50 protein-coding genes (1 of these 50 cut by a window edge) are annotated in these 55,324 nt (G+C 72.2%); 26 read left to right on the forward strand and 24 right to left on the reverse strand.

Annotated features, from left to right (window positions below):
• Positions 1-4,602 (reverse strand): beta-ketoacyl synthase N-terminal-like domain-containing protein (locus tag ACWD1Z_RS22090; RefSeq protein ID WP_451121014.1); only part of this gene is annotated, 4,602 nt, incomplete at its 3' end.
• A gap of 354 nt (positions 4,603-4,956) precedes the next feature.
• Between ACWD1Z_RS22090 and ACWD1Z_RS22095 the strand changes: the two genes are divergently transcribed.
• Both ACWD1Z_RS22095 and ACWD1Z_RS22100 read left to right on the forward strand, forming a co-directional pair.
• A complete protein-coding gene (locus ACWD1Z_RS22095) occupies positions 4,957-5,394 on the forward strand; it encodes a nuclear transport factor 2 family protein (RefSeq protein WP_451121016.1) in 438 nt (145 codons plus the stop codon).
• Between the two features lie 28 nt (positions 5,395-5,422).
• Positions 5,423-5,815: a nuclear transport factor 2 family protein gene (locus ACWD1Z_RS22100; RefSeq protein WP_451121018.1), complete on the forward strand. Its 393-nt coding sequence runs from the start codon at positions 5,423-5,425 to the stop codon at positions 5,813-5,815.
• A 184-nt stretch (positions 5,816-5,999) separates the two neighbouring features.
• Here ACWD1Z_RS22100 and ACWD1Z_RS22105 read toward each other — a convergent pair whose 3' ends face one another.
• Positions 6,000-7,397, reverse strand: coding sequence for an FAD-dependent oxidoreductase (locus tag ACWD1Z_RS22105; protein WP_451121020.1), 1,398 nt, complete (start codon positions 7,395-7,397; stop codon positions 6,000-6,002).
• A 588-nt stretch (positions 7,398-7,985) separates the two neighbouring features.
• On the opposite strand from ACWD1Z_RS22105, the gene ACWD1Z_RS22110 reads away from it, so the two are divergent.
• Positions 7,986-10,940, forward strand: a complete 2,955-nt coding sequence (locus tag ACWD1Z_RS22110) for an AAA family ATPase (RefSeq protein ID WP_451121022.1) — start codon at positions 7,986-7,988, stop codon at positions 10,938-10,940.
• A 251-nt stretch (positions 10,941-11,191) separates the two neighbouring features.
• Here the strand turns inward: ACWD1Z_RS22110 and ACWD1Z_RS22115 are convergent, their stop codons facing one another.
• Positions 11,192-11,977: a thioesterase II family protein gene (locus ACWD1Z_RS22115; RefSeq protein WP_451121024.1), complete on the reverse strand. Its 786-nt coding sequence runs from the start codon at positions 11,975-11,977 to the stop codon at positions 11,192-11,194.
• A gap of 281 nt (positions 11,978-12,258) precedes the next feature.
• On the opposite strand from ACWD1Z_RS22115, the gene ACWD1Z_RS22120 reads away from it, so the two are divergent.
• Together ACWD1Z_RS22120 and ACWD1Z_RS22125 are read left to right on the forward strand one after the other, a co-directional pair.
• Complete coding sequence (locus ACWD1Z_RS22120) at positions 12,259-12,549, forward strand: acyl carrier protein (RefSeq protein ID WP_451121026.1); 291 nt, start codon at positions 12,259-12,261, stop codon at positions 12,547-12,549.
• Positions 12,546-13,769: a beta-ketoacyl-[acyl-carrier-protein] synthase family protein gene (locus tag ACWD1Z_RS22125; protein ID WP_451121028.1), complete on the forward strand. Its 1,224-nt coding sequence runs from the start codon at positions 12,546-12,548 to the stop codon at positions 13,767-13,769. Before ACWD1Z_RS22120 ends, ACWD1Z_RS22125 begins: the two co-directional genes overlap by 4 nt.
• Before the next feature lie 114 nt (positions 13,770-13,883).
• Here ACWD1Z_RS22125 and ACWD1Z_RS22130 read toward each other — a convergent pair whose 3' ends face one another.
• Positions 13,884-14,654, reverse strand: a complete 771-nt coding sequence (locus tag ACWD1Z_RS22130) for a GNAT family N-acetyltransferase (protein ID WP_451121029.1) — start codon at positions 14,652-14,654, stop codon at positions 13,884-13,886.
• 136 nt (positions 14,655-14,790) lie between these two features.
• On the opposite strand from ACWD1Z_RS22130, the gene ACWD1Z_RS22135 reads away from it, so the two are divergent.
• The 8 genes from ACWD1Z_RS22135 to ACWD1Z_RS22170 all read left to right on the forward strand — a co-directional run bounded on the left by ACWD1Z_RS22135 (position 14,791) and on the right by ACWD1Z_RS22170 (position 20,883).
• Positions 14,791-15,207, forward strand: coding sequence for a hypothetical protein (locus tag ACWD1Z_RS22135; RefSeq protein ID WP_451121031.1), 417 nt, complete (start codon positions 14,791-14,793; stop codon positions 15,205-15,207).
• Positions 15,208-16,083, forward strand: coding sequence for an MMPL family transporter (locus tag ACWD1Z_RS22140; protein ID WP_451121326.1), 876 nt, complete (start codon positions 15,208-15,210; stop codon positions 16,081-16,083). It begins immediately after the preceding gene.
• A 459-nt stretch (positions 16,084-16,542) separates the two neighbouring features.
• On the forward strand, positions 16,543-17,019 hold the full coding sequence (locus ACWD1Z_RS22145) for an MMPL family transporter (RefSeq protein WP_451121033.1): 477 nt from the start codon (positions 16,543-16,545) through the stop codon (positions 17,017-17,019).
• Between the two features lie 26 nt (positions 17,020-17,045).
• Complete coding sequence (locus ACWD1Z_RS22150; RefSeq protein ID WP_451121035.1) at positions 17,046-17,846, forward strand: SDR family NAD(P)-dependent oxidoreductase; 801 nt, start codon at positions 17,046-17,048, stop codon at positions 17,844-17,846.
• A gap of 106 nt (positions 17,847-17,952) precedes the next feature.
• On the forward strand, positions 17,953-18,891 hold the full coding sequence (locus ACWD1Z_RS22155) for an FkbM family methyltransferase (protein WP_451121036.1): 939 nt from the start codon (positions 17,953-17,955) through the stop codon (positions 18,889-18,891).
• Between the two features lie 10 nt (positions 18,892-18,901).
• The gene (locus ACWD1Z_RS22160) at positions 18,902-19,576 is read left to right on the forward strand and encodes an HAD family hydrolase (RefSeq protein ID WP_451121038.1); all 675 of its coding nucleotides are present in this window, start codon (positions 18,902-18,904) and stop codon (positions 19,574-19,576) included.
• Positions 19,577-19,856: 280 nt separating this feature from the next.
• Complete coding sequence (locus tag ACWD1Z_RS22165) at positions 19,857-20,309, forward strand: hypothetical protein (protein WP_451121040.1); 453 nt, start codon at positions 19,857-19,859, stop codon at positions 20,307-20,309.
• A gap of 142 nt (positions 20,310-20,451) precedes the next feature.
• On the forward strand, positions 20,452-20,883 hold the full coding sequence (locus ACWD1Z_RS22170; protein ID WP_451121042.1) for a cupin domain-containing protein: 432 nt from the start codon (positions 20,452-20,454) through the stop codon (positions 20,881-20,883).
• A gap of 15 nt (positions 20,884-20,898) precedes the next feature.
• Here ACWD1Z_RS22170 and ACWD1Z_RS22175 read toward each other — a convergent pair whose 3' ends face one another.
• Positions 20,899-21,864 (reverse strand): pirin family protein, encoded by a 966-nt coding sequence (locus ACWD1Z_RS22175; protein WP_451121044.1) that lies wholly within the window; start codon positions 21,862-21,864, stop codon positions 20,899-20,901.
• 109 nt (positions 21,865-21,973) lie between these two features.
• Between ACWD1Z_RS22175 and ACWD1Z_RS22180 the strand changes: the two genes are divergently transcribed.
• Together ACWD1Z_RS22180 and ACWD1Z_RS22185 are read left to right on the forward strand one after the other, a co-directional pair.
• Positions 21,974-22,492, forward strand: coding sequence for a MarR family winged helix-turn-helix transcriptional regulator (locus tag ACWD1Z_RS22180; protein ID WP_451121046.1), 519 nt, complete (start codon positions 21,974-21,976; stop codon positions 22,490-22,492).
• A complete protein-coding gene (locus tag ACWD1Z_RS22185) occupies positions 22,489-22,935 on the forward strand; it encodes a MarR family winged helix-turn-helix transcriptional regulator (RefSeq protein ID WP_451121047.1) in 447 nt (148 codons plus the stop codon). Before ACWD1Z_RS22180 ends, ACWD1Z_RS22185 begins: the two co-directional genes overlap by 4 nt.
• On the opposite strand, the gene ACWD1Z_RS22190 is transcribed toward ACWD1Z_RS22185, so the two are convergent.
• Positions 22,925-24,340, reverse strand: a complete 1,416-nt coding sequence (locus ACWD1Z_RS22190) for a PepSY-associated TM helix domain-containing protein (protein WP_451121049.1) — start codon at positions 24,338-24,340, stop codon at positions 22,925-22,927. The two genes, ACWD1Z_RS22185 and ACWD1Z_RS22190, sit on opposite strands and share 11 nt — an antisense overlap.
• 135 nt (positions 24,341-24,475) lie before the next feature.
• Here ACWD1Z_RS22190 and ACWD1Z_RS22195 point away from each other — a divergent pair, with 135 nt between their 5' ends.
• Positions 24,476-25,123, forward strand: coding sequence for a peptide deformylase (locus ACWD1Z_RS22195; protein WP_451121051.1), 648 nt, complete (start codon positions 24,476-24,478; stop codon positions 25,121-25,123).
• A 2-nt stretch (positions 25,124-25,125) separates the two neighbouring features.
• Here ACWD1Z_RS22195 and ACWD1Z_RS22200 read toward each other — a convergent pair whose 3' ends face one another.
• On the reverse strand, positions 25,126-26,559 hold the full coding sequence (locus ACWD1Z_RS22200; protein ID WP_451121053.1) for a dihydrolipoyl dehydrogenase family protein: 1,434 nt from the start codon (positions 26,557-26,559) through the stop codon (positions 25,126-25,128).
• Positions 26,560-26,699: 140 nt separating this feature from the next.
• Here ACWD1Z_RS22200 and trxA point away from each other — a divergent pair, with 140 nt between their 5' ends.
• Positions 26,700-27,101: a thioredoxin gene (trxA, locus tag ACWD1Z_RS22205; protein WP_451121055.1), complete on the forward strand. Its 402-nt coding sequence runs from the start codon at positions 26,700-26,702 to the stop codon at positions 27,099-27,101.
• Positions 27,102-27,110: 9 nt separating this feature from the next.
• Here trxA and ACWD1Z_RS22210 read toward each other — a convergent pair whose 3' ends face one another.
• The 4 genes from ACWD1Z_RS22210 to ACWD1Z_RS22225 are packed head-to-tail and all read right to left on the reverse strand — an operon-like array spanning position 27,111 to position 31,528.
• Positions 27,111-28,547 carry an aldehyde dehydrogenase family protein gene (locus ACWD1Z_RS22210; protein WP_451121056.1) on the reverse strand — a complete coding sequence of 479 codons (1,437 nt, stop codon included), beginning with the start codon at positions 28,545-28,547 and terminating at the stop codon, positions 27,111-27,113.
• 29 nt (positions 28,548-28,576) lie between these two features.
• The gene (locus tag ACWD1Z_RS22215) at positions 28,577-29,755 is read right to left on the reverse strand and encodes a 4-hydroxybenzoate 3-monooxygenase (protein WP_451121058.1); all 1,179 of its coding nucleotides are present in this window, start codon (positions 29,753-29,755) and stop codon (positions 28,577-28,579) included.
• Between the two features lie 17 nt (positions 29,756-29,772).
• The gene (locus ACWD1Z_RS22220) at positions 29,773-30,819 is read right to left on the reverse strand and encodes a LacI family DNA-binding transcriptional regulator (protein WP_451121060.1); all 1,047 of its coding nucleotides are present in this window, start codon (positions 30,817-30,819) and stop codon (positions 29,773-29,775) included.
• A 46-nt stretch (positions 30,820-30,865) separates the two neighbouring features.
• Positions 30,866-31,528, reverse strand: coding sequence for a TetR/AcrR family transcriptional regulator (locus ACWD1Z_RS22225; protein ID WP_451121062.1), 663 nt, complete (start codon positions 31,526-31,528; stop codon positions 30,866-30,868).
• 115 nt (positions 31,529-31,643) lie between these two features.
• On the opposite strand from ACWD1Z_RS22225, the gene ACWD1Z_RS22230 reads away from it, so the two are divergent.
• Positions 31,644-32,207 (forward strand): NAD(P)H-dependent oxidoreductase, encoded by a 564-nt coding sequence (locus ACWD1Z_RS22230; protein ID WP_451121064.1) that lies wholly within the window; start codon positions 31,644-31,646, stop codon positions 32,205-32,207.
• Positions 32,208-32,262: 55 nt separating this feature from the next.
• Here ACWD1Z_RS22230 and ACWD1Z_RS22235 read toward each other — a convergent pair whose 3' ends face one another.
• Positions 32,263-33,168, reverse strand: a complete 906-nt coding sequence (locus ACWD1Z_RS22235) for a LysR family transcriptional regulator (protein ID WP_451121066.1) — start codon at positions 33,166-33,168, stop codon at positions 32,263-32,265.
• Positions 33,169-33,272: 104 nt separating this feature from the next.
• Between ACWD1Z_RS22235 and ACWD1Z_RS22240 the strand changes: the two genes are divergently transcribed.
• Entirely contained in the window at positions 33,273-33,494 is a 222-nt protein-coding gene (locus tag ACWD1Z_RS22240; RefSeq protein ID WP_451121068.1) for a hypothetical protein, read from the forward strand.
• An 89-nt stretch (positions 33,495-33,583) separates the two neighbouring features.
• The gene (locus ACWD1Z_RS22245) at positions 33,584-34,513 is read left to right on the forward strand and encodes an FkbM family methyltransferase (protein ID WP_451121069.1); all 930 of its coding nucleotides are present in this window, start codon (positions 33,584-33,586) and stop codon (positions 34,511-34,513) included.
• A gap of 20 nt (positions 34,514-34,533) precedes the next feature.
• Here ACWD1Z_RS22245 and ACWD1Z_RS22250 read toward each other — a convergent pair whose 3' ends face one another.
• Entirely contained in the window at positions 34,534-35,478 is a 945-nt protein-coding gene (locus tag ACWD1Z_RS22250; protein WP_451121071.1) for a helix-turn-helix domain-containing protein, read from the reverse strand.
• 101 nt (positions 35,479-35,579) lie between these two features.
• Here ACWD1Z_RS22250 and ACWD1Z_RS22255 point away from each other — a divergent pair, with 101 nt between their 5' ends.
• Positions 35,580-36,599: a saccharopine dehydrogenase family protein gene (locus ACWD1Z_RS22255; protein WP_451121073.1), complete on the forward strand. Its 1,020-nt coding sequence runs from the start codon at positions 35,580-35,582 to the stop codon at positions 36,597-36,599.
• 15 nt (positions 36,600-36,614) lie between these two features.
• On the opposite strand, the gene ACWD1Z_RS22260 is transcribed toward ACWD1Z_RS22255, so the two are convergent.
• On the reverse strand, positions 36,615-36,974 hold the full coding sequence (locus ACWD1Z_RS22260; protein WP_451121075.1) for a hypothetical protein: 360 nt from the start codon (positions 36,972-36,974) through the stop codon (positions 36,615-36,617).
• Positions 36,975-37,147: 173 nt separating this feature from the next.
• Here ACWD1Z_RS22260 and ACWD1Z_RS22265 point away from each other — a divergent pair, with 173 nt between their 5' ends.
• Positions 37,148-37,606: a MarR family winged helix-turn-helix transcriptional regulator gene (locus ACWD1Z_RS22265; protein ID WP_389418912.1), complete on the forward strand. Its 459-nt coding sequence runs from the start codon at positions 37,148-37,150 to the stop codon at positions 37,604-37,606.
• Positions 37,607-37,611: 5 nt separating this feature from the next.
• Here ACWD1Z_RS22265 and ACWD1Z_RS22270 read toward each other — a convergent pair whose 3' ends face one another.
• The 6 genes from ACWD1Z_RS22270 to ACWD1Z_RS22295 form a co-directional block, all read right to left on the reverse strand.
• The gene (locus ACWD1Z_RS22270) at positions 37,612-38,481 is read right to left on the reverse strand and encodes a fructosamine kinase family protein (RefSeq protein ID WP_451121077.1); all 870 of its coding nucleotides are present in this window, start codon (positions 38,479-38,481) and stop codon (positions 37,612-37,614) included.
• A 49-nt stretch (positions 38,482-38,530) separates the two neighbouring features.
• Positions 38,531-39,148, reverse strand: a complete 618-nt coding sequence (locus ACWD1Z_RS22275; RefSeq protein WP_451121079.1) for a TOPRIM nucleotidyl transferase/hydrolase domain-containing protein — start codon at positions 39,146-39,148, stop codon at positions 38,531-38,533.
• Between the two features lie 70 nt (positions 39,149-39,218).
• Positions 39,219-40,082: a trypsin-like serine protease gene (locus ACWD1Z_RS22280; protein ID WP_451121081.1), complete on the reverse strand. Its 864-nt coding sequence runs from the start codon at positions 40,080-40,082 to the stop codon at positions 39,219-39,221.
• A 136-nt stretch (positions 40,083-40,218) separates the two neighbouring features.
• Positions 40,219-41,877: a hypothetical protein gene (locus ACWD1Z_RS22285; RefSeq protein ID WP_451121083.1), complete on the reverse strand. Its 1,659-nt coding sequence runs from the start codon at positions 41,875-41,877 to the stop codon at positions 40,219-40,221.
• Positions 41,878-41,941: 64 nt separating this feature from the next.
• Positions 41,942-43,123, reverse strand: a complete 1,182-nt coding sequence (locus ACWD1Z_RS22290; protein WP_451121085.1) for an MFS transporter — start codon at positions 43,121-43,123, stop codon at positions 41,942-41,944.
• Between the two features lie 29 nt (positions 43,124-43,152).
• Entirely contained in the window at positions 43,153-43,731 is a 579-nt protein-coding gene (locus tag ACWD1Z_RS22295; protein ID WP_451121328.1) for a helix-turn-helix domain-containing protein, read from the reverse strand.
• A gap of 7 nt (positions 43,732-43,738) precedes the next feature.
• Between ACWD1Z_RS22295 and ACWD1Z_RS22300 the strand changes: the two genes are divergently transcribed.
• Together ACWD1Z_RS22300 and ACWD1Z_RS22305 are read left to right on the forward strand one after the other, a co-directional pair.
• Positions 43,739-44,260, forward strand: coding sequence for an N-acetyltransferase family protein (locus ACWD1Z_RS22300; RefSeq protein WP_451121087.1), 522 nt, complete (start codon positions 43,739-43,741; stop codon positions 44,258-44,260).
• Positions 44,261-44,354: 94 nt separating this feature from the next.
• The gene (locus ACWD1Z_RS22305; protein ID WP_451121089.1) at positions 44,355-44,888 is read left to right on the forward strand and encodes a DoxX family protein; all 534 of its coding nucleotides are present in this window, start codon (positions 44,355-44,357) and stop codon (positions 44,886-44,888) included.
• A gap of 219 nt (positions 44,889-45,107) precedes the next feature.
• On the opposite strand, the gene ACWD1Z_RS22310 is transcribed toward ACWD1Z_RS22305, so the two are convergent.
• Both ACWD1Z_RS22310 and pgm read right to left on the reverse strand, forming a co-directional pair.
• The gene (locus ACWD1Z_RS22310) at positions 45,108-45,854 is read right to left on the reverse strand and encodes an anti-sigma factor antagonist (protein ID WP_451121090.1); all 747 of its coding nucleotides are present in this window, start codon (positions 45,852-45,854) and stop codon (positions 45,108-45,110) included.
• A 118-nt stretch (positions 45,855-45,972) separates the two neighbouring features.
• The gene (gene pgm, locus ACWD1Z_RS22315) at positions 45,973-47,613 is read right to left on the reverse strand and encodes a phosphoglucomutase (alpha-D-glucose-1,6-bisphosphate-dependent) (RefSeq protein ID WP_451121092.1); all 1,641 of its coding nucleotides are present in this window, start codon (positions 47,611-47,613) and stop codon (positions 45,973-45,975) included.
• A gap of 133 nt (positions 47,614-47,746) precedes the next feature.
• Between pgm and ACWD1Z_RS22320 the strand changes: the two genes are divergently transcribed.
• A complete protein-coding gene (locus tag ACWD1Z_RS22320; RefSeq protein ID WP_451121094.1) occupies positions 47,747-48,388 on the forward strand; it encodes a class I SAM-dependent methyltransferase in 642 nt (213 codons plus the stop codon).
• A 2-nt stretch (positions 48,389-48,390) separates the two neighbouring features.
• On the opposite strand, the gene ACWD1Z_RS22325 is transcribed toward ACWD1Z_RS22320, so the two are convergent.
• Together ACWD1Z_RS22325 and ACWD1Z_RS22330 are read right to left on the reverse strand one after the other, a co-directional pair.
• Positions 48,391-51,765 (reverse strand): pyruvate carboxylase, encoded by a 3,375-nt coding sequence (locus ACWD1Z_RS22325; protein ID WP_451121096.1) that lies wholly within the window; start codon positions 51,763-51,765, stop codon positions 48,391-48,393.
• Between the two features lie 94 nt (positions 51,766-51,859).
• The gene (locus ACWD1Z_RS22330; protein WP_451121098.1) at positions 51,860-53,809 is read right to left on the reverse strand and encodes a sigma-70 family RNA polymerase sigma factor; all 1,950 of its coding nucleotides are present in this window, start codon (positions 53,807-53,809) and stop codon (positions 51,860-51,862) included.
• Positions 53,810-54,043: 234 nt separating this feature from the next.
• Here ACWD1Z_RS22330 and katG point away from each other — a divergent pair, with 234 nt between their 5' ends.
• Positions 54,044-55,324, forward strand: partial view of a catalase/peroxidase HPI gene (gene katG, locus ACWD1Z_RS22335; protein WP_451121100.1) — the 5' portion only. It continues 909 nt past the right edge of the window; 1,281 of the gene's 2,190 nt are visible here — the first part of the coding sequence; the start codon lies at positions 54,044-54,046; its stop codon lies off the right edge, out of view.

A 55,324-nucleotide genomic window follows, 5' to 3' on the forward strand; every position in this document is an offset into this window, starting at 1 on the left:
CCCCTCAGGACCGGAGACCACCACCGGACCCAACTCGGCCTCGACCGGCGCCTCCTCCAGGATCACGTGCGCATTCGTCCCGGAGATGCCGAAGGACGACACCGCGCCCCGGCGCGAGTGGCCGTCCGCCGGCCATTCCCGTTCCTCGGTGAGCAGGGAGACATGGCCCGCCGCCCAGTCCACGTGCGAAGTGGGCTCGTCCACGTGCAGGGTGCGGGGCAGCACACGCGCCCGCATCGCCATCACCATCTTGATGACACCGGCGACACCGGCCGCGGCCTGGCTGTGCCCGATGTTCGACTTCACCGATCCCAGCCACAACGGCCGCTCAGGCTGCCGCCCTTGGCCGTAGGTGGCGAGCAGCGCCTGCGCCTCGATCGGGTCGCCCAGGGTGGTCCCCGTGCCATGGGCCTCCACCACGTCCACCTCGGTGGCCGGGACCCCGGCGTTGGCGAGCCCGGCGCGGATCACCCGCTGCTGCGAGGGGCCGTTGGGGGCGGACAGGCCGTTGGACGCGCCGTCCTGGTTGATCGCCGAACCCCGTACCACCGCCAGCACCTGGTGACCGTTGCGGCGCGCGTCCGACAGGCGCTCCACCACCAGGATGCCGACGCCCTCCGCCCAGCCCGTGCCGTCGGCCGCCGCCGCGAAGGGCTTGCACCGGCCGTCGGCGGCGAGGCCGCGCTGGCGGCTGAACTCCACGAACATGCCGGGGGTGGGCATGACCGTCACACCGCCCGCCAGGGCGAGGTCACACTCGCCGTTCCGCAGCGACTGCACCGCGAGGTGCAGCGCCACCAGCGACGAGGAGCAGGCCGTGTCCACCGTGACGGCCGGGCCCTCCAGGCCGAGGGCGTAGGACAGGCGGCCGGAGACGACGCTCGCGGCGTTGCCCGTCAGGGTGAAGCCCTCGACGGGTTCGGCGGCCTCGTGCAGCCGGTCTCCGTAGTCCTGGGACATGGCTCCGGCGAACACGCCCGTCAGGCTGGAGCGCAGCGAGCCGGGGGCGATACCCGCCCGCTCGATCGCCTCCCAGCTGGTCTCCAGCAGCAGGCGCTGCTGCGGGTCCATGGCCAGCGCCTCGCGCGGCGAGATCCCGAAGAACTCGGCGTCGAACCCGGCGGCGTCGGCCAGGAAGCCTCCCTCACGGGCGTAGCTCGTGCCGTGGTGGGCGGGGTCGGGGTGGTAGAGCGCGTCGAGGTCCCAGCCGCGGTCGGCGGGGAAGGGGGAGACGACGTCGAGTCCGTCGCGGACGACGCGCCACAGGTCTTCGGGGGAGGCGATGCCGCCGGGGTAGCGGCAGGCCATGCCGACGATGGCGATGGGCTCGCCGGTGTGGGCGGTGGTGGTGTGCGCGGTGCGGGGGGTGTCCGTGACGCCGAGGAGTTCGGCTCGGAGGTGGTCCGCGAGGGCGGTGGGGGTGGGGTAGTCGAAGAGGAGGCTGGAGGGCAGGCGCAGGCCGGTGGCGGCGCCGAGCCGGTCGCGGAGTTCGACGGAGGTGAGGGAGTCGAAGCCGAGGTCCTTGAACGTCCAGGTGACGTCGAGGGTGTCGGTGTCGTCGGGGCTGTGTCCGAGGACCATCGCGATGTCATCGCGGACCTGGTCGAGGACGGCACGGGTCTGCTCGGTGGTGCTGGTGAGCCCGGTGAGACGGGCCCGCCAGCCGGTGGCGGGGCCGTCGCTGGCGTCGGTGGTGGCGGGGCCGTAACCCGCCTCGGTGGTCACGGAGCCGTAACCCGCCTCGGTGGTGACGGAGCCGTCGCCCGCCTCGGTGGCGACGGGGCCATCGCCCGCCGGGACGGTTTCGGTGTCCCCCGTGGGAGTCGACGCGGTGTGCCCGTCCCCCGTAGCGGCGTTCTCGCTGCCCGTCAGCCAGTAGCGCTTGCGCTGGAAGGCGTAGGTGGGCAGGGGTACGCGGCGGGCGTCCGGGCCGGCGGCGAGGCCGGGCAATGCCGGGGCGGCTCCGCGGACGTGCAGGCCCGCGACCGCGGCGAGCAGGGTCGGCGGCTCCGGGCGGTCGCGGCGCAGCGCGGTGAGGAAGGCGGTGTCCGCCGGGCGGCCGTCGTCGGGGCGGGCGGCGAGGCATTCGCGGGCCATGGCCGTGAGGGTGCCGTCGGGGCCGAGCTCCAGGAACGTGGTGACGCCGTGGTCCAGCAGCCAGTCGACGCCGTCGGCGAAGCGCACGGCCTGGCGGACGTGTCGTACCCAGTAGTCCGGGTCGCACAGCTCGTCGGCGGAGGCGGGGCGGCCGGTCAGGTTGGAGACGACGGGGAGGGTGGGCGGATGGAAGGTGAGCCCCCGTGCGACGGCGCGGAACTCCTCCAGCATTCCGTCCATGTGGGCGGAGTGGAAGGCATGGCTGACCCGCAGGGCGCGGGTCTTGCGGCCGCGCTCGGCCCAGGTGGCGGCGTACGCGGTGACGGCGTCGGCGTCACCGGAGACGACGCAGGCGCCGGGGCTGTTGACTGCGGCGATGGTGATGTGGCCGCCGAGGGTGGCGAGTTCGGCGCGGACCTCGGCCTCGGTGGCCTCCAGGGCGACCATGGCGCCGCCCTCGGGCTGGGCCTGCATGAGCCGGCCGCGTGCGGTGACGAGGGTGCAGGCGTCGGCGAGGGAGAGGACCCCGGCGACATGGGCGGCGGCCAGTTCGCCGACGGAGTGGCCGAGCAGGTGGTCCACCGTGATGCCGAGGGATTCGGCGAGGCGGTACAGGGCGACTTCGAGGGCGAAGAGGGCGGTCTGGGTGAGGGCGGTGCGGTCCAGGCGGGCGGAGTTGGCGGGGGTGGGTTCGGCGGTGAGGAGCAGTTCGCGGACCTCGGGGTCGAGGTGGTCGCAGAGGGCGTCGAGCGCGCGGGCGAAGGCGGGCTGGGCGGCGTACAACTCGCGTCCCATGCCGAGGCGTTGGCTGCCCTGGCCGGAGAAGAGGACGGCGGTGCCGCCTTCGGTGACGGTGCCGCGGACCACGTCGGGCGAGGGGCGGCCGGCGGTGAGGGCGGCGAGGGCCTTGGCGCCCCGGTCGCGGTCGGGGGCCAGGACGACGGCGCGATGGGCGAAGGGGGTCCGGGTGGTGGCCAGCGAGTGGCCGAGGTCCGCGGCGGTGTGCTCGGGGTGGGTGTCGAGATGCTCCCGGAGGCGGCGGGCCTGGGCGCGCAGGGCGGTGGCGGTGCGGGCGGACAGCGGCCAGGCGACGGGCCCGGCGGGCTCGGAATCGGCGGCCGGTGAGGGTGGTGCGGCCGGGGCCTCGGCCAGTACGACATGGCAGTTGGTGCCGCCCATGCCGAAGGAGCTGACTCCGGCGCGGAGCCGTTCGTCCGGCCGGGGCCAGTCGCCGAGCGCGGTGTGGACGCGCAGTCCCAGCTCGCCCAGGGGAATGTCGGGGTGGGGCTGCTCGAAGTTGAGGCTGGCGGGCAACTGGCGGTGGCGCAGGGCGAGGACGGTCTTGAGGAGCCCGGCGATACCGGCCGCGCCTTCGAGGTGCCCGATGTTGGTCTTGACGGAGCCGACGGCGACGGAGCGGCCGGCGGCCCGGGCGGCCGTGCCGACGGTGGCGCCGAGCGCGGCGGCCTCCACGGGGTCGCCGCGCCGGGTGCCGGTGCCGTGGAGTTCGACGTACTGGATGCCGGTGGGGTCGATGCCGGCCCGCCGGTAGGCCTGGGTGAGGACGCGGCGCTGGCCCTCGGGGGTGGGGACGGTCAGGCCCTCGCCGCCGCCGTCGTTGCCGGTGGCGCTGCCCTCGATGACGCACAGGACGTGGTCGCCGTCGGCGAGGGCGCGGGAGAGCGGTTTGAGTACGACGAGGCCGGCGCCCTCGCCCCGGACGTAGCCGTTGGCGCGGGCGTCGAAGGTGTAGCAGCGGCCGTCGGGTGAGAGGGCGCCGAACTTGGCGGCGCTGATGGTGCTGTCGGGGATGAGGTTGAGGTTGACGCCGCCCGCGAGGGCGATGTCGCTCTCGCCGCTGCGCAGGCTTTCGCAGGCGAGGTGGACGGCGACCAGGGAGGAGGACTGGCCGGTGTCGACGGTCATGCTCGGGCCGCTGAGCCGGAGCGTGTAGGAGAGGCGGTTGGCGATGATGCTGCGGTGCAGGCCGGTGACGCTGTGCGCGCCGATGGCCGAGGCGCCCTGGCGGTGCAGCAGGGCGGCGTAGTCGTCCCAGATGGCGCCGACGAAGACGCCGGTGCTGCGGTCGCCGAGGGTGTCGGGGAGGATTCCGGCGTCCTCCAGGCTCTCCCAGCCCAGTTCCAGCATGAGACGTTGCTGGGGGTCCATGGCGGCGGCCTCGCGGGGCGAGATGCCGAAGAAGGCGGCGTCGAAGCGGTCGACCTGGTCCAGGTAGCCGCCCCGCGTGGTGTTGATCTTGCCTTTGGCGGTGGGGTCGGCGTCGAAGTGGGCGTCCGCGTCCCAGCGTTCGGGCGGGGTGGTGGTCACCGCCTCGCGGCCTTCGCGCAGCAGCGTCCAGAAGGCCGAGGGGTCCGGGGCGCCGGGGAGCCGGCAGGCGAGGCCGATCACGGCGATCTGCTCGGGCTGTGCCGCGTGCGCCGCCTGCGCGTCCGCGGAGTTCGCGTGTCCGACAGAACTTCCCGTCTTCGCCACCAGGTCTCCCATTGACGCTCGACTCCCGTAACGCGGAGCCGAGTACCGGTTCGGACCGGACCGAGGTGAGGTGTCCGGGAGCGGAGCACCGATGCCGGGTGGCGCGAAACGCAGAGTTCCGGCCACCCGGACAAGTGGTGCGGTGGTTCTGTGGCCCGGCCTTTTCGTCACCCCGTTACTCCGGCCAAGATGGCCCCACACTAGGAACCCCTGAGGGATGACCCAACCCCTGATCTCATGTGCCGCCGGCATGTAATTCAGGGGTGGCGGGAATAGGGGTGGGGCCCGGTAGGGGTACCGCGGCCCGGGGCCCGGCTGTGACACTGCTCCGGTCCGTGTGCTGCCGAGCCGTGAGGGACGTGGACGGTGCCCGACGAAGCGACGCGCAAAGCCCTGGCCATCGCGCACTGCGAGCGCATCAACGCAGGTGATGTGGAGGGGCTGTTGGCCCTGTACTCCCCTGCCGTGCGCTTCGAGGACCCGGTGGGTGCCGGTCCGCGCGTCGGTCACGGGGCGCTGCGTTCGCACATCGGGGGCGCGGTGGCCGCCGGGGTCCACGATGCCTTTGGCGAGCCTGTAGCGGCGCCCGACGGGCGGCATGCCGCCGTTCCCGTGACCTCCACGATGAATTTCCTGCCGAACGGGCCGCTGATGGTGCGTCACGGAATTCTGGAGGCTCCCGCGGAGCCGGAAAAGGCGCGCATGGAGTTCACCTGCATGCTGGTCATCGAGGTCGGCGAGAGCGGGTTGATCGAGGAGATGCGCGCTTATTGGGGCAGGTCGGACGTCCGGTTTCTCGCATGACTCCACGCTTTCAGGAAGGTGTGCCGCGATGCTGGACGAGGCGAAGCGCAAAGCGGTGGTTCTGGAGTACTGCCGGCTGATGAACGCCGGGGATCTGGACGGTGTGCTCGACCTCTTCACGCCCGATGTGCGGTTCCAGGACCCGGTGGGCGCCCCGGTGCTGGTGGGGCGGGAGGCGCTGCGGCGGCATCTGGGGGCGGCCGTCGCCGCGGGGATCGAGGAGCGGCCGGGCACGCTGACGGCGGCGCTGGACGGGTCGAGTGTGACCCTGGAAGTCTCGGGGACGATGGCCGTGCCGGGCGGCGCCGACGGTGAGCGGATGGCGTTCCGGCTGGTCAGCCTGATGCGGGTGGACGAGACGGGACTGATCTCGGAGGCCCGGATCATCGCGGGCGGTTCCGACCTCACACCGGTGACCTGAGGCGTACGCCATCCCGGCGGACGCCGGTGAGTTGAGCCGTACGGCATCCCCGCGCGTGCCTGTCAGTTGAGGCGTACGCCATCCCCAACGCCCGCGGGTCACTTGAGGCGTACGACCTCCCCACGCCCGCCGTTCACCTGCGGCGTACGACATCCCCGCGCGCGCGGTCAGCGCAGCAGCCCGGTCAGCGCAGCTGCGCCCATTCCTCGTCGGTGAGGGGCGGCTCGGTCAGCGGTGGCTGGGCCGGGCCGGTCCGCAGGGCGTTGAGCACCGCGGGTGACTGGAGGCTGGAGACGGGGGCGGCGAGCGTGGTGACGCCCGCGGAGGCGGCGCTGACCAGCGGGTCGGACAGACCGGCCGTGCCGATGCGCTCGGAGAAGTCCTGACGGCTGTGGAGTTCTTCGGACAGGCGGGGGTCCTTCGCCTCGACCCGGCAGTCGGGGTAGAAGACGTCCTGGGAGGCGGCGAGGATCCAGGGGTCGTCGATGGCGGTGGCGATGCCCCGCATCACGGTGGCCGCGAGTTCCGGCTTGCCCAACTGGCGGCGCAGCGTCCGGTCGAGGACGGCGACGGCGCGGGCGGCGGAGCTCATGCCGTGGCCGTAGACGGGGTTGAAGGCGGCGAAGGCGTCTCCGAGGACGACGAGGTTGTCCGGCCAGCGCTCCAACCGGTCGTAGTGGATGCGTCGGTTGGCGGTGGAGCGGGAGCCGCGGACGGGGCCGTCCGGTTCCGCGGTGGCGAGGACCTCGCCCACCAGGGGGTGGCGCAGCCCTTCGGCGAAGGCGGTGAACCCGGCCTCGTCGGTGGGGGGTTCGGCGCCCCGGGTGCCGGAGAGGGTGACGATCCACCGGCCGTCCTCGATGGGCAGGATCAGCCCGCTGCGGCCGGGGACTCCGGACCGGTAGTCGGCGTACACGCTGACCATGGGGAAGCGGGCGGCGGCCCGTTCGGGCGCGCGGTAGACGCGGGTGGAGTAGGTGATGCCGGAGTCGACCACGTCCTCCTCCGGCTGCGGGACGCCGAGGGGGGCGGTCCACTGGCGCAGCCGTGAGCCGCGTCCGCTCGCGTCCACGACGATCTCGGCGTCCAGTGCGGTGGTCTCGCCGCTGTCGAGGGCGCGGACCGTGAGGCCGGTGAGGTGCCCGCTGGTGCCGCGCAGTTCGTGGACCTCGGTGCGTTCCAGGACGGTGATGTTCTCTTCGGCGAGCACCTGGTCGCGGACCGTCCAGTCCAGCAGGGGCCGGCTGACCGCGATGAGGAACTGCGTCTCGGGGAAGCGTCGTTGCCAGCCGTAGGGGGACAGGTTGACCAGGTCGGACTGGACGCCGATGCGGTGCGCGCCCGCGGCGCGCAGGCGTTCGACGGTGCCCGGCAGCAGTGATTCGACGATCCGCGCGCCGCCCGACCACAGCAGATGGGCGTGGCGGGCCTGGGGGACGCCCTTGCGCAGCTCGGGGCCGCCGGGGAGGTCGTCGCGGTCGATGACGGTGACCCGGTCGAGGTGTCTGCGCAGGGCCCGGGCCGTGAGCATGCCGGCGAGTCCGCCACCGATCACCGCGCCGTGGCTGGGCTTTGTCGACACTGGGGATTCCTTCCGCCGCCGCCCGGATCAGGTCTCGAAATGTAGGGATCCAAAAGCGGCGGACCAACCCCTAAAGTCCCCGCTCCCCTATCGCGCGCCACTGACTCATGCCGGGCCGTCCAAGCGGCTCGTCGTCAACCCCTAAACGGGTCAACAGGGGTATGCGATCACCCGAGATCCGGAATATGTCGTACCGGTACAACAGGGTGTCGGAGAGCGACATGAGAAGCCATGAGTCGGCAAAGATTCAGCAAGAATCCGGTCCTTGATCTGTCGTAAGCTATCGGCCCGGACGGCACTCAACGACGGCCCCGTGGCGCGAGCCTGACCAAGCGGGGCATACGGGCGGACAGTCGGAGGTGGTCCCGAAACCAGCGTGGTCGAGCCGTATACGCGAGCCTCCGCTCCGCTTCGACTCGGACTCCACCACGCGAGGACTACCGTCGACCGCACCTGGAGAAGCACTCGGCGCATCCCGTTACCGGGAAGCGCCGGCCGCCGCGCGCGGCCGAACGAACATGAATGGCAACGCACATGGAAAACGGCGATTGATTCCATGTCATTGCGTTCGAGGGGGACAAAACGCGAGTGGACCTGATACAGCGGGAAGCACAGCTCGATCGGTTGCGCAGGGCATTCGACCACTGCAATGAACAGCACGACGGGCAGGTATGCCTGATCAGCGGCGGCGTCGGTAGCGGCAAGACCACGCTGCTGGAGGCCTTCGCCCGCCATGTGACCGGACGTTCGGCCCAGTTGCTGAGCGCGGTCGGCTCACGAGCCGAACGCAGTCTCCAGTTCGCCGTGATGGACCAGCTCATCGACAGCTCCGGCCTCAGCCGCGCCTCCATGCGCCAACTCGCCACCGCCGTACGCCATCTCGCGCTCCCCACATCCCAGGCACCGCCCGGCGACGCCGCAGCGGGACCGGCCGGCACGTCGGCCGCCCCCGCGGACAGCACGGCCCCTACGGCGGCGGAAGCGGCCGCCGCCTACCCGCCGACGCCGTCCTTAGGCACCGAGCAGCCGCACCCCTCCCCCGTGCCCACCGCGCACGGCACGTTCGCCTCCCTGCTCGACCTGTCCCGTCCCGCGCCCCTGGTGATCACCGTGGACGATGTGCACCACGCCGACCAGGCATCCTTACAGTGCCTGCTCTACGCGGTCCGCAGACTGCGGCACCGGCGGATCATGGTGGTGCTGACCGAGTCCTCCACGCTGTACACCCCTCACCCGCACTTCCGGGCCGAGTTGATGAGCCAGCCGTGCTTCTCCCGGATCGACCTCGCCCCCCTCACCGACGAGGCGCTGGGCCTGCTCGCCGAGACCCACCCGCTCCCCTCGGCCCGCCCCCGCATCGCCCGGCGGGCACCCGCGCTGACCGGCGGCAGCCCCCTGCTCATGCGCGCCCTCCTGGACGACCCCGCCGCGACCGGCACCGCCGCGCAGCCCGCCGCGCCGGTGGCGGGCGCCGCCGGGCCCGACCCGGCGGTGGGCGGCAGCGACGGACCGCTCGCCCAGGCCGTGCTCCGCTCGCTCTACCGCCACGAGCCCGAAGTCCGCGCCACCGCGCAGGCCTTGGCCGTGCTGGACCGGCCCACGCCGCTGCCGGTGCTGGCCCGGCTGCTCTCCCTGACCCCCGACCTGACGGCTCAGGCACGCCAACTGCTGGGCCAGTCGGGGCTGGTGGACGGCGACCGGATCAGACGCCCGCTCGTCGCCGCCGTACTCGCGGACCTGCCCGCCGAGGACCGGCGCCGGCTGCACCGCAGAGCGGCCGAGGCGCTGCACGAGTTCGGCGCCGAGCCCGAGGTGCTCGCCGGTCATCTCATCAGCGCCGACTGGGCCGAGCCCGACTGGGCGGAGCCCGCCCTGTTCCGGGCCGCCGCCCAGGCGCTGGACTCCGGACGCCCCGACATCACCTCCGCCTGCCTGCGGCTGAGCCGGCGCCGGGGCCCGCACACCCCGTGGTGGACCTCGTCCGACAGCCTGCTGCTGCGCTCCCGCTGGCAGTTGAACCCGCTGTCCGCCACCACTCACCTCGGCAAGCTCGCCGCCGCCGAGCGGCCCGAAGACTACCCGCCGGCCGCGCTCGCCGGGGTGCCCGCGCTGCTGTGGCAGGGGCGCAGCGAGACGGCCTGCGCGATCGTCAGGGCCGTCGCCGCGCTGCCCGACCCCACCGCCGAGACCCGTACCCGGCTCGCCACGGCGCGGCTGCTGATCTCGCTGTTCCGCCCCGACCACTGCCGACAGGCCCGCGCCGAGGCGCGGGCCATCACGGACTCCGGCATCGCCACCTCCGTCACCGGCCGCTATCTGGACGCGCTGGTGCTGCTCGCCGACACCCTCTTCCCCGGCGAGGCGACCGGCGACGCGGCGGCGAGCGCCGAGCTGATGATCCAGCGCTATCTCGACGACGACGGTGCGCTCGGCCTGCTGTCGGCCCTGCTGCTGGCGATGGTGTACGCGGGACGGCCCGCGCAGGTCCGCGAGCGGACACGGATGCTGCTGGCCCGGCCCTCGGTGGGGCATGTGCCGAGCTGGAAGGCGGTCCTGCACGCGATCCGGGCCGAGGCCGCGCTCCGGCTCGGCTCCCCTCAGGAGGCCGAGGACCAGGCGCGCGCCGCGCTGACCGTGATGACCCCGCAGGCGTGGGGGGTCGCGGTGGTCGCGCCGCTGGGCACCCTGGTGGCCGCGGCCACCGAGGCGGGCCGGTTCGAGGACGCCGACCGCTGGCTCGCCCGGCCCGTCCCCGCGGAGTCCTTCCGCACCCCGCTCGGCCTGCACTATCTGGCGGCACGGGCCCGGTATCAGCTCGCCGTCGGCTCCCGCCGCTCGGCCGCCGACGATCTGCGGTGGGTACGGCGGGAGATGGCGGCCTGGCGGATCGACTCCGCGGCGCTGGTGCCGTGGCGGCTCGACCTGGCCCGGGTGCACATCGCCCGCGGACAGCGGCAGGAGGCCGTACGACTGCTCAGGGAGCAGCTCGATCCCGCCCGCCCGGTGGACGACCGCACCCGGGGTTCCGCCCTGCGGCTGCTCGCCGGCCTGCTGCCGCCGGAGCAGGGCGCTCCGCTGCTGGCGCGGGCGGTGGCGCTGCTGGAGTCCTGCGGGGACCGCCGGGAGCTGGCCCGCGCCCTGGCCGACCGGGCCCGGACCCCCCGGCAGGGAACCGGACCGGACCCGACGGGCGCGGCCGTCCCGCCCCCGGCAGCGCGCTCCCACTCCCGGACCCCGGCGGAGGTGACGTACTACCCCGGCACCCCGCGCCAGGAAGGGCGGGAGCGGCCCGAACGCCGCGAACGTCAGGAGGTACGGGAGCGGCCCGAGCGCGCGGAACCGGTGGGCGGCCTGAGCGAGGCGGAGAGCAGGGTCGCCGCGCTGGCCGCGCAGGGCCACACAAACCGGCAGATCTCCAGCAAGCTGTTCATCACCGTGAGCACGGTCGAGCAGCATCTGACCCGGATCTACCGCAAGTTGAACGTCAAGCACCGCAGAGACCTGGCAACCCGCCTGGCCGCAGCGGGCGCACTCGGCAAGTGACCCCGCGACAGGACGAGTCCGATCGCGGGACGTCGCCGCTCTCCCAGGCGCGCCCCGCATGGGCCCGGCTAAGCAGAGACCGGCACCGAAGGCACTACCCCTCCCCCAGCCCCCCACCCGGACACACCCACCCAGCCACGCCCCGCACAAGAGCCCTCGGATCAGGAGAGACACGCACGGAAGAGATCGCCCCTCCCCCAGACCCCCACCCGGACACACCCACCCAAGCACGCCCCGCACATGACCCCGGCTCAGGACGAAGCCGGCGCCCCCGCGGAGCGGAATGCGGCGACGCTCTCGCGGATGGCCGCCGTCACGGCCCCCGCCTGGGCGTTGAGATAGAAGTGACCGCCGGGGAAGGAGCGGAAGCGGAAGGTGCCGCTCGTCAGCTCCTGCCAGGCGCGGGCGTCGTCGAAGGACACCCGGGGGTCGCTCTCGCCGGTCAGCACGGTGACGGGCGCGGCCAGCGGAGGGGTACCGGCGTCGGGGCGATAGGTCTCCACGGCCCGGTAGTCGGCGCGCAGCGCGGGCAGCACCATGCGCAGCAGTTCCTCGTCGTCCAGGATGCCCGGCTCGGTGCCGCTCAGCTCACGGATCTCGGCGATCACCCCGTCGTCGTCCCGCAGATGGACCGTCTCCTCGCGGAAGCGGTGCGGGGCGCGCCGCCCGGAGGCGATGACGCCCAGCAGTTCGCCGCCGCCGGAGTCCTCCAGCCGGCGCGCGATCTCGTAGCAGAGAACGGCGCCCATGCTGTGCCCGAAGAGCACCACGGGTCCGGCCGGGGTTGAGACAAGTGCCTTGTACACCTGGTCCGCGAGGTCTCGCAGATCGGTCGCGGCGGGCTCGCGGTGCCGGTCGAGCCGCCCCGGGTACTGGACGCACAGCACGTCCAGTTCCGACCCGAGCGCCCGGGCCAGCGGCAGGAAGTAGGGGGCGGAACCACCGGCGTGCGGCAGCGCGAGGAGCTTGACCGCACCGGCCGGGCCGGGCTCGTACCGGCGGAACCAGGTGTCGAACTGACCGGATACTGCCGGCATACGGGCCCTACCTCCTGCGATCGGCGTGCGACGGAACACGCGGACGGAACGCCAGATGATCACCACCCTACGAGCGGAACGGCCGCGGCAGAACCCCTTACCACCCCTACTCCGGGAAACAACCCGGTCCGAGCCGGTCTGCACTTGAGAGCTGCTGCATACGAATGAACATGGCCAGCACGTATTTTGGGGAAGCAGCCTTTCAGCAGGTCGCGGGCATGATGGAGAGGCATGCCCCCCACCGGAAGTACCGGCGGGAATGATTGAAGCGATGGGTTTTCATGGGATCTCAAGTCACCGAGAAATTCACCGAGGAACGACTGAAAGGTCTGCTTCAGTCCTACTTCCAGATCGATCCGGCAAAACTGGAGGGGTCGGTCAGGTTCTCGGATCTGGAGCTGGATTCGATTGCCGTGATGGAACTGGTCGTGGTGATCGAAGAGCAGACCGGAGTCGATGTCCAGGAAAGCCTCCTCCAGCAGATGACCCTCGACACCACTCTCGCCCAGGCCGTCGAGGCCGTGGACCAGGCCTTGTGCACAAGCGGGGCCGCAGCGAAGAACGACGCATGAACCGGCACGCGGTGGCCGTTACCGGACTGGGTATGGTCACGCCCGCAGGAGTCGGCGTCGGCGCCACCTGGGACCGCCTGTGCAGCGGCGACCCCACGGTCACCCACGACCCGTTGCTGGACGGGTTGCCGGTGTCGATCTCCTGCCAGGTGGCTGATGCCGACCTCGAGGCCGTCCTGGCTCCCGGCCTGGCATGGCGGACCGACCGGTTCATCCGATTCGCTCACGCGGCGGCCAAGGAGGCCGTCACCGACTCCGGTCTCGACTCCGCGCTGTGGGACGGCAGTCGCGTCGCGGTGGTGATCGGTACCGGAGGCACCAGCTTCGACGGCACCCTCAAGGTCTGCCAGATCATGGAGAAGGGCCGTCTCCTGGCCCTGTCGCCCGCCGCGCTGCCCCGCAGTCTGCCGAACATGGCCGCCGGTGAGGTCGCGACCATGCTCGGGGCGCTGGGTCCCACCCTGGGCATCAGCACCGCCTGTGCGTCCGGTGCCACCGCCATCGGCGTCGCGAGCATGCTGATCCAAACCGGTGCGTGCGACATCGCGGTGGCCGGCGGGACGGACTCCGGCCGCAACCGACCGGCCTCGGCACTGTTCTGGCGGATGGGAGCGCTGTCCACCCGCGTCCACGACCCGGCCGGCGCCTCCCGTCCCTTCGACACCGACCGCGATGGCTTCGTGCTGTCCGAGGGCGCCGGAATGCTCGTCCTTGAACGGGCCGAGCACGCCGAGGCCCGGCGGGCCAAGGAATACGCGCGGCTCACCGGCTACGGCCTTTCCGGCGACGCGCACAATCCCACGGTCCCCCATCCCGAGGGCGCCGGCGCGGTGCGGGCCATCAACGCCGCTTTGTCCGCAGCCGATTTGGCACCCGGCGACGTAGGGCACGTCAATGCCCACGCCAGCGCCACACGCCTGAACGACCGCGCAGAAGCCGCAGCGCTCAGCAGGGTCTTCGGCGCCCCGCCACCTGTTACCGCGGTCAAGAGCATCCTGGGGCATCTGCTCGGCGCCGCCGGAGCCGTGGAAGCCGTCGTTTCGGTGCTTTCGCTGCACCATCGACTCATCCCGCCCACCGCCAATTTGGACAAGATGGACCCCGAGATCGACCTCGACGTCGTCACAGACCTGCCACGCCCCTCCCGACAGGAGGCGGTGCTGTCGACCTCGTTCGGCTTCGGCGGCCAGAACGCGGCCCTGGTGTTCCAGCGCTCCTGAACCGCTGCGCGGGCTTCTCGTCAGAGGCGGGCAGGCAGCCCCCGTCGGACGGGGGCTCCCTGGAGGCAGACCGTCCGCCTGGGAGGCGAAAGACGCTGAGGGCCCACCCGGCCTTCAGAGGGACAAGCTCTCCCCGAGTGACCGGAGGAGCTTCCGGCGGTGCGGGTCCGTGTTCTCCATGGAGAGCAAGAGGTAGAGACTGGCCTCGTTGTGGTCCGGGTCGTACGCGAACTCGCTGCACACCCATGCGCCGGCCAGCAGGTACCCGCGCAGCTTGGGGGCGATCCGGAGACCGGGTTGGCGGTCGGCAGTTGCGGGATCCCACACGGTATGGGGGCGAACGCGATAGCGCTCAGGTGCGAAATAGCCGCCGGACACCACGTGGTCCCAACAGGCCGCGGCCAGAGCCTCGCCGCCGTCGTAGAGAGGGACCGTCATACGTCCGGTGAGCCAGGTGTGACCACTGCGGGTCATGTACCGGATGATTCCTCCCCACAGCATGGTGATCACGGCTCCGGCACGGTGGTCGGGGTGAACGCAGCCTCGGCTGAGTTCCACGAGGTCCGGCTCCAGGGCGCGATGCGGACTCAAGTCGAACAGCGCCTCCGAGGTCAGTCCGCCCGTCCGGGCCGCACCGTCGGGCGGGAGGAGGCGGTACATGCCGACCAGCTCACTGGTGTCCGTTCGCCGAACGACGAGATGATCGCAATGCGCATCGTATCCGTCGATCTCCCGGCCCCCCTCCGCGTGGTAGGAACTCTTGAGTTCTTCCTTGAAGACCAGATAACGCAGCTCCTGGGCTTCACGGATTGTATTTTCGTCGCGCGTGACAGAGACCGTGTAGCGTCTTTCTTCGGGATTACGGGGCGCGGCGGAGATACCCATGTTTGTCCTCGCGGCGGGCTCGGCGATGATGTAAGGGCGCGTCGGCAATTCGATAGGACCTGTTTACCATGCACCTTTGACCCCGTTCGCGAGGCGGGCGGACAGCGGGCGGAGGAATTCCGGATACAGGCGCCCCATGCTCTCGGTCAAGTGGATTCTCAGGCATCCGTGGCGGGTTCTCTTGGTGGTCACGGTGCTGGGGTTGGCTCTGCTACCAGCGGTGATCGGATGTTTTGCTCGGTTGACCCCGTCGGGATTCACCGCTACCGGAAGCGAATCCGAGCGAGCCGACCGTGTGATCAAGGAGCAGTTCGACGAGCCCGCCGCCGACTTGCTTTTCCTGGTATCCGGCCCGACTTCGATGAAGCATGGAGAGGTGGCCGCGACAGGCCGCGCTCTTGCCCGTTCGGCAGCCGATCAGCCAGGAGTGGCGCGAGTATGGAGCTATTGGGACACGGCAAATCCCGCACTGCTTTCCCGTGACGAGCGAAACGCGCTGATCGGTGTCGAACTGAGAACAACGGGAGCCGAGGCCGTCAAGACGGCGGAGTGAATTGTTCCGGGTCTCGCAGGAAAGCGAGGGGAAGTCGCCGTAGCCGCGGCTGGACCCGTGTGGAGCAGCGCGGAGGCGGTCCGGCTGGGCAGAGAGGACTTGCGCACCGCCGAGATCCTCGCCGCACTGGTGGTGCTGCTCATCCTCATGGTGACCCTGCGCTCGGCAGCCTTGGCATTGCTGCCGATGGCGATCGGAGTCGTCTCGGTCTCGGCAACGCTGGGAGTGCTCGGCGCGCTGACGTCGGTCATGCCGGTCTCCGTGTTCGCCGTGAATGTCGCAGCGGCCCTCGGGTTCGGCCTGTCGGTGGATTACGGCCTTCTGGTCATGATGCGCTGCCGCGAGGAGATGGCGGGCGGGACGGAGGTGGGAGAAGCCGTCGCCCGCTCGGTCCGTTCGGCCGGACGCGCTGTACTGTTCTCCGCCGCCACGGTGGTGGCCCGCATGGCAGCGCTACTGATCTTTCCCGTGCCGTTCTTGCGTTCACTGGCGACCGGTGGCATCGCGGTTGTGGTGTTTTCCGCATTGACCACGGTCCTGATCTATCCAGTGCTGCTGCGATTCAGTTTGCTTCCCGCCTCTCGGCTCGATCGGTGGTTGTTCGATCGGGTACGCACATTGCGCCCAGGGCGAGAGCCTTCGGTCAGGCCGGCAAAGGGCCCGGCCGTTCCCGGGGCGCTTGCGCGACAGTCCTCCTGCTGCTCTGCGCTACTCCTCTGGACAGGGCCCGGTTCGGCATTGCCGACGAACGTGTCCTGCCCGCGTCCACGCTGGTGCGCCAGACCGCTGAGCGAGTGCGCGGGGAGTTTCCGGAGGCCGTCGGGACCAAAATCCCCATTGTGCTCAGCGTGGCCGATCTGCAGTCTGCGAATGTGACGGCAGGGGTGGACCGTTACGCTCGTCAGCTATCAGCGATCAACGGTATCGCCCGGGTGGACACAAGCACCGGTTCCTACCGTGACGGCAACCGAGTCACCCCGCGGGCTCCGGCACATCAGGCGTTCGCCGGTGACGGTATGACGCTGCTGAATGTGCGCGTTCCCACGGATGCGCAAGCGTCGAGCTTTGAGCGTGTGCTGGAACGGATTCGCGCGGTACCCGCCTTTGCGCCGCGCCTGGTCGGAGGAGCTACCGCGCGCAACGCGGACACCAAGATGGAGCTGTCCCGACGTCTGCCTCTCGCCGCGCTCCTGGCCGGGGTCAGTGCGCTCCTGGTGGTCATGTCGTTCACCGGGGGCCTGCTCGTGTCCTTCAAGGCCGTTGCCCTGGCCGTGCTCAGCCTCAGCGCCGGCGTGGGATGCCTGGTCCCCCCCCACCGGCCAGCTGGAGATCAGCATGCTCCTGCTGATGATCTGCCTCGCCCTCGGCCTCTCCGTCGACTACGAGATCTTTCTGCTGGCGCGGATCGAGGAACAGTACCGATCGACGGGAAACATCCGCTCCTCGATCCTGCATGGAATGGCCAGTACGGGACGTCTCATCAGCGCCTCCTCCTTGGTGGTGGTGACGACGATGAGTGCCCTGGCCATGTCCCGCATCACCTCGCTGCAGATACTGGGTGCCGGTTTGGCGTTGACGGTCCTGCTGGATGCGACGCTGGTCCGCGCACTCCTGGTGCCGGCGGCCATGCGGCTTCAGCGGTGTCACCGGCAGCTCAGGGACAGGCAGCGGAACACCGCCGTACCCCTTGACCGCTCCGAACCGGGTCCCTTCCATCCAGTCCGCGTGATCATGATTGCGCTCATCGGCGTCGTGTCGAACCGGCCGTACGGCCGGCACTCTCTAGTCTTGGCCCGGTTTGTCCATGTGTGACACGACAGCGGCCCTTGAGAGGTGCGGTGGACCAGGCAGCAGGAGACCGACCAGCCGTCGCCCCGGTGATGGAACGGTTCCGTCTGACGGGCAAGGCGGCGGTGGTGACCGGCGGCAACCGCGGGCTGGGACGGGCCTTCGCGCTCGCCCTGGCCGATGCCGGGGCGGACGTCGCCGTGCTGGCCCGCGACGGCCGCCGCAATGCCGACGTGGTTCGAGAGGTCCAGGAACGAGGCATCCGCGGGACGCACCGGGAAGTCGACCTGACCAAGAAGGAAGACCTGCGGCAGGCCCTGGACGACGTGGCCGAGGAGTTCGGGGCGCTCGATGTCCTGGTGAACAACGCAGGCGTGTGCGTGCATACGCCGTCGCTGGACGCCGACGACGCCGCGTGGCGGGCGGTGTTCGACCTCAACGTCGACGCCGTGTGGTGGTGTGCCACCACTGCCGCCCGGCACATGGCGGCCCGCTCCGGCGGCTGCATCGTCAACATCGGCTCGATCGCGGGGCAGGTGGCCCTGCGCCCCCAGGCCCAGGCCGCCTACGACGCCTCGAAGGCGGCGGTGCACCAGCTCACCCGCTCACTCGCCGTGGAGTGGGCCCCCGCCGGCATCCGGGTCAACGCGCTGGCCCCGGGCTACGTGCGCACCCAGATGGCCGCCGTCGACGACCCGCGGTTTCGACACCGGTGGATCGACGACGTCCCGCAGCAACGCTGCGCGCTGCCCGAGGAGATCGCCCCGGCGCTGGTCTTCCTCGCCAGCGAGGCATCCGCCTTCATGACCGGCCAGGTGGTCTTCGTCGACGGCGGCTACACCGCCGTGTGACCGGCTCGGCGACCCGCCGGGGCTCGTGCCCCACGCTCCGGTCGCTGTGTCTCCCGCACGTCCGCGTACCGGCCGAGCCGCGTACCGATCAACAAGAAGGCAGCCCATGGGACTTGCATACCTGCGCACGGACGCCGACCGCGCGCTGAGCATCGGCCTCGCACGCGTACTGCTGCGTGAGACGGTCGGCTGCGGCAGGGACATGGCCCTCGCCCTGCGCCGCGGCCACGGGGCGAGCAAGGCGACCGCACCGTACTGGATGGCCCGCCGGTTCCTGGGCGCAGCGGGACGTCCGCTGGACGCCGACGAACCGGTGTGCCTGCAACTGGCCACCCCACGGCGGCCGGCCCGGGTACGGATCCGCAAGAACCAGAGCGACCTGCTCATCCTGTGGCAGGTCTTCCTGAAGAGGTTCTACGAACTGGGCGCCCACTACCGGCTGGCCGAGGACGTCGACACCCTGGACACCATCGTCGACCTCGGCGGCAACACCGGCCTGGCCGCCTCCTACTTCACCGCCCGCTACAGCCCCCGCACCCTGCTCACCGTAGAACCGATTCCCGAGAACCTCCGCGTCCTGCGCGGCAACGCAGCCCTGTCCGGCCTCGACTGGAGGATCGAACCCGCCGCGGTGGCCGCCACCGCCGAACCCTTGGAGTTCACGGTCAGCGGCTTCTGGGACACCTGCACCGCCGTGCCCGCCGTGGCCGACCTGCGGCGCACCCGTCCCTACCGGCTGGAGAACGTACTGGCCCGCCCGAGCGTGCGGGTACCCGCCATCACCGTGGGCGAGCTTTTCGCCAAGCACGGCATCGACCATGTCGACCTGCTCAAGGTCGACATCGAGGGCAGTGAGGCCGATGTCTTCGCGACGGTCCAGCCGTGGATGGAACAGGTCGACCGGATCGTCCTGGAAGTCCACGACAAGTACATCGACGGCGCCGCCGTGCGCGCCACCCTGGGCGCGGCGGGGTTCCGGCACGTCCCTCCCCGCGTCCCCGAGCCGGCCGGGTTCAACCCCGTCGAGCTGTACGTGAAGCACTGAAGGACCGCACATGACGACACAGGCAGCCGACCTTTCGGCACTGCACCGGCTCGCCCCGCCCGCCGCCGTGGTCTTCGACTGCGACGGCACCCTCATGGACACCGAGCCCTGCGCCGACGCGGCGCGCAGCGCCGTCCTCATCCGCCGCGGACGCGTCTACGACGTCGCCGCGCGCGACGCCCTGATCGGTCTGGCCGTCGGTCCCGGCGGTGAGGTGCTGTCCCGTCTGGTCGGCGGCTGCGCCGTACAACTGGCCCACGAGTTGGCCGAGGAACTCCTGTCCGCGGTCACGGCGGGGGCCCGGCCGATGCCCGGTGCCGTCGAGCTGGTACGTCAGGTCGCCGCCGCGGTGCCGGTCGCGGTGGCCAGCAACGGCCCCCGCCCCCTGCTGGACACCTCCCTCAGACAGGGCGGCTTGTCCGACCTGCTGCACATCACCGTCTCGGGAGACGACGTCCCCTCTCCCAAGCCCCACCCCGACTGCTACCTCGCGGCCTGCGCCGCCCTCGGCGTACGGCCCGACAGGTCCGTGGCGGTCGAGGACTCCCCCGTCGGCGCCCAGGCCGCCGTGGCAGCCGGAATGACCGTGCTCGGCGTCGGCGCCCTGGCCGACAGCCCCCACGTACACGCCTATGTCCCGACCCTCGACGACCCTGCACTCCAGCACTGGCTCACCAGCTGGTAACCCGTCGTCAGGTTCGCGGTGCTTCCGCGTCACGGGGTTGGCATGACGCAGGCAGTGCAGCGTGGCCTCGTGGAAGTCGACGTCGAGACAGACGAAAGCCACCTGCTCCGGGGCCTGCAGCCAGGACGGGGCGGGGCGGGGCGGCGCACACGAAACGCGAGCTGAGCCCCCGCGTCAGTCTGCTGTGTGGTTTAGCCGTCGCTCCCGACCAGAGGCAGCCGCCCTCGCCCTATCTTCCTTTGTGTAGTCACACGACTACAGCAAGTGAAGGGAGAGAGGGATGCGTTTCAAGACCCTGGGCCGACTGGCAGCCGTCGCCTCGACAGTTCTGCTGCTGCTCGGCGGCGCGGCCACCTCCGCGCAGGCGGAGCCCGGGCCCGTCATGTACTCGATCGACTTCTCCAACCCCCAGGAGCGCGACGACAACAACCTGCCCGAGCCCTACGGAAGGGTCTACCTACAGGCACCCTGGCCCCAGGACACCGCACTGTGGGAGCACCCGGACGTCGGCATCAACACCCCGACCCTGCCTCGCTATCCGGACGCCGCTCCCTACGAGATGAGGTTCGTCGATCACCTCGTCCTGGAGGTGTGCGCCTTCGTGGACGAGGACGACACCGGCATCAACGTCGACGACCAGCTCGCCGCCGGTTGTGTGCCGTTCGAGGGCCCTGGTGAATACACCATCTCCGGCGACGACGGGTCGGTCACCATCCACCTGTACCGCATCTGACCGACCGCACCGGACGCATCGCCCGTCGGCCTCGCCCCAGCCTGTGAATGGCTGGGGCGAGGCCGACGCTTTGCCCAGGACCAGCCACCAGGGATGGCCGAAACCGCTCGAACATCGCAAATAGGCTGTTGTACTGCCATACATGACAGATCAGAAGCGGTGCACAGTGGTCCGCACGGGCCGGTACGAGGGACTGCAGGGCGGCACGTTCGGGGTGGGCATCAGCGCACAGTCGGCCGGATCCGAGCGGCTTTGTCTCCACCGGCTCGTGATGCCCGCCGGGACACGGGGCCGTCCTCACCTGCACGAGGGTCACGAGTCGGCCATCTTCATCCAGTCCGGCCAGGTCGAGGTATGGCACGGGGAGGACTTGACCGAGCACGTGGTGCTGCGCGCGGGCGACTACATCCACGTTCCCGCCGGCACCCCTCACCTGCCGGTGAACAGCGGTGCCGAGGACATGGTGTGCCTCGTGGCGCGGACGGACCCCGACGAACAGGAGGGCGTCCGCCTGCTGGACCTGCCGGCCTGGCTCGAGTCCCGGATCGCCGGGCTGAGCGTCGGAGCCGGCTGATCTCCGTACCGCAGGTCAGCGCACCCGCCCGCGCGGCTTCAGCGGTGTCACCGGCAGCTCAGGGGCGGGCAGCGGAGCACCGTCGTAACCCTTGACCTCTCCGAACCGGGTCCCTTCCATCCAGTCCTGCCGCGCCTGCTCGATCTCCTCCTGGGACCGCCCGATCCAGTTCCAGAACATGATCAGTTCCTCCTCGAACGGCTCGCCGCCCAGGAGCATCAGGCCCGCCTCCGACTCGGCGCGCAGCGGGAGTTCGGTGCGGCCGCAGCCGAGGTAGAGCATCGAGCCGGGCAGCACCGGGACCCCGTCGACATGGGCCTCCCCGGACATGGACAGCACGGCGTACTCGAAGTCCGGCTCCAGTGGCAGGCGTACGTCCGCGCCGCGGGCGAGTGCCAGGTCGGCGCCGACGAGGGGTGTGTACGTCGTTCCGGGTGAGCGCGTGCCGTCCAGGTCGCCGAGGATCAGGGTGGCGGTGATCCCGGGCGCCGTGACGACGGGCAGGTCGGAGTGGTGCTCGAAGCGCGGCTGGGTGTACCGGTCGCTGTCGGGCAGGGCGACCCACAGCTGGGCGCCGTGCAGAAAGCGGGCGTGCGACCTCGGGCTCTCCTCGGAGTGGCTGATGGCCCGGCCCGAGGTCATCAGGCCCAGCTCGCGGGGGCGGATCGTCTGGAGGCTGCCGGTGGAGTCGCGGTGCAGCACCTCGCCCTCGTGCAGCCAGCTCACCGTCTGCAGGCCCATGTGCGGGTGCGGAGGGACCTGCATACCGGGCTCGTCGGCGATGTCGTCGGGGCCGTAGTGATCGACGAAGCACCAGGCGCCGACCATGCGGCGGCCCAGGTTGGGCAGCAGTCGGCGCACCTCGGAGGACTCGCCGAGCCGGACCCGGCGCGGGCTGAGGAGTTCCCGTACGGGCTCCGCCACGACGAAGCCGCGGCCGCCGCACACCGAGGGCACTGCCTCGCGATCAAGATTGCTCATGCCGCCCAAACTAGCCGCGTCCGGGCCACCGCGTCAGGCCGACTCCGGGGCTTCACACCCGCACCCCAATTAGTAGCCATGGATATAGTAGCCATGTACAGTATCGGTCATGAGTACGGCATCCGCGGGCGCTACGCCCGGCTTCCTGGTCTGGCGCCTGTCGATGAAGTGGCGGGTCGCGGTCGACCGCGCGGTGGCCCCCCTGGGGCTGACACACGCTCAGTACGCCCTGGTGGCCTCGCTGTACGGCATGCACCGCACCGGACTGCGCCCCAGCCAGCGGCGCCTGGCCGACCACACCGGACTCGAACCGCTCTACGTATCCAAGCTCGCCCGCGCCCTGGAGTCCGCGGGCCTGCTGGAACGCACCCGCGACCCGCGGGACCCGCGCGCCGTGCAGCTCGCCCTCACCGAACAGGGCAGGGAGGTCACCCGGAAGGCGATCCAGGTCGTCCACGGCCTCCTCCAGCAGCTGCTGGAACCGCTCGGCGGCCTCGACAGCCCTCGGGCCCGGGAGTTCACCGCCGACCTGACCACCCTGCTCGACACCCCACTCGACCCGTTCCCGTACAGCGAGCGGCCAGAGAACACCCGGAACAGCACCGGCCACACCGAGGAGCAGTCATGACCACCACCACTCCCCTCGTCGACCCCCGCGTCATCGCGCTCGCCCACTACGCCGCCCGCGCGATTCTCGAACGCGTCCTGGCCCGCCACGGCATGACCTTCCAGCAGTCCGTCGCCCTCCGGCTGGCCGCCGTCGCCGACGGGCCGACCGAGCGCGCGCACCTCGTCGACGGCGTCGTCGGCTCGCTGAAGATCGACGCGGCGGACGCGCACGGCGTGCTCGACGAGCTGCTCGCCGCCGGACTGCTCGCCCCCGACGGGCCGTCCCGCGTGCGGCTCACGGACGCCGGGCGGGAGCGGTTCGACACCACCTCCGCCGAGACCGCCCCCATCTCCGCCCGCATATACGCCGGCATCCCGACGGAGGACCTGGCCGTCGCGGGCCGCGTGCTCACCCGCATCACCGAGCGGGCCGACGCCGAGCTGGCGGCCCTCAGCGCGTAGCCGCCGCCCGCCCGCGCCGGTGGGCGATCTCGCCGAGCACGATGTCGACGGCGAGGAAGGCCAGCAGCGAGATCCCCAGCAGCGGGACGAAGTATCCGATCACCGCGACCACGACCGCCAGCGGCACCAGGATCTGCGGCGGCACCTGCTGCCAGGCACCGCGCGGGACCGGCCGGCCGAAGGCGGAGCCCCGGCCGCGCTGCCACCACATGCGGTAGCCCCAGAGGATCAGCACGACCAGCGAGAGCGCGAGCAGCATCAGGGCGATCTGGCTGACCAGCCCGAACAGCACTCCGGTGTGCAGGTCGATGCCCCAGCGGGTCAGCTTGGCGAGCACCGGGTAGTCGGCGAACCGCAGTTCGTCGGTGACCTGGCCGCTGCCGGGGTCGACGGCGACGGAGTCCTGCTTGGTGGGCCAGCTGCGCTGGATCTGCTTGACCACGTACGCCGATTCCGCGTCCGCGGGCGGCACGATCTCGACCGGGTCACCGAGTCCCTCGGCGCGGGCCGCCGCGAGCGCCTTGTCGAGGCCGACGCCGTGCGCGGCGTCCCCGGCGGCGGCCGAGGCTCCGTGCCCGGAGTGCTCACCGCCCGCACCCGCCGAGATCGACGGGGTGGATCCGCCGAGGGAGGTGCGCAGTTCGTCGATGTTGGCGCCGGTGTACTGCGACCAGGTCAGACCGGTCGCCGACAGGAAGAGGAACCCGGCGGCGGCCCAGGCGCCGACCGTGCCGTGCAGGCCCAGGGTGCGGCGGCGCCCGGTGGTGCCGCGCAGCTTGCGACGGGCCCGGCGCCGGGAGAACCACAGCACCAGGCCGCCCAGGGCGACCACCCACAGCCAGCTCGCGGCGAGTTCGCTGTACCACCGGCCGGTCTCCCCCAGCCGCAGATCGCGGTGGAACTCGTCGATCCAGGTCCGCAGCGGCAGGGCGCCGGTCGAGCCGTACTGTTCGAGCGAGCCGCGGACCTCGGCGGTGTAGGGGTCGACGAAGACGGCGAGGGTGTAGTCCGCGTCGACGCCCTCGACCCCGGACAGCATCACCCTGGTGGTCGCGTCGTCCTCCGGCGAGGGGCGTACGGCCGCGACCGCGCCCTCGGGGTGGGCCTTGCGGGCGGCGGCGACCTGCTCGGAGACCGGCAGCTTCTCGTCGCCGACGGGGACGGTCAGCTCATGCGCGTACACGATCTTCTCGGCCGGGAAGGAGGCGGCGTACAGAAAGCCGGTCGCGGCGGCGAGGAGCAGGAACGGGGCGATGAGCACTCCGGCGTAGAAGTGCAGGCGAAGGATCAGCGGGCGCAGGGGCGCCCAGGTGCGGCGGGCCGGCGCCGGGTCGCCGTCGGTTGGTCGGGGTCCCCCCGCTGGAGCGGAGCCGGAAGTGGGGGAGGTCGGGGGAGCGGTGGACATCGGCGGGTGCCTCTCCGGGGACTGGGGACGCTTGATGTGCGGTAGCGGTCCAGTAGTCGGGACGCACGACCCCGGAGTTCCCGGCAAGGAAAGTGACTTGAGTCACACGGGTTGGGGTCGTGGCATGCTGGCCCGATGGCATCACCCCACGCCCACGCGCCCTTGGCCGAGCAGGTCGACCAACTCCTTTCCATGGACGGCCCGTTGCCGATCGTCGCCGCGGGCGATCCGGTGCTGCGGCGGGAAACCGAGCGCTACGACGGCCAGTTGGGCCCCGCCCTGCTGGCCCGGTTCATCGAGGCCCTGCGTCTGACCATGCACGCGGCGCCGGGCGTGGGCCTGGCGGCACCGCAGGTCGGCGTGCCGCTGCGGATCGCCGTGCTGGAGGACCCGGCGCCGGTGCCGGAGGAGGTACGCCTGGCCCGCGGCCGGGTGCCCCAGCCGTTCCGCGTGCTGGTGAACCCGTCGTACGAACCCGTGGGCCCGGCCCGGGCCGCCTTCTTCGAGGGCTGTCTGAGCGTGCCGGGCTGGCAGGCGGTGGTGGCGAGGGCCGCCGAGGTACGCCTGACCGGTGCGGACGAGCACGGCCGTGCGCTGGACGAGGTGTTCACCGGCTGGCCCGCCCGGATCGTGCAGCACGAGACGGACCACCTCGACGGAACCCTCTACCTCGACCGGGCCGAACCGCGCTCGCTGTCGTCGAACCAGGCGATGGCCGAACGCTGGGCCCAGCCGACCCCGGCCAGGGCCGCGGCGGCGCTCGGCTTCGTCCTGCCGCACTGAGCTCAGCTGTCCCGGTACGTCTCCAGCAGCCTCAGCCACACCTCGCTGATCGTCGGGTACGACGGGACCGCGTGCCAGAGCCTGCTGATCGGCACCTCGCCCGCGACCGCGACGGTCGCCGAGTGGATGAGTTCGCCGACGCCGGGGCCGACGAAGGTGACACCGAGGACGATCTCGCGTTCCAGGTCGACGATCATGCGGGCGCGGCCGCGGTAGCCGTCGCCGTAGAGCGAGGCGCCGGAGACGTTGGCGAGGTCGTAGTCGACCGCGCGGACCCGGTGGCCCGCCTGCTCGGCCTCCGCCAGGGACAGGCCCACGGCGGCTGCCTCGGGGTCGGTGAAGACGACCTGGGGGACGGCCGCGTGGTCGGCGGTGGCCGCGTGGGCTCCCCACGGGTCCGTCTCCAGGAGCGGCACCCCCGAGGCCCGGGCGGCGATCGCGGCACCCGCGATCCGGGCCTGGTACTTGCCCTGGTGGGTCAGCAGCGCGCGCTGGTTGACGTCGCCGACGGCGTAGAGCCAGTCGCTGCCGGTGACGCGCAGGCTGTCGTCGACCGGCAGCCAGGAGCCGGGGTCGATGCCGATCGAGTCCAGGCCGATGTCGTCGGTGTGCGGGGCGCGGCCGGTGGCGAAGAGGATCTCGTCGGCCTCGATCCGGTCGCCGCCGTCGGTGACGGCCACGACGGTGCCGTTCTCACGGGTCACGGACCGCACCGAGGTGCCGGTGCGGACCTCGGCGCCCGCCTCGGTGAGCGCCTCGGCGATCAGTTCACCGGCGAACGGCTCCATCCGGGGCAGCAGGCCCTTGCCCCGGACCAGCAGGGTGACCTGGGAGCCGAGGCCCTGCCAGGCGCAGGCCATCTCGGTGGCGACCACTCCCCCGCCCACCACGACCAGGCGTGCGGGGGCCAGCTTGGCGCTGGTGGCCTCCCGGCTGGTCCAGGGCTTCACGTCGGCGAGTCCGGGCAGGTCGGGCAGGACGGCGCGGGTGCCGGTGCAGACGGCGACGGCGTGCCGGGCGGTCAGGACGCGCTCGGTGCCGTCGGAGCCGGTCACGGTGACCGTGCGGGTCCCGGTGATACGGCCGTGGCCGCGGTAGAGGTCGGCGCCGATGGACTCCAGCCAGCCGACCTGGCCGTCGTCCGTCCAGTGGGAGGTGAAGCCGTCCCGCCGGTCCGTCACCTCCGAGGTGTCGAGGGGGCCCTGCACGGCGGCGCTCAGGCCGGGCAGGCGGCGGGCGTCGGCCTGGGCGATGACCGGGCGCAGCAGGGCCTTGCTGGGCATGCAGGCCCAGTACGAGCACTCGCCGCCGACCAGCTCGCTCTCCACGACCGCGGTGGACAGGCCGGCCGCGCGGGTGCGGTCGGCCACGTTCTCCCCCACGGGCCCGGCCCCGAGCACCACGACGTCGTACGCGATGGATTCCGTTTCCGTCATGGGGTCAGTCTGGTGGGTGGTGTGCGCCATGGCCACACGGGTACGTGCGCCGATGCGTGCCTGTCCGCGCACGGAATACCCACCGGTCCGGCCGTGTTGTGCCGACGGCTTCGCCCGACACCAGGAAGAGGGAGCACGCCATGAGCAGCACCGTGGAACTCACCAAGGAGAACTTCGACCAGACGGTCACGGACAACGAGTTCGTCCTGATCGACTTCTGGGCGGCCTGGTGCGGCCCGTGCCGGCAGTTCGCCCCGGTCTACGAGAAGGCCGCGGAGGAGAACCCCGATCTGGTGTTCGGCAAGGTGGACACCGAGGCGCAGCCGGAGCTGGCCGCGGCCTTCGGTATCCAGTCCATCCCGACGCTGATGATCGTCCGGGACCAGGTCGCCGTGTTCGCGCAGCCGGGCGCCCTGCCCGAGGCCGCCCTGACGGACGTCATCGGGCAGGCCCGCGCGCTCGACATGGACGAGGTCCGCAAGTCCGTGGCCGCCCAGCAGGCGCAGTCCGAGAAGACGCAGTCCGAGCAGAACGGCCAGTAGCTTCCGGTCCTAGAAGGGGTACGGCGCCACGTCGCCGCGTACCGTCGTCCAGCGCACGTCGGTGAAGGCGTCCAGGTTGGCCTCGCCGCCGAACCGCGCGCCGGTGCCGGAGGCCGCCGTACCGCCGAAGGGCGCGACCGCCTCGTCGTTGACGGTCTGGTCGTTGATGTGCACGATGCCGGTCGGGATGCGCTCGGCGAGGTCCAGGCCGCGGGCCGCGTCCCTGGTGACGATGCCCAGGGAGAGGCCGTAGGGTCCGTCCGCCGCGAGGGCGGCGGCCTCGTCGGCGGTACTGAAGGACCGCACGGGCGCGACGGGGCCGAAGACCTCCTCCGCGTAGGCGGGGGTGTCGTCGGCCGCGTCGGCGAGGACCGTCGGCCGGTAGAACAGCGACTCGTGCGTGCCGCCCGCGGCGAGCCTGGCGCCGCGCGCGGCGCTGGCCTCGACCAGGCCGTGCACCTTGGCGAGCTGGTGGCGGTCGATCAGCGGGCCGAGGTGGACCTGGTCGCGGTGCGGGTCGCCGACGGCGAGCGAGTCGGCCTTGGCGGCCAGTCGCTCGACGTACTCCTGGTACAGCGAGCGGTGGACCAGGTGGCGGCCGGTCGTCATGCAGATCTGGCCCTGGTGGAAGAAGGAGCCCCAGGCGGCGGTGGAGATCACCGCGTCCAGGTCGGCGTCCTCCAGCACGATCAGGGCGGAGTTGCCGCCCAGCTCCAGATGCGCGCGCTTGAGATGGCGCCCGGCGGCCTCGCCGACGGCCCGGCCCGCCGCGGTGGAGCCGGTGAAGGACATCACCGGCACCCTCGGGTCGGCGACCAGGGCCGCTCCGGTCTCCGCGCCGCCGGGCAGCACGTGCAGCAGGTTCTCGGGCAGGCCCGCCTCGGCGAAGACCGCGGCGAGGGACAGGCCGCCGCAGACGGCGGTGCGCGGGTCCGGCTTGAGGACGACCGCGTTGCCGAGGGCGAGGGCGGGGGCCACGGAGCGGATGGAGAGGATCAGCGGGGCGTTGAACGGGGAGATCACGCCCACCACGCCGACCGGGACCCGGCGGGTGTACGACAGCCGGGGCGCCTCGGTGGGCAGGACGTGCCCGGCCGGGCGGGAGGCCAGGGCGGCGGCCTCGTAGCACTCCTGGGCGGCGACGTGCAGCTCGAAGTCGGCCTTGCCGGGGATGGAGCCGGACTCGCGCACCAGCCATTCGCGCAGCTCGTCGGCGTGCGCGGCGAACAGGTCCCCCGCCTTGCGCAGGACCCCGGCGCGCACGAAGTGCGGCAGCCGCGCCCACTCGGCCTGTGCCGCGCGGGCGGCCTCGGCGGCCGGGGCGACGTCCTCGGCGGCGGCGAGCGTGACCGTGCCGAGCGCGTCGCCGGTGGCGGGCTCGGTGACGGTGTGCTCGGGGCCCGCGAGGGGGCGGGGCTGCCAGGACTTGGGGTCGAGCAACGACATGACGGCTCTCCGTTCGGTCACCGCGGGACTCACTCGGGGAGCGGGAGTCCCGTGTAGTTCGCCGCCAGCTCGGCGGCCGCGTGGCGGGATGCGGTGATCCGGCGCAGACGTGTGAGCTGCATCCGCTGATCGAACGCATCCCCGTCTGGTTGAGCGTGCAACATCTTAGTCATGTCGTAGGAGAAACGCGTCGCCTGCCACACGCGTGCGAGACACACTTCCGAGTATCTGTCGAGCGGTTGTGTCTCGCCTGTGGAACGCCAGGCGGCGAGCGCGCGGCTCAGCACGCGGACGTCGGAGACGGCGAGGTTGAGGCCCTTGGCGCCGGTCGGCGGGACGATGTGGGCGGCGTCCCCGGCCAGCAGCAGCCGGCCGTGCCGCATCGGCTCGTGGACGTAACTGCGCATCGGCGTCACGGACTTGGCGGTGATGGGTCCGCGCTCCAGGGTCCAGTCGGCGTCGATGGCGAAGCGGGCGGAGAGTTCGTCCCAGATCCGGTCGTCGGGCCAGTCCCGCGGATCGGTGCCGACCGGCACCTGGAGGTACAGCCGGGAGACGGACGGCGAGCGCATGCTGTGCAGGGCGAAGCCGCGCTCACCCCGGGCGTAGATCAACTCCTCGCAGGAGGGCGGCACTTCGGCGAGGATCCCGAGCCAGGCGTAGGGGTGGTCGTGCGCGTACGCCCGGCTCACGGCGGCCGGTACGGCCTCCCGCGACACCCCGTGGAAGCCGTCGCAGCCGACGACCCAGTCGCAGGTCAGCGTCTCCTGGCGGCCCCCGTGCAGGTACCGCACGACGGGCCGCTCGCTCTCCGCACCCTCGACGGCCGTGGCGCGGGCCTCGAACACCAGCGGGGGCCCGTCGGCCAGGTGGAGGGCGATGAGATCCCGCACGATCTCGGTCTGGGCGTAGATGGTGACGGTACGGCCGCCGGTGAGGGCCGGGAAGTCGATGTGGTGCCGTTCCCGCTCGAAGCGCAGCTCGATGCCCCGGTGGACCATGCCCTCGGCCCGCAGCCGGTCGGCGGCGCCCGCCTCCCGCAGGGTGTCGACGGTGCCCTGCTCCAGCATGCCCGCGCGCTGGCGGTGCTCGACGTACTGACGGGTCCTGCTCTCCAGGACGACGCAGTCGACGCCGGCGCGGTGCAGCAGACGGGCGAGGAGCAGCCCGGCGGGGCCACCGCCGATGATGCCGACGGTCGTGCGCATGGACTGCCTCCCGTGCGTCAGCTGGAGTCGCGGTGCACCACCGAGGCCCCCAGTACCTTGTGCGTCCCGGGCGCTGCGGCGGGGTCGCGCACCGCGCGGTCGACCAGTTCGGCGAGGTCGCGGCCGGACGGCAGCTCGATATGGACGGTACTCAGTCTGGGCCTCAGCAGCCTGCCGAGCATCAGGTCGTCGGCGCCGATGACGGCCGTGTCCCCGGGCACCGCCACGCCCTCGTCCTGCAGGGCCCTCATCAGCAGCATCGCGTACTCGTCGTTGTAGGCGAACACGGCGTCCAGGCCGAGCTCGCGCCAGCGCGCGGCGAGAAGGGCGGCGGCCTGTTCGTCGTAGCCGAGGGGCAGCTCCGTCACCGAGGCGTCGGTGCCGGTCAGGGCGCGCCGCACACCGGCGAGACGGGGCCCGGAGAACGCCTCCAGGCCGGGCTCGGCGGGCACCACGACCCCGATCCGGCGCCGGCCGCGTGCGTAGAGGTGGCGCCCCGCGCTGTGGCCGACCGCCGAGTGGTCCATCTGGAGGGTGTGGGCGCCCTCGACGCACTCGGGCCCGATGGTGACCACGGCCCGGGCGCCGGAGCGCTTGAGGACCGTCACGCCCTGCGGGCCGAGCCCGGAGCCCGGCACCAGGACGGCGACGGGACGCAGCTCCGCCCAGGCGCGGGCGGCCTCGTCGCCGTGCAGGCCGACGCTGCCGTACTGCACGACGGTGTAGTCGAGGCGGCCGAGGGCGGACTGGAGGTCGCTGATGAACTGGCTGTACAGGGGGCCGACCGGGAAGGCCGGGGCGGGCATCAGGACCATCCGGCTGTGCCCGGCGCGCAGGCTGCGGGCGGCGGCGTGCGGGACGTAGCCCAGCTCCTTCGCGGCCTCGTGCACCCGGCGCCGGGTGGGCTCGCTGATCCGTACGGCACTGGTGTTGTTGAGGACGTAGGAGACGGTCGCGCGCGAGACGCCGGCCAGGCGGGCCACATCGGCGCTCGTGGGAACCGAGCGCGGTGCGGGAGACGCGGACGCGGACGTATTCGGTATCTGCACCATGACGTACGGCATCTTGGCAGAAGCTGTGAAGAGACGTCCGGGCGGGGCTGTCACGCCGTCAGCGGGGCGGAGCGGTCCTCGTGAGGCGGTCGACGAGATCCAGCCAGCCGGCCTCCACGCGCTCCTGCGGCATCCCGCAGACCTTGCTGCGGTAGTGCACCATCGGGGGGTCGAGATACGCCATCAGGGTCAGGGCGAGCAGTTCGCAGTCCGCGTCGGGGACTATCTGGCGCAGCAGGATCAGGACATGGCCGCGCAGGAAGCGGCGAGGGGCGTTGTCGTAGCGGCGCTGCGGGTCGCCCTCGGCGGCGAGCTGGAGCTGGAGCTCGTCGACGCAGCGGCGCAGCAGCGCGAGTCCGAACGCCCTGAGCCGCTCCAGGGGCGGCGCGCCGGGGCCCAGGGGCGGAGGGCCGGTGATGACCGCGGACTGGAAGTTCTTCTCGGAGTGGTCGAGCAGGGCCGTGAGCAGGCCGGTGCGGTCGCCGAAGCGGCGGAACACCGTCCCCTTGCCGACCTGGGCCGCCGCGGCCACCGCCTCCATCGTGACCCCGGCCGCTCCGTGCTGTGCCACCAGCCGCCCGGCGGCCTCCAGCAGCCGGGCCCGGTTGCGGGCGGCGTCGGCGCGCAGGCAGGGCTCGTCCTCCGGGGAGCCCAGCTGGAGCAGTTCCGGCTCGCCGAGGGGCTCCTGAGGCAGGGGGAAGGGCGGCAGGGAGGCGGACATGAAGCCAGCGTAAAGCATCGGGAATGAAACTGGACCGCGGTCCGCTTATGATGCTAGAAACTAAACGGACCCCGGTCCGGTTGCTTCCCGTCGCTGTTTCACACCTGGAGTTCGCATGTCTGTTCGCATCCTCGCGCTCGTCGGCAGCCTTCGCGCCGGTTCGCACAACCGCCAGCTCGCCGAGGCGGCCGTGCAGCTCGCACCCGAGGGCGCCGAGGTCGAGCTCTTCGAGGGCCTGGCCGAGATCCCGTTCTACAACGAGGACATCGACGTCGAGGGCAACGTCCCGGAGCCCGCCGCCAAGCTGCGCGCGGCCGCGCAGGCCGCCGACGCGTTCCTGCTGTTCTCCCCCGAGTACAACGGCTCCATTCCGGCCGTCCTGAAGAACGCCATCGACTGGCTGTCCCGCCCGTACGGCGCCGGCGCCTTCGGCGGCAAGCCGGTCGCCGTGGTCGGCACCGCCTTCGGCCAGTACGGCGGTGTGTGGGCGCAGGACGAGACCCGCAAGGCCGTGGGCATCGCCGGCGGCAAGGTGCTGGAGGACGTCAAGCTGTCCATCCCCGGCTCCCTCACCCGCTTCGCCGAGACTCACCCGGCCGACGACACCGAGATCGCCGCGCAGCTGACCGAGGTCATCACCCGCGTGCACGAGTACGCCGGCGAGACGGCCGCCGCCTGAGGCACCTCCCCGGAGCGGGGCGGGAACGTGACGGTTCCCGCCCCGCTTCGGCATGTCAGCCCGCCGCCGTGGCCGACAGCTCCCGCAGCTCCGCCAGCGCGGCGGCGACCGCGGGCCGGGTCCGGCAGCCGCTGCGAGTGGCGCTGAGCAGCTTGCGGTGCGGATTGCCGGCGCAGCGCAGCCGCGTGACCGGCAGATGCGGGGGCAGCCGGGCCAGGCGCGGGATCAGCGCGACGCCGAGTCCGTGGGCCACCAGATGGGCGGTGGCGATCCAGTCCTGCGCGTGATGGACCACGCCGGGGGTGAACCCGGCCTCCTGGCACGCCGAGATCACATGGGTGCGGCACGGGTTCTCGGGCAGCGGCGCGATCCAGTCCTCGTGCGCGGCCTCGGCGAGCTCGACGGCCGTACGCCCGGCGAGCGGGTGCCCCTCGGGCACCACCAGGTCGTAGGGGTCGTCGAGCAGGGGCCGCTGGTCGAAACGGGCGTCGCCCAGCGGCGGGTTGTACGGCGTCGCCTGGACCACGGCCAGGTCCAGCGCCCCCTCGAAGAGCAGGTCGAAGCTCTCGGTCACCGCGGTCTCCTGGATCAGCACGCGCAGCTTGGGGTGCCGTTCCCGCAACCGTACGGCCATGGGCGCGAGGAGCACCGACACGGCGACCGGGAAACCGCCCACGCGCACGGGCCCGGCGGGGGCGCCGTCCTCCGCGCGCAGCTCGAGTTCGGCCTCCTCCCAGCGGGCCTGGATGGCGTCGGCATGGGCGAGCAGGCTCTCCGCGGCGGGGGTGAGCCGTACCCCGCGCCCCTGTGGTTCCAGCAGGTCGACGCCCAGGTCTCGGGCGAGCTGCCGGATCTGCTGGGAGGCCGCGGACGGGGTGAAGTGCAGGGCCCGGGCCGCCGCGGTGACCGTGCCGTAGTGGGCGACGGCCCTCAGGACGTGCAGTCGGCGCAGGTCAATCATGAAGCCCACGCTTCAAGGTGTCGTGCAGAAAGTCAACCTGGACGTACATGAACCCGGGGCCGCACGCTGGTCAGTGATCCGACCACGGCCTACGAGGAGTTGCCATGACCAGCACCACCGGCACCGCCTGCCCGCACTGCGGCTGGCCCGACGCCGCCGAGCCCTTCCAGGTGGTCTCCCGGCACGACACCGCGGCGGGCCGCACGGTGTGGACCCGGTGCGGCTGCGGTTCGCTCCAGGTCCGGCTCGTCGAGGCGAGCGGGGTCCGGATCGTCTCGCGCAGCCGGCCGCCGGTGACCGCTCAGGCCGGCCCGGCCGGCCGCTGAACGGACGGCAGGCGCCGCGGAGTTCTCCGGCCCGTTGCAAAGCGTTCAAACAGGGGACCGATTCCGGTCAACTCTGCCAGGGTGGGCGGATGCAGACCCTTTACCGCAGACTGCTCCGGCTGATGCCCCGCCTCGGCGTGCGGGTGACGGACCTGGCCCCGGGAACCGCCCTGGTCTCCCGGCGCGGCCGGTACACGGTGCGATCCGTCGGCAAGGACGCCTGGATGGTCCTCCGCGGCGCCCCCGGCGCCTGGACCACCGTCCCGCTGGGCGGGAGCGGGGCCCGGCTCGTCCTCGGCGAGACGTCCGCGGCGGACGAGCGCAAGCTGCAGACGGCCGCGGCCGAGTACCTGTGCACCCAGCACGTCACCGCGATGTTCGAGCTGTACGGCGTGAACTGCGTGCTGGACGTGGGCGCCAACCACGGCCAGTACGCCAAGAGGCTGCGCAAGCACGGCTACCGGGGCCGGATCGTGTCGTTCGAACCGACCGCGGATGCCTTCGCCAAGCTGAGCGAGGCCGCCGAGCGCGACCCCCGGTGGCAGGTGTACCACTGCGCCCTGGGCCGCGAGGACACCACGGCCGAGATCCACGTCGGCTGGAACACCATGAACTCCCTGCTCCCGGCCAGCGACTACGGCCGCGACCGCTACAAGCGCTTCCACACCACCCGCACCGAACAGATCCGCATCCGGCGCCTGGACGCCGTACTCGACGAGGCCCTCGACGGCATCGAGGACCCGCGGCCCTTCCTGAAGATGGACACCCAGGGCTACGACCTGGAGGTGTACGCCGGTGCCGGGGAACGGATCGCCGACTTCGTGGGCCTGCAGTCGGAGGTCGCCATGCTGCGCCTGTACGAGGGCAGCCCGCCGATGAGCGAGTCCGTCGCCGCGTACGAGGACGGCGGCTTCGAGATCACCGGCATGTACCCGGTGACCCGTGAGGCGGCCACCGGGCGGGTGGTGGAGTTCGACTGCGTGATGATGCGGGCGAAGGCGGCGCCCGGCACCGTCTAGGGCGGTGCGTCCGGCCGCCCTCAGCCGTGGTGCGCGCGGAAGGTGCGCCGGTAGGTGTCCGGGGGCACTCCGAGGGTGCGGTTGAAGTGGCGGCGCAGGGTCGTGGCGGTGCCCATGCCGGTGGCGGCCGCGATGGCGTCGACGCTGTCGTCGGTGGTCTCCAGCAGTTCCTGGGCGCGGCGGATGCGCTGGTTGAGCAGCCACCGCAGCGGTGTGGTGCCGGTCGCCGCCCGGAAGTGGCGGCCCAGGGTGCGTGAGCTGGTCCGGGTCCGGCGTGCCAAGTCCTCGACGGTCAGCGGCTGGTCGAGGCGTTCCATCACCCAGGGCAGCAGGGCGGCGAGCGGGTGGTCGTCCCGGGCGGGCACCGGGGTGGTGACGAACTGCGCCTGGCCGCCGGCCCGGTGCGGGGGCACGACCAGCCGGCGGGCGACGGCGTTGGCCACGGTGGAGCCGCGGTCCTGCCGGACCAGGTGCAGGCACAGGTCCAGGGCGGCGGCCTTTCCGGCCGAGGTGAGCACGCTGCCGTTGTCGACGTAGAGGACATCCGGGTCGACCTCCACCCGGGGGTGGCGGACGGCCAGCGCGTCGGTGTGCGCCCAGTGCGTGGTCGCGCGTCGGCCGTCCAGCAGGCCCGCGGCGGCCAGCACGAACGCGCCGGTGCACAGGGAGGCGACCCGGCTCCCCGCCTCGTGCGCCGCGCGGACCGCGTCGACCAGTTCGGCGGGCGGTTCGACGTCGATGTCCGCCCAGCCGGGGACGATCACCGTGTCAGCGCCCCGAAGGCGGTCCAGCCCGTGGTCGGGCTCCAGCCAAAACCGGCCGAACCGCACCGCGCCGGGTCCGCACACGGTCACGTCGTACCAGGGTCCCGGGACCGCGTCCGGGGCGCCGCCGAACACCTCCTGCGCCACGGACAGTTCGAAATGCAGCATCCCGTCGGTGACGGCGAACGCGACTGATCCCATGTCCGGAATTGTATGGGCGGTGTCGTTCCGGACACTCACGATGGGGTGCCCGTCCTTGCCAGGATGATCACAACGGAACGGACAGAGGACGGGGAGAGATCATGGGACAGCGGGTTGCGGTGTTCGGCGCGTACGGGCACACCGGGCGGTTCGTGGTGGCGGAACTGCTGGAGCGGGGGTTCGTGCCGGTGCTGTCCGGGCGGGACGCCGAGAAGCTCGAGGCGTCGGCGGCGCCGGGCCTGGAGGTCCGTCCCGCGTCCGTGGACGACGCGGCCTCGCTGGACCGCGCGCTGGCCGGAACGGCGGCCGTGATCAACGCCGCCGGGCCGTTCGCGACGACCGCCGCGCCGGTGATCGAGGCGGCGCTGCGGGCCGGGATCCCGTACGTGGACGTGGCGGCCGAGATCGAGGCGAACGACGACACCTTCACCCACTTCGGCGAGCGCGCCCGGGCGGCGGGCACGCTGGTGGTCCCCGCGATGGCCTTCTACGGCGGACTCGGCGACCTGCTCGTCACCTCGGCGATGGGCGACTGGACGAGCGCCGACGAGGCCCACATCGCGTACGGCCTGAACGGCTGGCACCCCACCGCCGGGACCCGCATCGCGGGCGAGGTGTCCCGGGAGCGGCGCGGGGGCCGCCGGGTCCGCTTCGGCAAGGGGCGCCTGGAGTACCACGACGACGCGACGACCATCGTCGACTGGCCGTTCCCCGAGCCGCTGGGCGAGCGCCCGGTCGTCGCCGAGTTCACGATGGCCGACGTCGTCACCGTGCCCAGCCATCTGACCGTGCCCGAGGTGCGGACCTACATGACGACCGAGGCGGCCACGGACATCGCGGCCCCGGACACACCCGCGCCGACGGCCGCCGACGAGCGGGGACGCTCCGACCAGACCTTCCTCGTCGACGTCGTCGTCCGCTCGGCCGGCCGCGAACGCCGGGCGGTGGCCCGCGGCCGGGACATCTACGCGGTCACCGCACCCCTCGCCGTGGAGGCGGTGCACCGGATCCTCACCGGCCGGACGAGGACGCTCGGCGTCGCGTCGGCCGGGGCGGCCTTCGACGCGGCGGACTTCCTCGCGTCGCTGTCGGAGCATGTGTCGGTGGAGGTGACCCGGTAGGGGCGGGTCACCCGGTCAGCGCCGGAACTCGTGCACGACCTCGATCGTGCCGACGATATGGGCGTTGAACTCGTCGAGCTCCTCGGCCGGCACCCACAGCTCCAGGATCGTCTCGCCGCCCGCCTGCTGGACGGGGTAGCGGCTGAGGAAATCGGACTCGACCTCGAAACGGGTCACGAAGCCGGCGCCGCTGTGCTTGACGTTCCAGTCCCGGGCGATCTTCACCGCGTAGTCCTCGTTGAGCACCGGGTAGAAGATCGGCTGCTCCGGCAGGCGCGGCGGCCAGGCCCGCCACTCCAGCTCTCGGACCAGGGCCAGCTCCTCCGGCCCGGTGGGGCGCCAGAGGGTCGTCGTCGCGGGCGGGCGGCTGTTCATCGGATCGGTCTCTTTCTTCGTGGCCGGAGATCATGACCGTAGCGGCGGAGCGTGGCGGGGCGCCATCGAGTTGCCGGAGGTACTTGCGAGCGATCAATAATTGCGCACGACGGCAATTTCGCGGATGGCATATCCTGGGGGGCAGTCACACCGGGACGGAGGAGCCAGGCCCCATGACCGCCACAGACCCCGCACTCACCGCCCTCGCCCAGGGCTGGTGCGCGCTCTCCCTGCTGCACGGGCGGATCGAGGCCCACATCGAGCGCGCCCTGCAGTCCGGGCACGACCTCAGCGTGCGGGAGTACTCGCTGCTCGACGTCCTGAGCCGGCAGCACTCCGGCGAGGGCGGGCACCTCCAGATGAAGCAGGTCGCCGACGCCGTCGTCCTCAGCCAGAGCGCCACCACCCGGCTGGTGACCCGCCTGGAGGACCGCGGCCTGCTCTCCCGCTACCTCTGCCCCACCGACCGCCGCGGCATCTACACCGACGTCACGGAAGCGGGCCTGAAGCTGCTGGAGGAGGCCCGCCCCACGAACGAGTCCGCCCTGCGCGAGGCCCTCGACGAGGCGGCCCGGAACCCCGAACTCGCCCCGCTGGTCAAGGCCGTGGAGACCTTGCGCGTCCCCGCCTGACCGCCTCAGCGCGCCAGCGCCGACCGCGCCGCCGCCAGCGCCTGCTCCGCGTAGCCCCGGCCGAACAGCACCGCGTGGACCAGCAGCGGGAAGAGCTGGTGCAGGGCGATCCGGGCGGGCCAGTCGTCGCTGAGCGGCGCGGCCTTCTGATAGCCGTCCAGGATCCGGTCCAGGTGGGGGCAGCCGAAGAGATGGAGCATCGCCAGGTCCGTCTCCCGGTGACCGCCGTGCGCGGCCGGGTCGATCAGCCAGGCGTGCCCGTCGGCGCCCCACAGGACGTTGCCGTTCCACAGGTCGCCGTGCAGCCGCGCCGGAGGTTCGGCGGGGCCCGCCAGGTCGGGCAGGCGGGCGCAGACCCGCTCGAACTCCGCCGCCTCGCGGGCGTCCAGCGTGCCGCCGTCGACCGCCAGGCGCACATACGGCAGCACCCGGTGCTCGGCGTACCAGCGCGGCCAGTCCGTGCCGTCGACGTTCCCCATCGGGGCCAGGCCGATGTACGCGTCCCTCGGGCCGCCGGGCGGCGGCGCCCCGAGCGCCGGGGCGCCCGCGGCGTGCAACGCGGCCAGCTCGCGGCCCAGTTGCTCCGCCGCCTCGGAGTTCGGGCGGCCCGCCGGGACGCGGTCCGTCACCAGCCACTCCTCGTCGTGCCCGTGCACGGCCGGCACCCGGACCGCGCCGGACTCCCCCAGCCAGCGCAGCCCCGCCGCCTCGGCCCGGGTCGCGCCGGGCCCGCCGTCGCCGCGCTTCACCATCACCACCCGCCCGCCGTCGAGGGTGACTTCGGCCAGCGTGCCGGACAGGCGCCGTGCGCCGAGCACGGCACCGCCGGTGAAGCGGGCCGCCACGGCAGCCGCTTGCTCCTGTGAATCCCTCATGACGGCAGCGTAAGCCGCTGCCCCGCTGGGCACGGGGCTCATCGAGCGGTCAGAGGGTGGCGAGCAGGTCGTCGAGCGGGGCGGGAACGCGGTCGGGGTCCAGGGCCTCGACGAGGACCCGGCCGTAGTGGATCTTGCGTCCCTTCTTCGTTCCGAAGAAGCGCCTGAACTGCTGCTGCGGGTCGCGGCCCTGCTGAGCGGGCTGGCGCAGGAAGGTCCGCAGGGGGCGTGAGTCGCCCTCCTCGTGGACGAGCTGCTCGATCCGGGGCACGCCCAGCGCGCGGATCAGCTCGTCCTCCAGGTCCGCCGCACAGACGAAGAAGTCCCGCTCCGAAGCACCGGCCCGGGTGAAACCGCGGGCGTAGTAAGGGCGTTCCGCCTCGTCGCACAGGCCCGTGAGGCGCAGGCCCAGGCCGGGTGGGCCGAGCAGCTGGGCGTAGCGCCCGACGCTCATCGCGCCGCCGATCGACAGGACGCAGACGCCGTCGTCCGCCAGATCCCGGCCGCGGCTCTCCACCAGCGCCTCGACCGCCGCGACGTCGCTGAGCCCTTCGAGCAGGACGACCGTCCGGACGGTGTGCCGCGCGGCCAGCTCACGGGCGGGGCCCGCGGGACCGCCCGCCGCCCACGCGGTGACCGCGTCCCGGAACGCCCCCATGTCCACCATGAGCCGAGTCTCGGCCAGTTCCGCCCCCGACGCGAGGGATTTACGGCCGTCCCACCGAAGACGCTTCGGACTACGGCAGTTTCACGAACGGCGACAGGAAGGAGCGTGCTCCCGGCGCGTCCAGACGGTACGTCACATTCGTCGCGTAGCACGGGCTGTCACCCGTGATCGTGGTGGCCGCCAGGATCCTCTTCCCGCCCAGCGTCACGAAGTTGGGGCCGCCGGAATCGCCGTAGCAGGCACCGCCGTTGCCCTGGGGCGCGGTCATGCCCAGGCGGACCCAGGAGGGGTTGAGGGCGTTGAAGGTGACGGGCGCCTTCATGCGCACGCCGCCACCCGGGTGGGTGTGGCCGCCCGGCCCGCGCACGGCCTCCTGGGTGCCGTATCCGGCGACGAGCCAGTCGGCGGAGTCGAGGTCCTCGGTGCCGAGCTGGTTCGCGGTGGGCAGGGTGGCGGGCGTGAAGCTCCAGCGGGCCGCCATCCTCGCCGCGGGCACCTCGACCACGGAGATGTCACGGGTGTCGGAGGCGGGGCCCGGGTAGCCGGGGTGATTGTGGGCGGTGCCTTCGACGGCGACGGCGTTCGCCTGCGCGGCCGGGTCGCCCGGGTACTGCGCCGCGGCCGCGTCGAGCCCGGACTGCACGTCCTGGTCCAGGGACACGTAGAAGCGCACATTTTCCGGCCAGTCGGTGGTGCAGTGCGCCGCCGTCAGGAAGGTGTTGGCGTCGACCATGGTTCCGGAGCAGACCCAGTCGACCCGGTCGGGGGTGGTGGGGTCGTCGTCGTGGTCCCACGTCGCGACGAGCGCGCCGACCTCGGTGCGCTCGGGTGCGGGCGTCGCGTTGTAGGAGTTGATGGCCGAGGACGGCAGTGCGGTGGTGAGCACGGCCGCACAGGCCGCCGCGGTGACGGCGGTGGCACGGATCGCTGACAAAAGAACTACCCCTTCTGCAAGGTGGGCTCGGGTGTTCTCCTGTGGGAGGTGCGCCAAGTGAAGCGCCTGCGTGAGGCGGTGGCAAGGGGTGCACGGTGATCGCCGACCGGACCGACGCCCTGGCCCGGCGCAGCGTCTAGGCGCAGCAGCCGCCCGTGTCGAGCCGGCAGAAGCAGGACGACTCGATCGGTACGTCCGCCAACGCGGCGGCGATCCGCAGCTGTTGGGCGATGATGCGGGCCTCGCCCTCCTTGCCCTGGCGGGTGAGGCATTCGTGGAGGCCGTGCAGCGCCCATACGTTGCCGGGGTGCTGGCACGCCCTCGGCAGGGTGCCGTCCAGGCCGAGGTCGGCCCGGTAGACCGCCTCCGCCTCGGCGATCCGGCCCCGTTCCAGGAGGAGGGCGCCGTAGGCGTGCCGGGTGGGCTGCATCCAGCCCCACGGTTCGTCGTAGGGGAGGTGGTCGTCGAGGTCGATCGAGCGTTCCAGGGCGGCGAAGGCGGCCTCGAACCGGCCCTTGCGGTATTCCAGTTCGCCCTCCAGCATGGCCGCGGCGATGGCGAGGATGTCGGCGCAGGTGTTGTTGAACAGCATGCGCGTCCCGGGGACCCTGGCCGCCGCCTCCTGGAACAGGCGCTGTTCCGTCCCGGCCTCCGGGATCCGGCCGGTGGCGGAGAGGGCGACGCCGCGGGCGTAGTGGAGCATGGCGGTCGTCATGCGGTACAGCCCGGGGTCGGCGGGCATCGGCAGCCGGAGGATGTGGGACCATCGGCCGAAGCGGATCAGTACGTGGACCCGCATGGCGAGGAAGGCCTCCAGCCAGTCCGCCATGGGCGGGCTCTCCACCCGCAGCAGATCCTCCGGTACCGCGGCCTCCAGCTGGTCGGCGGTCTCCAGCGCGACCCGGGACTGGCCGAGGAACATGGCTCCGTAGATACGGAAGTGGTAGTTGTGCGCGCGGTACAGGGTGTAGAAGTTCATCGCCCCGGAGCGCCTGAGGACCTTCTCGTCGGCGAGGATCGCCGTGGTGTTGTCCGAGACGACCCGCCGGTAGTCCCCGCACAGCACCTCCAGGTGGGAGGGCATGTGGTGGAGGTGCCCGGCGTCGGGGACGAGTCCGCGCAGCCGGTCGGCGGCGGTCAGCGCGACCTCGGGGGTCGGGGACATCTCCATGAGGTGGATGTACAGGTGCAGCACGCCCGGGTGCAGTCGGCCCTGGGGTGACTCCACGACCCGCTCCAGCACCTCCCTGGCCTCGGTGGTGCGGGCGCCTTCGGCGGGCTGTCCGGTGGGCAGGTCCCACAGTTGCCACGGCGTGAGGTTCATCAGCGCGTCGGCGTACAGGGCGGCGATGTCCGGGTCGTCCGGGGCGAGTTCATGGACGGCGCGCATGGCGTCGGCGTAGGGGGTGTTCCACACCGAGCAGTCCTCGACGGCCTCGGCCTGGGGGTAGCGGGCGCGCAGGGCGCCGATCAGGGCCTGTTCGACGGGGGTGCAGCCGGCCGCCCTGGCGTGCGCCGACTCCACGGCGTGGTGGGTGCGTTCGACGGTGCGCAGCAGGTCCCGTTCGTCGAAGAACTCCCAGGGCTTGTTGTAGTTCGGGCCGAGGGCGTAGGCGATGCCCCAGTAAGCCATGGCGCAGTCGGGGTCGGCCTCGGCGGCCTTCCGGAAGCACTCGGCGGCTTCCTCGTGGTGGAAGGCGTACGTCCAGGTCAGCCCGCGGTCGAACCAGAGCTGCGCCGCGGGCGACGCGGTGGTGACGGTCCGGCCGTGCGGGCCGAGGTCGTAGTAGTCCACGGGTGTCTCCTGACGCCGGCTCGGAATCAGGATTCTTCCGGAGTTCCCGGAACTTGCCCGGGAACTAGCGCTTTTGTCTCACTCGTACGAGGGGCTCGGCGCCGCGCGCGAGGAGTGCGGCCCCGACCAGCGCGCCGACGGCGACGAGCGTGGTGCCCCGCATGCCGATGGCGTCGAGCAGCGGCCCGGCGAGGGCGGTGCCGAGGGCGCCGACGGCGAAGTACAGCACCAGGTAGGCGCCGCTGAGGCTGCCGGAGTTGGCGGGGTCGATGCCGATGACGAGGCTCTGGTTGGCGGCCTGCGCGACGAAGCAGCCCGCGTCGAACACCGCGAGGCCGACGGCGATGGCCACGAGGTGGTCCGGGGCGAGAGCGATCAGCAGGGTGCCGCACGCCGCGACAGCCACGGCGCCGGTCATCACGGTGTGCGGGCTGTGCCGGTCGACGAGGCGCCCGGTGAACGGCAGGACGGCGAACCCGAGCAGCCCGGCCAGGCCGAACAGCCCGATGGCGGTGGGGTCCAGGGAGTGCGGGGGCCGGGCCAGGGACAGCGCGAGGCCGACCCACAGCAGGGTGAAGGCGAGGTACCACAGCCCTCCGGTGGCGACCGCCCGCCGCAGCCGCGCCTCGCGCAGCGGCAGCCGGGGCAGCATGGCCAGCGCGGTGCGGTAGGAGGCGCGTGCCCGGGGCCGTGCGCGGGGCAGGAGTGCCGCGGCCGTCGCCGCGCCGAGCAGGGCGAGGGCGGCGCAGACCAGGAGCATCGCGCGCCAGCCGAGCAGGTCGGTGAGGGCGCCGCCGACGAGTCGGCTGAGCAGGATCCCGGCGGACAGTCCGGTCGCCACGAGCGCGACGGCGGCGCCGCGGCGGCCCGGTGCGGCCAGGCGTCCCGCGATGACGCTCGCCTGGGCGGCGACCGAGGCGGCGGCGCCGATGATCAGGTGGGCGGCCACCAGCACGGCCGCGTCGGCGGCGGTGGCGGCCAGGACGAGGCCGGCGGTCAGGGCGGTGAAGTGGGCGGCGACCAGGCGGTTCGGGGCGATGCGGTCGGCGAGGGGCAGCAGCAGGGCGAAGCCGGTCATCGAGCCGGCGAGGGCGGCGGACGGGACGAGGCTGATCGCGGAGAGCGGGACGTCCAGGTCGGCGGCGACGACGGTGAGGGCGGGCTGGAGGGTGTAGTTGTCGGCTATCGCCGTACCGGCCATGACGGCGAGCAGGGCGGTGCCGCCCCGGCGAGGGGGGGGCTTCACGGCCGGGCGGTCCGGCTGAGGACTACGGCTCACGGCCGGGCGGTCCGGCTGAGGACTACGGCGTAACGGCAGGCGTCCGTGCCGGTGTTGGCGAAGACGCGGGGGGCGGGGTCGCCGAGTTCGATGATGTCCCCGGCGCCGAGTTCGTGGACGGTGTCGCCGTCCTGGAAGGTGAGCCGGCCCTCCAGGACCCACACGAGCTGCTGGAGGAAGGCGAAGGCGGCGGCCGGATAGGGGACGCGGGCCCCCGGCGGCAGGTGGATCTCCGCGATCTCGGCGGGGAAGCGCGGGGAGGTGATCTGGCGGCGCCGGTAGCCGGTCTCCGGGTCGGTCCACTCGGCGTCGTCGGCCCGCCGCCGCACGCCCACCGCCCGCGTCTCGGCCGGGGGCTCCTCGGCCTGCGCGAGCAGGGATGCGACGCTGATCCGGAACGCCGCCGACAGCTTCCCCAGGACGACGGCCGTGGGGTTGCTCTCGCCGCGCTCGATCCGGTTGATCATCGCCCGGGAGACGCCGGAGGCGTCCGCGAGCTGCGCCAGCGTCCACCGGCGGCGCTCGCGCTCCGCACGGATGCGGGTGGCGATGCGCTCCACCAGAGGATCTATCATATTGGACATGATTCCAGTATATGAGAAGCGAGGGGGCGTCACGGTCCGCGCGGCACGGCCGGAGGACACCGAGGCCGTCGTCGCGATCCGCAACCACGCCGTCGAGCACTCGACGGCCCTGTGGACGCAGGTCCCGCACTCCCCCGCCGAGGGTCGGGCCTGGTTCGCCGACCATCTCGACCGCGGCTCGGCCCTGGTGGCGGAGGTCGCCGGGGAGATCGCCGGGTACGCGTCCTACGCCCCGTGGCGGGCCCTGGAGGGCTACCGCCACACGGTGGAGGACTCGGTCTACGTCCGCGACGGTCACCAGGGTCTGGGCATCGGCGGCGCCCTGCTCACCGCGCTCATCGCCACGGCGCGCGCGACGGGCCAGCACAGCATGATCGCCGCGATCGAGTCGGGCAACAGCACCTCGATCCGGCTGCACGAGCACCGCGGGTTCGTCCATGTCGGCACCCTGAAGGAGGCCGGGACGAAGTTCGGCCGCTGGTTCGACCTGACGCTGATGCAGCTGCGGCTCGGCGGGTAAGGGCTGGGCCGTTCCGGGGACGGCGCATGAGCCCGGGCGGGGCGGGAACACGGTGATCACCGCAGTCCGTACGCCACGAATCCCGGAGAGTGCCATGAGTCTGCTGCGTGTAGCCGGACGTCCGATGCTTGCCTCGATGTTCGTCACCGGAGGTCTGGACTCCCTGCGCAACCCCAAGGACGTGGCCCCGGCCGCGGAGCCCGTCGTCCAGCCCATCACCGAACGGGTGGAGGTCCTGCCGGACCGCACGGAACAGCTGGTGCGGCTCAACGGCGCCGTCCAGGTCGCCGCGGGCGTCATGCTCGGCATCGGCCGGATGCCCCGGATCGCCGCGCTCGCCATCGCGGCGACGCTCGTGCCGACCACGCTGGCCGGCCACCGCTTCTGGGAGGAGGACGACCCGGAGCTGCGGTCCCAGCAGCGCATCCATTTCCTGAAGAACATGTCGATGCTCGGCGGCCTGCTGATCGCCGCCGACGACACCGGCGGTTCCCCGTCCCTGGCCTGGCGCAGCCGCCACACCGCCAAGGGCCTGCGCCGCGACGCCCGCCTGGTCAGCCGCTCCATGCGCGCGACGGCCCGCCCGGCGGCCAGGGCGGCCAGCACCCGAGCCAAGCTCTCCCGCTGACGCCGGCCGGCGGTATCCAGGCGCAGTGCCGGACCGGCCGCACGCCGACCGCCCCGGTCACCGCATGCCCGCCCCGACCGCATCCGGCACCGCGGCCGGGCTGACCGGCGCCCGGCACCTGACCTGGCGCAAGCCGCCGGCGGCGCCGCGCGCCCTCCCTGGGAGCCCCCTTGGCCTGCTGCCGGGCTGCCCGTACGACGGCCGGGGCGGGTGTCGGGGTCAGGGGGCCGCGGGCAGGCCCGTTGTTCGTAGTCGGCTGACCAGTTGTGCGGACGTCGCGCGGGGGGACTGGGCCGCCAGGGCCGTCAGGAGTCCTTTCCAGGCGTCGGGGAGGCCCGCGTCCACGGCCGAACGGTAGGCGGCGCAGGACTCGGCCGTGCGGCCCTGTTCCAGGTACAGGGCGCCCAGCGCTGCGTACGCCTCGGTGTCGCCGGCCGCGCAGCCGCGGCGGTAGGCGCGTTCGGCGGCGGCGGTGTCGCCGCGGAGTTCGCGCACCCGGCCGAGCGCGGTCCAGGCGTCGGAGGCGCCGAGGGCGGCGGCGCGTCGCACGGCTCGCCGCTCGCGGGCCCGTTGCTCGATGGCCGCGCGCCGCTGCTCGATGCCTTCTTCCGCGTAGTCGGCGGCGAGCGTCGCGACCGCGCTCGGCACGGTGTCGTGGACACGGAAGACCCGGCGCACGCCGCTCTTGGACCGGACCGCGACCACCCGCTCGCTCGTGACCACCAACGAGACGGTCCCGCCCTTGAAGTGCACCCGCTTCAGCGCCCCGACCAGCACCCCCAGCCCCGTGCCGTCGATGTCCTCCACCGCGCTCAGGTCGATGACGAAGATCAGTCGCCCGTCCTCGGCCAACCGCACCAGCAGTGTGCGCAGTTCGGGCGCCGTGCGGACGTCGAGCAGGTCGCCTTCCACCCGCACGACGGTGATGTCGCCGGGCTGGTCCTCGTACGACACCTTCAGCTGCACCAGGCCCCCTCATCTCGGGCACCCGGATCCTATCCGCCCGGCGCGCACCGCACAGGCGGGAGCGGCGGGCGGGCCTCGTCCCCGAATGCCCGCCGCGCCGTGGCGTGTTGAGCCCGCGTCAGCCGCCCAGTGCCGCCAGCACCACCGACCTGGCCTCCTCCTGGACCTGGCGCAGGTGATCCGCTCCGCGGAAGGACTCGCCGTAGATCTTGTAGACGTCCTCCGTGCCCGAAGGCCGTGCCGCGAACCAGGCGTTGGCCGTGCACACCTTGATGCCGCCGAGGGCGGCGCCGTTGCCCGGGGCCTCGGTCAGGACCGTCGTGACCGGGTCCCCGGCGAGGGTGTCGGCGGTGACCTGCTGCGGTGACAGCTTCGCGAGGAGCGCCTTCTCCTCGCGGGACGCGGGGGCGTCCACGCGCGCGTAGGCGGGCGCGCCGAAGCGTTCGGTGAGTTCGGCGTAGTGCCGCGACGGGGAGGTGCCGGTGACCGCCGTGATCTCGGAGGCGAGCAGCGCCAGGATGATGCCGTCCTTGTCGGTGGTCCACACCGAGCCGTCCCGGCGCAGGAAGGACGCGCCCGCCGACTCCTCGCCGCCGAAGCCGAGGCCGCCGTCGGCCAGGCCGTCCACGAACCACTTGAATCCGACGGGGACTTCGACGAGCGGGCGGCCGGCCTCCGCCGCGACCCGGTCGATCATGCTGGACGACACCAGCGTCTTGCCGATCCCGGCACCCGCCGGCCACCGCTCGCGGTGCGAGAAGAGGTAGGAGATCGCCACGGCCAGATAGTGGTTGGGGTTCATCAGACCGCCGTCGGGTGTGACGATGCCGTGCCGGTCGGCGTCGGCGTCGTTGCCGGTGGCGATGTCGTACCGGTCGCGCTGTTCGATGAGCGAGGCCATGGCGTACGGGGAGGAGCAGTCCATGCGGATCTTGCCGTCCCAGTCCAGCGTCATGAAGCGCCAGGTGGGGTCGGTGAGCGGATTGACCACGGTGAGGTCGAGCCGGTGCTGCTCGGCGATCCGGCCCCAGTAGGCCACCGAGGCGCCGCCCAGCGGGTCCGCGCCGATGCGTACGCCCGCGGTCCGGACCGCGTCCAGGTCCAGGACGTTCGGCAGGTCGGCCACGTAGGTGCCGAGGAAGTCGTAGCGGCCGGTGCCGGGCGCGGCGAGGGCGCGTGCGTACGGGATGCGCCGTACGTCCTTCAGGCCGCCGGTGATGATCTCGTTGGCGCGGTCCTGGATCCAGGAGGTCGCGTCGGAGCCGGCCGGGCCGCCGCTCGGCGGGTTGTACTTGAAGCCGCCGTCGGCGGGCGGGTTGTGCGAGGGGGTGACCACCACGCCGTCGGCGAGGCCGGAGGTGCGGCCGCGGTTGTGGGCGAGGATGGCGTGCGAGACCGCCGGGGTGGGCGTGTAGCCGTCGGTCTGGTCGATGAGGACGGTGACGTCGTTGGCGGCGAACACCTCCAGCGCCGTGATCCGGGCGGGCTCGGACAGGGCGTGGGTGTCGGCGCCGAGGAAGAGCGGCCCGTCGGTGCCCTTCGCCGTGCGGTATTCGCAGATGGCCTGGCTGGTGGCGGCGATGTGGTCCTCGTTGAACGCCGCCGCGAGGGACGAGCCGCGGTGTCCCGAGGTGCCGAACGCCACCCGCTGGCCCGGCTCGGCCGGGTCGGGGTGCAGCGCGTAGTACGCCGTGACCAGGCGGGCCACATCGATGAGGTCCTCGGGCCCGGCGACCTGCCCTGCTCGCTCGTCCTGCATCTCCGGCTCCTCAGCACGCTTCGACCGTCGGTTACGGACCCCATTCTTCCCTGCTGGGCGCGGGGACGCGCACCGGGCCGCCGTTGTGGCGCACGTCCGCCGGATGCGACGATACGGGCCGCCGAGCGAAGGGATGCGCGACGTGCCGTACGAGGACCAACGCCCGTCCGCCGCAGCGCTGTTCGACGCGCTGGGTGCCGACTACGAGAAGGCGTTCGCCCACGCCCCCGCCCATCTGTCCGCCCTGGAGTGGCTGCTGGAACGGCTGCCGCCCGCCGCCCGGACGCTGGACGTGGGCAGCGGCACCGGACGGCCGACCGCGGCCGCGCTCACCGCGGCGGGCCACTCGGTGCTGGGCGTCGACGTCTCCCCCGTCATGGTCGAACTCGCCGCCCAACAGGTCCCCGGGGCCGAGTTCCGCTGCGCCGACATCCGTGAACTCCCCTTGGAGGAGGGCTCGTTCGACGGGGTGTGCGTGTTCTTCTCGCTGCTGCAGATGACCCGCGCGGAGCAGACCGCGGTGGTGGACCGGCTGGCCCGGGCCCTCAGGCCCGGTGGCCATCTGGTGCTGGCGACCGTGCCCGGGGACGTGACGGACGTCGAGGTGGTCTTCATGGGCCGTCCGGTGCGCGCGACGAGCTTCGCCGAGGCGGACCTCGTCGCCCTGGTGGAGGCGGCGGGGCTGACGGTGCTGTCGCACAACAGCACCGTCTTCACCCCGGACCACCCCGGAGCGGGGCCCGAGCCCCACCTGTTCCTGTACTGCCGTCGCTGACCTCAGCCGATCTCGACCAGCAGGTCACCGCCCTCGACCTGCTGGATCCGGTTGACCGCGAGCCGGGAGACCGTGCCGTCCTTGGCGGCGGTGATCGACGCCTCCATCTTCATCGCCTCGATGGTCGCCACCGTCGCCCCGGCCGCCACCTGGTCGCCCTCGGCGACCGCGAGGGTCACCACGCCCGCGAACGGCGCCGCGACATGGCCGGGATTCGAGCGGTCGGCCTTCTCGGTGGCCGGGACGTCCGAGGCCACCGCCCGGTCGCGGACCTGGATGGGCCGCAACTGGCCGTTCAGGGAGGACATCACCGTCCGCATGCCGCGCTCGTCGGCGTCACCGACGGCCTGCAGCTCGATCAGCAGCCGCACCCCGGGTTCGAGGTCGATGGCGTACTCCTTGGCCTGGCGCAGGCCGTAGAAGAAGTCCTTGCTGTCCAGCACGCTGGTGTCGCCGTAGGACTGGCGGTGGGTCTCGAATTCGCGGGTCGGGCCGGGGAACAGCAGCCGGTTGAGGGTGGCGCGCCGGTCCTTGACCAGGCCCGCGCGGTCGTCGGCGGTGAGGCCCGCGGGCGGCTTGGCCTCGGCGCGGCCGCGCAGGGCCTTGCTGCGGAACGGCTCGGGCCAGCCGCCGGGCGGGGTGCCCAGCTCGCCGCGGAGGAAGCCGATGACGGAGTCGGGGATGTCGAACCGGTCGGGCTCCGCCTCGAAGTCGGCCGGGGAGACGCCCGCGCCCACCAGGTGCAGGGCGAGGTCGCCGACCACCTTCGAGGACGGGGTGACCTTCACCAGCCTGCCCAGCATCCGGTCGGCGGCGGCGTACATGGCCTCGATGTCCTCGAAGCGGTCGCCGAGGCCGAGCGCGATGGCCTGGGTGCGCAGGTTGGACAGCTGGCCACCGGGGATCTCGTGGTGGTAGACCCGGCCGGTCGGCGCGGGCAGGCCCGCCTCGAAGGGGGCGTAGACCTTGCGGACGCTCTCCCAGTACGGCTCCAGGTCGCCGACGGCCTGGATGTCGAGGCCGGTCGGGCGGGCGGAGTGGTCGGTGGCGGCCACGATCGCCGACAGGGACGGCTGGGAGGTGCTGCCCGCCATGGACGCGACCGCCCCGTCCACGGCGTCCGCCCCGGCCTGGACCGCGGCGAGGTAGGTGGCGAGCTGGCCGCCGGCGGTGTCGTGGGTGTGCAGGTGCACCGGCAGGTCGAACTCCCGGCGCAGCGCGGTCACGAGAGTGGCGGCGGCCGGGGCCCGCAGCAGTCCGGCCATGTCCTTGACGGCCAGGATGTGGGCGCCCGCGTCGACGATCCGCTCGGCGAGGCGCAGGTAGTAGTCGAGGGTGTAGAGCCGCTCGTCCGGGTCGGACAGGTCGGCGGTGTAGCACAGGGCCACCTCCGCGACGGCGGTCCCGGTCCGGCGTACGGCGTCGATGGCGGGGCGCATCTGGTCGACGTCGTTGAGGGCGTCGAAGATGCGGAAGATGTCGATACCGGTGGCGGCGGCCTCCTGCACGAAGGCGTCGGTGACCTCGGTCGGGTAGGGGGTGTAGCCCACGGTGTTGCGGCCGCGCAGCAGCATCTGCAGGCAGATGTTCGGGACGGCCTCGCGCAGGGCGGCCAGCCGCTCCCAGGGGTCCTCGGCGAGGAACCGCAGGGCGACGTCGTAGGTGGCGCCGCCCCAGCACTCCAGGGAGAGCAGCTCGGGCAGGGTGCGGGCGACGACCGGGGCGACGGCGAGCATGTCCTTCGTACGGACCCGGGTGGCGAGCAGGGACTGGTGGGCGTCGCGGAAGGTGGTGTCGGTGACGCCGAGGGTGGGCGCCTCGCGCAGGTTCCGGGCGAAGCCCTCGGGGCCGAGTTCGACGAGCCGCTGCCGGGAGCCCGCGGGCGGCAGGCCCTCGGGTACGGGGGGCAGCTTGGCCATCGGGTCGGCGAGGTCGGGCCGCTCGCCGTGCGGCCGGTTCACGGTGACGTCGGCCAGGTAGGTCAGCAGCTTGGTGCCGCGGTCGGCGGAGTGGCGGGCGGTGAGCAGGTGCGGGCGCTGCTCGATGAACGAGGTGGTGACCCGGCCGGCCTGGAAGTCCGGATCGTCCAGCACCGCCTGGAGGAACGGGATGTTGGTGGACACCCCGCGGATGCGGAACTCGGCGACGGCACGCCGGGCGCGGCCCACCGCGGTGGCGAAGTCCCGGCCCCGGCAGGTGAGCTTCACCAGCATGGAGTCGAAGTGGGCGCTGATGTCCGTACCGGCGTGGGTGGTGCCGCCGTCGAGGCGGATGCCGGAGCCGCCGGGTGAGCGGTAGGCGCTGATCCGGCCGGTGTCGGGGCGGAAGCCGTTGGCGGGGTCCTCGGTGGTGATACGGCACTGCAGGGCGGCGCCGCGCAGGGTGACGGTCTCCTGGGAGAGCCCGAGGTCGGCGAGGCTCTCGCCGGCGGCGATGCGCAGCTGGGACTGGACCAGGTCGACGTCGGTGACCTCCTCGGTGACCGTGTGCTCGACCTGGATGCGCGGGTTCATCTCGATGAAGACGTGGTTGCCGTCGCGGTCGAGGAGGAACTCCACGGTGCCCGCGTTGCGGTAGCCGATCTGCCGGGCGAACCGGACGGCGTCGGCGCAGATCCGGTCGCGCAGGGCCGGGTCGAGGTTGGGGGCGGGCGCGAGTTCGATGACCTTCTGGTGGCGGCGCTGCACCGAGCAGTCCCGCTCGAAGAGGTGGATGACGTTGCCGTCGCCGTCGGCGAGGATCTGCACCTCGATGTGGCGGGGTTCGACGACGGCCTTCTCCAGGAACACCGTCGGGTCGCCGAAGGCGGACGCCGCCTCGCGCGAGGCCGCCTCGATGGACTCCCTGAGCTGGGCGGGGTCCTCGACCCGGCGCATCCCGCGCCCGCCGCCGCCCGCGACGGCCTTGACGAACACCGGGAAGCCGACGTCCTCGGCGGCGCGGACGAGTTCGTCGATGTCGTTGGAGGGCGCGGAGGAGCGCAGCACGGGTACGCCGGCCTCGCGGGCGGCGGCCACGGCGCGGGCCTTGTTGCCGGTCAGCTCCAGGATGTCCGCGTCCGGTCCGACGAACGTGATGCCCGCCGCCGCGCAGGCCCGGGCCAGCTCGGGGTTCTCGGAGAGGAAGCCGTAACCGGGGTAGACGGCGTCCGCGCCGGCGCGCTGGGCCGCGCCGACGATCTCGTCGACGGAGAGATAGGCGCGCACCGGATGTCCCGGTTCGCCGATCTCGTAGGCTTCGTCGGCCTTCAGCCGGTGCAGCGAGTTGCGGTCCTCGTGCGGGAAGACGGCGACGGTCCGCGCGCCCAGCTCGTAGCCCGCACGAAAGGCCCGAATCGCGATCTCGCCTCGGTTGGCGACCAGCACCTTGCGGAACATTCGTGATCCCTTCGCCTGCGGGTGAGGTGCACCATGGTGTCGGCCCCGTCGCGCCGACGCCATGTGAACCTGGCCACGGCGGGCCCTGACACCCCTAGTAGCCGAACACCTGGGTCCAGGTCCAGTCGTCCTCCACCAGGCCGATGCCCATGGTGGTGAGGGAACAGTTGAGGATGTTCTCGCGGTGGCCCTGGGAGTTCATCCACGCTGCCATCACGGCTTCCGGGCTGGTCTGGCCGCGGGCGATGTTCTCGGCTCCGGGCGACGGATGTCCCTGGGCGGCGGCCCGGTCGGCGAAGGTGCGGCCGTCCGGGCTGGTGTGGTCGAAGTACTGGTTCCGCGACATGTCCTCGCTGTGCAGCTGAGCGGCCCGGGCGAGGCGTCCGTCGTGCGTCACGGGCCCACAACCGGCTTGCGCGCGCTCGTTGTTGACGAGGGCGAGGACCTGCGCGGAGGGCGTGCCCGCGGGTGCGGGGGCGGGGGTCGCCGACGGACGGGGCGGGGGCGTCGTCGCCTTCTGCGGCTGCGGCTTCGTGCGCGACGGTGTCGGCGTCGGCTTCGGGGACTTGGTGCTGGGCTTGGGTGAGGGGGACTTGCTCGGCGACTGGGACGGGGAGGGTGACGCCGAGGCGGTGGGGGGAGCCGAGGAGGGGGCCGGGGGCGTGTCGGCAGCGGACTGGACCTTGTCGCCCTCGCCGTCCGGCTGCAGGCTCAGGGTCGCGACGGTGCCTCCGGTGATCAGTACGGCGACCGCGGCGGCCACGCCGGTGATCCGGCGACGCTGGGATATTCGTCTGCGTCGGCCGTGTCCGTGGCGCCCTCGGGAGGGTGCGGTGCGCACCGGCGCGAGTACGGCCGTGGGGTCGCCCTCCGCGGCTGCGGTGCCGGATTCCGGATGGGCGTACGCGGAGGCGTGCTCTGCCGGGTCCCCGGCGTGGCCGTGATCCGGATACCCCGGCACCCCCGGGGCCGCGCCATGACCGAAGTCCGGATACCCCGGCACACCGGAGACCGCACCATGACCGGCGTCCGCATACCCCGCCATCCCCGAGGCCGCACCATTACCGAAGTCCCCATACCCCGCCACACCGGAGGCCGCACCATGACCGGCGTCCGGATACCCCGCCATACCCGAAGCCGCACCATGACCGGCGTCCGGATACCCCGCCATACCCGAAGCCGCACCATGCCCCACGTCCCCATACCCCGCCACACCCGAAGCCGCAGCCGCAGTCTCCGTGGTCGCGAACGCGGTCAGCCCGGCGAGGCCGGTGAGCGCGGCAGCGACCGGCACCAGTCCCAGCCCGACCAGCAACCCCTCGGCCGGGACCAGCCCGCTCTGGTGACCCGAGCAGGGCACGCAGTCCCGGGCGTGCCGGGCGATGCGCTTGCGCCACAGCGGCGACGGGCGGCCGTCCCAGTTCCCGATCACCTGGGCGAGGTGGCCGCAGGGCGGCGTCGCGGCGAGCGCCCGTACCACCAGGCGGGCGGTCTCCAGCTGAGCCTTCATCCGCTGCACCCGCACCGCCGTGTGCTGCTGGGACAGCTCGAGCGCCGCGGAGACCTCCGCCCGGCTCAGCTCGCCGACGGCCTCCAGCCACCACAGCGACAGCAGCATCCGGTCGTCGCCGTCCAGCCAGCGCGTGGCCTGCGCCACCTCGCGCCGCTGGCCGTCCAGACCGAGGCGCAGGATCGTCAGGTCCACGAAGTCCGCGCCGGGGTCGGCCACGTCGTAGGCGTCCTCCAGTTCCGAGCCCGCCGGTGCCGCCTGCTGCCGGTGCTGGTAGGTGCGGACCTGGTTCATCGTGATGGCCACCAGCCAGGACCGGAAGCTGGCCGGGTGGTGCAGCGAGCCGAGCGCGCGCAGAGCGCGGAGCATGGTCTCCTGCACGACGTCGTCGACGTCGGCATGTCCGTTCAGCGCCCGGCCCACGATGTTGTAGACCAACGGCAGATACGCGCCGACCAGCTCGTCCTGCGCCCGGAGGTCACCCCGCCGAGCCGCCTCGACCACGGCGTACTCGTGCTCTCCCATCGCTGCCATGCCTGACCACCACATCCCTCTCGGTTGCCGCATTCTTTCGCCCGGTATACGGGAGACCTCCGGCAGGGGGGTGCCATAACAGAAACCCCAGCGGGAACCGAAAACCCCGTCGCTGACCTGCGGCCGCCGAATCGGCTGCCCCTGCGTGGTTCGTAGCGATGCGCTCTGCGGTACGCGACCATACGGACGCCGACCCGGCACGAAACGGACACGGTGACAGGAAGAAGGACAATCATGCCCGGCAGTGAGAGCGAGAACCCGGTAATCCCCTCCCCGAGTCCCACCTCGACTCGGCCCAGGACGAACCGGGACTGGTGGCCCAATCAGCTGGACCTCCAAGTTCTGCACCAGCACTCGTCCCGCTCCAATCCGATGGAGGAGGACTTCGACTACGCGAAGGAGTTCGCGACCCTCGACGTGGAGGCGTTGAAGCGGGACGTCATCGAGGTGATGACGACGTCCCAGGACTGGTGGCCCGCCGACTACGGTCACTACGGGCCGCTCTTCATCCGGATGAGCTGGCACGCCGCGGGCACGTACCGCATCGCGGACGGCCGGGGCGGCGGCGGCAGCGGTGCGCAGCGCTTCGCCCCGCTCAACAGCTGGCCGGACAACGCGAGCCTGGACAAGGCGCGCCGTCTGCTCTGGCCGGTGAAGCAGAAGTACGGCCGGAAGATCTCCTGGGCCGATCTCCTCGTGTTCACCGGCAACTGCGCCATGGAGTCGATGGGGTTCAAGACGTTCGGATTCGGTTTCGGACGCGAGGACATCTGGGAGCCGGAGGAGATCTTCTGGGGACCCGAGGACACCTGGCTCGGCGATGAGCGGTACAGCGGCGACCGGGAACTCACCGGTCCTTTCGGTGCCGTGCAGATGGGCCTGATCTACGTCAATCCCGAGGGCCCCAACGGCAACCCGGATCCGCTGGCCGCCGCCAGGGACATCCGCGAGACGTTCGGGCGCATGGCGATGAACGACGAGGAGACGGTCGCCCTCATCGTCGGCGGCCACACCTTCGGCAAGTGCCATGGCGCGGTCGACGTCAGTTACATCGGCCCGGAGCCCGAGGCAGCCCCCATCGAGCAGCAGGGCCTCGGCTGGCGGAACACCTACGGCCGCGGCGTCGGCCCGCACGCGCTCACCAGCGGGCTGGAGGGCGCGTGGACCTCCGAGCCGACCCGGTGGGACAACGGATACCTCAACAACCTGTTCGGGTACGAGTGGGAGCTGACGACGAGCCCCGCCGGCGCGAAGCAGTGGACTCCCACGGACGCCTCGGCCAAGGACACCGTGCCCGACGCCCACGATCCGTCGATGCGGCACGCGCCCATGATGCTGACGACGGACCTCGCGCTGAAGGTGGACCCGGTCTACGGGCCGATCGCGAAGAGCTTCCACGAGAACCCGGACAAGCTCGCGGAGGCGTTCGCCAAGGCGTGGTACAAGCTGCTGCACCGTGACATGGGCCCCCTGTCGCGTTACCTCGGCCCGTGGGTTCCCGAGCCGCAGCTGTGG

Source organism: Streptomyces sp. NPDC002784, from assembly GCF_053592135.1.

What these genes read in the sequence shown, in the direction of transcription:
- ACWD1Z_RS22170 (WP_451121042.1), top strand. Translation starts at nt 20,452, where the DNA reads ATGACAGATCAGAAGCGGTGCACAGTGGTCCGCACGGGCCGGTACGAG.
- ACWD1Z_RS22200 (WP_451121053.1), bottom strand. Translation starts at nt 26,559, where the DNA reads ATGACGGAAACGGAATCCATCGCGTACGACGTCGTGGTGCTCGGGGCC.
- ACWD1Z_RS22225 (WP_451121062.1), bottom strand. Translation starts at nt 31,528, where the DNA reads ATGTCCGCCTCCCTGCCGCCCTTCCCCCTGCCTCAGGAGCCCCTCGGC.
- ACWD1Z_RS22240 (WP_451121068.1), top strand. Translation starts at nt 33,273, where the DNA reads ATGACCAGCACCACCGGCACCGCCTGCCCGCACTGCGGCTGGCCCGAC.
- ACWD1Z_RS22300 (WP_451121087.1), top strand. Translation starts at nt 43,739, where the DNA reads ATGATTCCAGTATATGAGAAGCGAGGGGGCGTCACGGTCCGCGCGGCA.
- ACWD1Z_RS22165 (WP_451121040.1), top strand. Translation starts at nt 19,857, where the DNA reads ATGCGTTTCAAGACCCTGGGCCGACTGGCAGCCGTCGCCTCGACAGTT.
- ACWD1Z_RS22120 (WP_451121026.1), top strand. Translation starts at nt 12,259, where the DNA reads ATGGGATCTCAAGTCACCGAGAAATTCACCGAGGAACGACTGAAAGGT.
- ACWD1Z_RS22100 (WP_451121018.1), top strand. Translation starts at nt 5,423, where the DNA reads ATGCTGGACGAGGCGAAGCGCAAAGCGGTGGTTCTGGAGTACTGCCGG.
- ACWD1Z_RS22245 (WP_451121069.1), top strand. Translation starts at nt 33,584, where the DNA reads ATGCAGACCCTTTACCGCAGACTGCTCCGGCTGATGCCCCGCCTCGGC.
- ACWD1Z_RS22175 (WP_451121044.1), bottom strand. Translation starts at nt 21,864, where the DNA reads ATGAGCAATCTTGATCGCGAGGCAGTGCCCTCGGTGTGCGGCGGCCGC.
- ACWD1Z_RS22190 (WP_451121049.1), bottom strand. Translation starts at nt 24,340, where the DNA reads ATGTCCACCGCTCCCCCGACCTCCCCCACTTCCGGCTCCGCTCCAGCG.
- ACWD1Z_RS22220 (WP_451121060.1), bottom strand. Translation starts at nt 30,819, where the DNA reads ATGCCGTACGTCATGGTGCAGATACCGAATACGTCCGCGTCCGCGTCT.
- ACWD1Z_RS22235 (WP_451121066.1), bottom strand. Translation starts at nt 33,168, where the DNA reads ATGATTGACCTGCGCCGACTGCACGTCCTGAGGGCCGTCGCCCACTAC.
- ACWD1Z_RS22180 (WP_451121046.1), top strand. Translation starts at nt 21,974, where the DNA reads ATGAGTACGGCATCCGCGGGCGCTACGCCCGGCTTCCTGGTCTGGCGC.
- ACWD1Z_RS22230 (WP_451121064.1), top strand. Translation starts at nt 31,644, where the DNA reads ATGTCTGTTCGCATCCTCGCGCTCGTCGGCAGCCTTCGCGCCGGTTCG.
- ACWD1Z_RS22325 (WP_451121096.1), bottom strand. Translation starts at nt 51,765, where the DNA reads ATGTTCCGCAAGGTGCTGGTCGCCAACCGAGGCGAGATCGCGATTCGG.
- ACWD1Z_RS22305 (WP_451121089.1), top strand. Translation starts at nt 44,355, where the DNA reads ATGAGTCTGCTGCGTGTAGCCGGACGTCCGATGCTTGCCTCGATGTTC.
- ACWD1Z_RS22125 (WP_451121028.1), top strand. Translation starts at nt 12,546, where the DNA reads ATGAACCGGCACGCGGTGGCCGTTACCGGACTGGGTATGGTCACGCCC.
- ACWD1Z_RS22270 (WP_451121077.1), bottom strand. Translation starts at nt 38,481, where the DNA reads ATGAGGGATTCACAGGAGCAAGCGGCTGCCGTGGCGGCCCGCTTCACC.
- ACWD1Z_RS22155 (WP_451121036.1), top strand. Translation starts at nt 17,953, where the DNA reads ATGGGACTTGCATACCTGCGCACGGACGCCGACCGCGCGCTGAGCATC.
- ACWD1Z_RS22215 (WP_451121058.1), bottom strand. Translation starts at nt 29,755, where the DNA reads ATGCGCACGACCGTCGGCATCATCGGCGGTGGCCCCGCCGGGCTGCTC.
- ACWD1Z_RS22130 (WP_451121029.1), bottom strand. Translation starts at nt 14,654, where the DNA reads ATGGGTATCTCCGCCGCGCCCCGTAATCCCGAAGAAAGACGCTACACG.
- ACWD1Z_RS22195 (WP_451121051.1), top strand. Translation starts at nt 24,476, where the DNA reads ATGGCATCACCCCACGCCCACGCGCCCTTGGCCGAGCAGGTCGACCAA.
- ACWD1Z_RS22275 (WP_451121079.1), bottom strand. Translation starts at nt 39,148, where the DNA reads ATGGTGGACATGGGGGCGTTCCGGGACGCGGTCACCGCGTGGGCGGCG.
- ACWD1Z_RS22255 (WP_451121073.1), top strand. Translation starts at nt 35,580, where the DNA reads ATGGGACAGCGGGTTGCGGTGTTCGGCGCGTACGGGCACACCGGGCGG.
- ACWD1Z_RS22185 (WP_451121047.1), top strand. Translation starts at nt 22,489, where the DNA reads ATGACCACCACCACTCCCCTCGTCGACCCCCGCGTCATCGCGCTCGCC.
- ACWD1Z_RS22210 (WP_451121056.1), bottom strand. Translation starts at nt 28,547, where the DNA reads ATGTCGTTGCTCGACCCCAAGTCCTGGCAGCCCCGCCCCCTCGCGGGC.
- ACWD1Z_RS22330 (WP_451121098.1), bottom strand. Translation starts at nt 53,809, where the DNA reads ATGGCAGCGATGGGAGAGCACGAGTACGCCGTGGTCGAGGCGGCTCGG.
- ACWD1Z_RS22145 (WP_451121033.1), top strand. Translation starts at nt 16,543, where the DNA reads ATGCTCCTGCTGATGATCTGCCTCGCCCTCGGCCTCTCCGTCGACTAC.
- ACWD1Z_RS22115 (WP_451121024.1), bottom strand. Translation starts at nt 11,977, where the DNA reads ATGCCGGCAGTATCCGGTCAGTTCGACACCTGGTTCCGCCGGTACGAG.
- ACWD1Z_RS22260 (WP_451121075.1), bottom strand. Translation starts at nt 36,974, where the DNA reads ATGAACAGCCGCCCGCCCGCGACGACGACCCTCTGGCGCCCCACCGGG.
- pgm (WP_451121092.1), bottom strand. Translation starts at nt 47,613, where the DNA reads ATGCAGGACGAGCGAGCAGGGCAGGTCGCCGGGCCCGAGGACCTCATC.
- ACWD1Z_RS22320 (WP_451121094.1), top strand. Translation starts at nt 47,747, where the DNA reads ATGCGCGACGTGCCGTACGAGGACCAACGCCCGTCCGCCGCAGCGCTG.
- ACWD1Z_RS22250 (WP_451121071.1), bottom strand. Translation starts at nt 35,478, where the DNA reads ATGGGATCAGTCGCGTTCGCCGTCACCGACGGGATGCTGCATTTCGAA.
- ACWD1Z_RS22265 (WP_389418912.1), top strand. Translation starts at nt 37,148, where the DNA reads ATGACCGCCACAGACCCCGCACTCACCGCCCTCGCCCAGGGCTGGTGC.
- trxA (WP_451121055.1), top strand. Translation starts at nt 26,700, where the DNA reads ATGAGCAGCACCGTGGAACTCACCAAGGAGAACTTCGACCAGACGGTC.
- ACWD1Z_RS22295 (WP_451121328.1), bottom strand. Translation starts at nt 43,731, where the DNA reads ATGATAGATCCTCTGGTGGAGCGCATCGCCACCCGCATCCGTGCGGAG.
- ACWD1Z_RS22135 (WP_451121031.1), top strand. Translation starts at nt 14,791, where the DNA reads ATGCTCTCGGTCAAGTGGATTCTCAGGCATCCGTGGCGGGTTCTCTTG.
- ACWD1Z_RS22160 (WP_451121038.1), top strand. Translation starts at nt 18,902, where the DNA reads ATGACGACACAGGCAGCCGACCTTTCGGCACTGCACCGGCTCGCCCCG.